Genomic DNA, 57,671 nt, shown 5'->3' on the forward strand with positions numbered 1-57,671 from the left:
AACATATTTGGCGTTGACTTTTGGCACGCTGTTGAGTTCTCAAGGAACGGACGCTTCCTTTGTACTCACCCTCTCGGGCTTTCCTCCGGACGTTTCGTTCGGTGTTTCTGTGTTTCTTTGTGTTGTTGCGTTTCCGACTCTATCAGACTGTTTCCAGTGCCGATTTCCTCGGTGCTTTCCAGGTTTTTCGCTTTCGCGTTTTCCCTTTCCGGCGGTTCCGACTCTATCAGATCCTCTCGGGCCTGATTCCCAGTCAGTGGGATTTGTCTTTACGGCTGTTGGGCCGTTCCGACGAGTGAGACATTAGCGGATTCCTGGGCCCCGATGCCAATCGGGGTCCGTTCTTTCGAACGCGGATTCCTCATTTCGCAAAAGTGCATGACTGCACAGGAGCAATGGGTACGACGGACGTCGACTCATTGATCTTGGTTTCTGCGGAAGGGCTGCCCCGGGCCGGCCGGAACCGGTGCTCACGTAGGACAACCCGCAGAACTCTACGGACGGGGTGGATCCGCGTCAAACCCGCTGGCACCACCCGCCTCCGTCTCCTCCTCGTCCCCTCCGGGCCCCGTCTCCAGCGCCTTCCCCAGCGCTCCCTGGCCTGCCCGGGTAGAGCTCGGCGCGGTATTGTGCAACTAGTTGCATAAGGTTGTCGTTGTGTGTGGAGGCGTTGGATGAGGCCGTCGAATCAGTACCCGCAGCTGTTGAGCCCGCTTGACCTGGGCTTCGTCACGCTTCCCAACCGGGTGGTCATGGGGTCGATGCACATCGGCCTCGAGGAGGCCGAGCGCGGGTTCGAGCGGATGGCGGCCTTCTACGCGGAGCGGGCCCGCGGTGGGGTCGGGCTGATCGTCACCGGGGGGATCTCGCCCAACGAGGCCGGGCGGCCCTATCCGGGCGGAGCCATGCTGACGACGGCCGAGGAGGCCGCCCGGCACCGGGTCGTCACCGATGCCGTGCACGAGGCCGGTGGACGTATCGCGATGCAGATCCTGCACTTCGGGCGCTACGCGTACCACCCGGAGCTGGTCGCGCCGAGTGCGTTGCAGGCGCCGATCAGTCCCTTCGTACCCCATGAACTGTCGGACGACGAGGTCGAGCGGACCGTCGAGGACTTCGTGCGGGCGGCCGGGCTGGCGCGGGAGGCCGGTTACGACGGGGTGGAGATCATGGGGTCCGAGGGATACCTGATCAATGAGTTCATCGCCGCGCACACCAACAAGAGGGACGATCGGTGGGGCGGGTCGTACGAGAACCGGACGCGGTTCCCGTTGGAGATCGTGCGGCGGGTCAGGGAGCGGGTCGGGCCCGACTTCATCCTGATCTACCGCCTGTCGATGCTGGACCTGGTTCCGGGCGGGTCGACGCTGGCGGAGGTCGTGGAGCTGGCGAAGGCCGTGGAGGCGGCGGGGGCGACCATCATCAACACCGGCATCGGGTGGCACGAGGCGCGGATTCCCACCATCGCGACGTCGGTGCCGCGCGGGGCGTACGCGTGGGTGACCAAGCGGGTGATGGGTGAGGTCGGGATCCCGCTGGTGACGACCAACCGCATCAACACCCCCGAGCTGGCCGAGGAGCTGTTGGCGGGGGGTTTCGCGGATCTGGTGTCGCTGGCGCGGCCTTTCCTGGCCGACCCGGAGTTCGTGGCGAAGGCACGGGACGGGCGTCCGGAGTCCATCAATACGTGCATCGGGTGCAACCAGGCCTGCCTGGACCACACCTTCAGCGGGAAGATCACGTCCTGTCTGGTGAACCCGCGGGCCTGCCACGAGACGGAGCTCGTGCTGTCGCCGACCCGGCTGCGCAAGCGGGTGGCCGTGGTCGGGGCGGGGCCGGCCGGGCTGGCGTGTGCGGTCACCGCGGCGGAGCGCGGGCATGCGGTGACGTTGTTCGACGCGGCCGATGTGGTGGGCGGGCAGTTGAACGTGGCGCGGCGGGTGCCGGGCAAGGAGGAGTTCAACGAGACGCTGCGGTACTTCCGTAACCGGTTGACGGAGTTCGGGGTGGAGGTGCGGCTTTCGACCGAGGTGACCGCTGAGCTGGTGGAGGCGGGTGGGTTCGACGAGGTGGTGATCGCCACGGGTGTCACGCCTCGGGTTCCGGAGATCGAGGGGGTCGGGCACCCGAGTGTCGTCCGTTACCTGGAGGTGCTGCGCGGTGAGGTCGAGGTCGGCGAGCGGGTGGCCATCCTCGGGGCCGGCGGGATCGGCTTCGACGTGGCCGAGTTCCTGACGGACGAGGGCGAGGAGGCGAGCCTGACGCCCGAGGTGTTCTTCCGGCAGTGGGGAGTCGACATGGAGTACGAGGGCCGGGGCGGGCTGCGGGCACCGGAACGTTCGAAGTCGACGCGGACCGTGCATCTGCTGCAGCGCAAGGAGACCAAGGTCGGGGCGGGGCTCGGCAAGACCACGGGGTGGATCCACCGGACCGAACTGGCCAAGCGCGGTGTGACGATGGTGCCCGGTGCGACGTACGAGCGTATTGATGACGACGGCCTGCATGTGGTCGTGGGCGGTGAGCGACAGGTCCTGGAGGTCGACACCGTGGTGCTGTGCACGGGGCAGGAACCGCGGCGGGACCTGTACGACGTGCTGGTGGCGGGCGGTGTCGCGGTGCATCTGATCGGTGGTGCGGATGTGGCGGCGGAGCTGGACGCGAAGAGGGCCATCCGGCGGGGGACGGAGGTGGGGGCCGAGCTGTGACCCTCCGATGGGGGGCTGCCTAGGATGCGGGTATGTCTCTGCCGCACGCGATCCTCACCGCCCTGTTGGAGAAGCCTTCTTCGGGGCTGGAGTTGACCCGGCGGTTCGACATGTCCATCGGGTACTTCTGGTCCGCCACGCACCAGCAGATCTACCGCGAGCTCGGGAAGCTGGAGCAGGCCGGGTTCATCCGCGCCCTGCCGCAGGAGGTTCCGGCCCGGGGGCAGAAGCGGGAGTACGAGGTGCTGCCCGGCGGGCGGGCGGAGCTGGTGGCCTGGGTGGGCAGGGCGGAGGATCCCAAGCCGTTGCGGGATGCCTTCGCCCTGCGGCTGCGGGCGGCCGCCATGGTCGGGACCGGGGAGCTGCTGGCCGAGGTGGAGCGTCATCTCGGGCTGCACCGCGTGCAGTTGGCGACGTACCTGGAGATCGAGAAGCGCGACTTCGGGCACCTGGGCGGGGAGCGGCGGGGTGGCCGGGAGGAGCGGTTGCAGCACCTGGTGCTGCGGGCCGGGATCGATATGGAGCGGTTCTGGGTCGGGTGGCTGGAGGAGGCGACCGCGGAGCTGCGGGAGCTGGACGGGTAGCGGCGGTTCCCGGGGCCCCGCCGGATGGAGGTCCCGTGCTTTCCCTGCGGGAAAGGCGCGGGACCTCCTTGTCCTGCTGTCCTGCTGTCCTGCTGCCGAGCCGGTCGGGCTGCCCCGGTGGTCAGGCCTTGTTGCGGGAGGCCCAGAACTCGTCGAAGTCCAGGCGGCCGTCGCTGTTGCCGTCGTGGGCGTTGATGATGGCCTGGGCCACGGTTTCGGTGACCGTGAAGTCACCGAGCTCGGCCATGAGGCTCTTGTACTCGGCCGCCGTGATCGTGCCGTCGCCGTTCTTGTCGAACTTCGCGAATGCCGTGCGTGCCGACTCGATGTCGATGTCCGCCACGTGGTCCACCCCTTTTGGTGCAGTCACAGAAAGCCGGACCCCGTGGCCCGGCTTGTGTGACGGACAGATTAGCGGCCCTGGTGGGCACCCGGGTGAGGTGGGTGGGGACGCGGGCCCGACGCGGGCGGGGGTGGCCGCGGTGAGCGGTGGGGCGGGGGTCCGGGGGCGGCCGGGTGCCCGCCCCCGGAGGGTGGGCTAGCGGAAGATTCCCGTGTGGCCCAGGGAGTAGCGGCCGGGCTGGGGGTAGACCGCCAGGCCGTGCGGGCCGTCGCCGACCGGGATGCGGGCCAGTTGGCGGCCCGACGTCGTGTCGATGGCGTAGACCTCGGAGTCGTACCGTCCGGCCAGCCACAGCACCTTGCCGTCGGCCGAGACGCCGCCCATGTCCGGGCTGCCGCCGTCCGGCAGGCGCCACTTCTTCGTGAGCTTGTTCTTCGCGAAGTCGAAGACGGAGATCGAGCCCTCGCCCCGGTTGGGGACGTACATCTCCTTGGAGTCGCGGGAGATGTACAGGCCGTGGCAGCCCTTGCCGGTGGGGAGGAGCTTGGGGGTGGTGAACTTCTCGCCGTTGAGGACCCACATGCCGTGGGCCATCATGTCGGCGATGTAGAAGGTCTTGCCGTCGGGCGAGATCTTGACGTCCTGCGGCATCGCCCCCTCGAAGGGGAGTTTCTGCTGGCCGACGACCTTCATCTTCTCCGTGTCGACCTTGAGCAGCTCGCCGGAGAACTCGCAGGAGACGACGAAGTAGCGTCCGTCGGCGGAGAAGTCGGCGTGGTTGACGCCCGCGCAGGTGACCGGGACGGTCTTGACGCGGTTCATGGTGTGCGGGTCGCGGAAGACGAGCTCGCGGTCCATGGAGGCCATGACGATCGCGTGCTTGCCGTTCGGGGTGAAGTAGAGGTTGTACGGGTCGTGGACCTCGACGGGCTTGCCGGCCTTGCCGTTGGCCGGGTTGATGGGGGTGAGGGTGTGGCCCCGGTTGTTGTTCACCCAGAGGGTCTTCAGGTCCCAGGAGGGGACCACGTGCTGGGGCTGGATACCGACCGGGATCGTTTCGATGACCTTGTAGGTGGCGGGGTCGATCACGGAGACGGTGTTGGAGTTGGTGTTGGGGACATAGATGCGGGCGGGGTATTTGCGGGCCACCGGGGCGATGTTGCCGGGGCGGTTGGCCGCGTAGATGTCCTGCGGGTTCTGGACCGGGGGCATGCCGGGCAGGCCCGCCGGGGCAGTCTGCTTGACCTGGGCGGGCCGAGCGGCGGCGTTGCTCCCGAGCGCCTCGGCGCCCCCCTTCGCGGCGGGGTCCGCACAGGCGGCGAGTGCGGCGAACAGGAGCCCGGCGGCGCACAGGGCGCGGGTGCGGTTGCCCTTGCGGGCGGCGGGGGCGGGGGCTTTACGGGTGGTGGGGTGCAGCGGGGTCATGGGGTCAGCAGCTCCGTGGTGGTCACCGCGCGCAGCTTGCGGCGGTGGAAGTCGTCGAGGAGGGCGGGCAGCGCGGCGACCGTGTCCGCGTAACCGAAGTGCAGGCTCACCACGGATCCGTTGCGGATCTCCCCGGCGACCTTGCGGGTGACGGCCGTCGCGCCGGGCGAGGTGAAGTCGAGGGAGTCCACGTCGTACGACAGGACATGGGGGTAGCCGGCCCGGCGCGCCAGTCGTTGGACCAGCGGCGTCGCGTACTGGGTACGGGACGGGCGGAACCAGGTGCCGATCGAGCCTGTGAGTCTGCGCAGCCGTTGCGCGCAGGCGGTGATTTCCCGGTACGCCTCCCCCTCCGGCATCTCGGAGACCGTGAGGTGGCGCTGGGTGTGGTTGCCGAGGTCGTGGCCGCCGTCCAGGATCCGGCGGGCCAGGTCCGGGTGTTCGTCGAGCCATGTCCCCACGGCGAGGACGGTGATGCGGGCTCCGGCCCGTTCCGCCTCGGCGAGTACGGCGCGGGCGGTGGCGGGGTCGCCCTGGCCGTGGAAGGTGAGAGCGACACGGGGCCGGTCGCGGGAGCCGTGCTCGATCTGGACGGGGTGGCCGGGGAAGCGGCGGGGTGCGGGGGCCCGGGCGGGGGCGGCGAGTCGGCCACCGGCGGCGGGCCCTTCCGGGCCCGAGGTCGTGGTGGGGGCGCCGGGGGTGCCGGGCCCCGGGGAGGCCCCCGCGGTGGTGTCCCTGTTCCCCGTGGTGCACGCCGTGGTGGCGGTCAGGGCGAGCCAGGCTCCGGCGTGCAGCACGGTGCGGCGGTGGGGTGGTGGGGCGATGGGGCTCACCTCTCCCGGAGGGGTGGGGTGCGGTCGGCCGGGGCGGCGTCGCCTCGGGTGAGCACCGTAAATGCGAAAAGCGAAGAATTTGATGATTGGGGTAATTGGGGGCGTTTTGACGTCGAGGAGATGTGGGGCGCGGCCGTGTCACGCGGGGGCGTGGGGTGCGAGGTGGTGACCTTGAGTGGATCAACGAATCACGCATTGTTTCCCATATTTATGCAGAGAAAGAGAGGTGAGTGGGCCACCTCACCAACGATTCATCTCTAAAGTGTCGGCATGTGTGCCGGTTTGTCCGAGTAGGGACTTTTGGCTTGAAGCCGCCCGTCTGCCATAGTCGGAGACACGAACCCCATTGACCCGGGCGAGTTCGTCCACCAGGCCGTGGAGCACACCCCTTCCGCCCCATGGCCCCCTCGGAAGCCCCCGCAGTGCGCCCTACCCCGGCGCCTGGGGGCTTCTGGCGTTCCCGGCCCCGTAGGGGTCTCAGCGCTCGCGGTCGACGACCCGCATTTCGAACCAGGTCGTCTTTCCGCGCGGCAGCAGGTCCACTCCCCACCGGTCCGACAGCTTGTCCACCAGGAAGAGGCCGCGGCCGCTCACGTCCAGCTCGTGCACGGGCATCAGGCAGGGCAGTCCGCGCGAGGGGTCGCGGAGCTCGATGCGGATCCAGCCGCGGCGGCGCAGCATACGCAGGCCGAACACCCTGGCTCCGGTGTGCCGGACGGCGTTGCCGACCAGCTCGGAGACGAGGAGCACCGCGTACTCCGTGAGCTGCGAGGAGAGGCCCCACTGCCGCTGCACGATGCACTGGGTCAGCCGGCGCGCATGGCTCGCCGACTCCGGCCGCGACGGCAGCCGCACTTCACCCTCCGTCGGATTCCCGAACAGCTCCAGCGCCAGCAGAGCCTGTTCGTCATCGACGGCCGGCGTCCACCGCGCAGCTGTCGACTGCCCCTGCTGACGCGGTTCCTCCACACCTTCCAGGCCCGCCATGCCCCCATCATGGCGGCCTCTTCGGCGGTCCGGGGCCGTTCCGGAGGAATCGGCAGCCCCCGGTGGGCCTCCCCCCGGAAGGCTTCTGGCATATGACCGGAGCAAAAACGTTCCTCCTCGGGCCGTCCCACCTGCGATTACCCGCCGCGTGCGGCTGATCACCGGGAGTGCCGCGCTCGGGAGGCCTTAAGTCTGTCTTAAGGCGCGGGCCGCCCGCTCGCCCGAACGCGTCACCCGGCGTCGTGGGTTGACCCGGCGGCGACGTCGCCCGCCGGAGGGTCTGCCGTGGGGTCCGGCGGAGGGTCTCAGGGGGGCCGCCGGAGGTTGCCGTGGGGTCCGGTCAGAGGAACTTGGCCTTGCCCGGGCCCTCCTCCACGAAGCTGCGCATTCCGCGCTCGCGGTCCTCGGTGGCGAACAGGCCCGCGAACCAAGTGCGTTCGAGGGCGAGGCCGGTCTCCAGATCGGTCTCCAGGCCGGCGTCGATCGTCTCCTTGGCCGCGCGCAGGGCCAGCGCCGGGCCCTGGGCCAGCTTGGCGGCCCACGCCTGGGCCTGCTCGTACACCTCGGCGGCGGGGGCGAGGCGGTCGACGAGACCCAGAGTGAGGGCCTCGTCCGCCTTGACCATGCGGCCGGTGAAGATGAGGTCCTTGGCCTTGGAGGGGCCGACGAGACGGGAGAGACGCTGGGTGCCGCCCGCGCCGGGGATCAGGCCGAGCAGGATCTCGGGCTGGCCCAGCTTGGCGTTGTCCGCGGCGATGCGGAAGTCCGCGCAGAGGGCCAGTTCGCAGCCGCCGCCCAGCGCGTAGCCGGTGATCGCGGCGACGACGGGCTTGGGGATGCGGGCGATCGCGGTGAACGCCTCCTGGAGGCCGCGGGAGCGGAGCACCATCGCGGCGTGGTCCATGTGCTGCATTTCCTTGATGTCCGCACCGGCCGCGAACACCTTCTCGCCGCCGTAGAGGATGACGGCGCGCACGTCGTCGCGGCGGGTCGCCTCCTCGGCGAGGGCGCGCAGCTGGTCCTGGAGGGCCACGTCGAGGGCGTTCATCGGGGGGCGGTCGAGGCGGATCGTGCCGACGCCGCCTGAGACTTCGAGGGTTGCGGTCATACGAGCGAGGTTAACGTCCACTCACGCGCACGGGCCCGGTGCACTTGGTCACAGTGCGCCGGGCCCGTTCACGGCCGCGCGGGCATCCGGCGGGGATGCGTGCGCGTACCGGCAGGCGGGACTACTTGGTCCACTCGGCCCAGGACATGTTCCAGCCGTTCAGGCCGTTGTCCGGGGCGATCTGCTTGTCGTGGGAGTTCTTGACGACGACCACGTCGCCGATCAGCGAGCTGTTGAAGAACCAGGCGGCCGGGGTGCCGGAGTCGCCGGCGCCTCGCCGGTCGCGCAGGCCGACGCAGCCGTGGCTGACGTTGGCGGAGCCGAAGGTGCCGGAGGAGGCCCAGTAGTTGCCGTGGATGAAGGTGCCGGAGTTGGACAGGCGCATCGCGTGCGGCACGTCCTTGATGTCGTACTCGCCGCCGAAGCCGACGGTGGCGCCGTTCATCCGGGTCACCTTGAGCTTCTCGGTAATGACCATCTGGCCGTTGTACGTCGTGGTGGACGGGGCGCCCGCGGTGATCGGGATGGTCTTGACCGTCTTGCCGTCGCGGACGACCGTCATCGTCTTGCTCTTGGCGTCGACGGTGGAGACCTGGCTGCGGCCGACGGTGAACTTCACGGTCCTGGTCTGCTTGCCGTAGACGCCGGGGCGGCCCTCGACACCGTTCAGGTTGAGCTTGACGGTGACCTTGGTGCCGGCCTGCCAGTACTTCTCCGGCCGGAAGTCCAGGCGGTCGTTGCCGAACCAGTGGCCCTCGACCGGGACCGAGGGCTCGGCCGTCACCTTGATCGCGCTCTGCACGGCGTCCGGGTTCGTGATGCCGCGGGTGAAGCGGAAGGACACCGGCATGCCGACACCGACCTCGGTGCCGTCCTCGGGGCGGAACTCGGCGACGAAGGTGTTCTTGGGAACGAGCGTGGTGAAGGTGGTGTCCTGGGCGGACGCACGGCCCTCGGAGTCCTTGGCGAGGGCGTGCACCTTGTACGTCGTACCGCCGGCGAGGTGGTGCGAGGGCTCCCAGGCGGCGCCGTCGGCAGCCACCTTGCCCTCGACCTCATTGCCCTTGGAGTCGGTGACCTTGACCTCGGTCAGCTTGCCCTTGTCGGCGGTGATCTTCAGGCTGCCGCTGGTGGCGACGTCCTTGGCACCGTTCTTCGGTGCCACGGTGACCACCGCCTGGGACGCCTTGGTGTCGCCCTGGCCGGACCCGGCCGGCCGCTGCTTGTCCGTCGGACCGGCCTTCTCCTGGCCGCCGCAGGCGGTGACCAGGAGCAGCAATGCGCCCAGTACCACCGCGAGCAGGGTCCGGCCGCCGCGCCGTCGTGTCCCCGGCCGGTTCACCGCTGGTTCCCAAGGACCCGAACGGACCGGTATCGGCTGCCTGTTCAATGTGGAATTCTCCCCTCGCGCACGGCCTGACCAGGCCCGCACCCCCGCGCAACTACCGCGCACTGCGCTAGATAATCACACCGGAAGCGGCGGGAACTCCCCTGGTATGTCACCGTTCCGTTCCAAGTGGGAGCGGGTGCGAGGGGTGTTCGGGGCTCAGCGCAGGGCGGACCCCGCGGTCCACTGTTCCCATCCCATGTTCCAGCCGCCGAGGCCGTTGTCGGGGGCGACGGTCCGGTCGGTGGAATTCACCACTTCCACGACGTCGCCGACCAGAGTGCGGTCGAAGAACCAGCCCGCCGGGGTGTCCCCGCTGCCGCCCTTGACGTCGCGCAGGCCGATGCAGCCGTGGCTGGCGTTGGTGGAGCCGAAGACTCCGTTGGACCAGTAGTTGCCGTGCAGGAAGGTGCCGGAGGAGGTCAGGCGCAGGGCGTGCGGCACGTCGGCGATGTCGTACTCGCCGCCGAAGCCGACGGTGCGGCCGTTCATCCGGGTCACGTCGTGCATCTCGGTGACCACCATCTTCCCGTTGTACGTGGGGTTCTTGGGCGCGCCCGCACTGATGGGCACTTCGGAGAGGACCTCGCCGTCGCGGGTGACGGTCATGGTGTGGGACGCGGCGTCGACCACCGAGGTCTGGTGGCGGCCCACGGTGAAGGTGACCGTCTTGTTCTGGATGCCGTACGCGCCGGGGGCCGCCTGCACGTCGCGCAGCCGGATGTCGGTGGTGACGCGGGTGCCGGGCTGCCAGTAGGTGCGCGGCCTGAAGTCGAGGCGTTGCTTGCCGAACCAGTGGCCGACGACGGGGACGGCGGGCTGCGCGGTGACGCGGATGGCGCGCTCGACGGCGGCGCGGTTCTCGATGGGCCGGTTGAAGGAGAAGGAGACGATCATGCCGGTGCCGACGGTGGAGCGGTTCTCCGGCTTGAAGTAGCCGATGAAGCGCTCGTCGGGGACGTGGGTGGTGAAGGTGGTGGTGCGGGCGTAGCGGCGGCCGTCCTCGTCGACGGCGACGGCCTGGACGCGGTACTTGGCGGCGAGCACGAGTTTCCCGTCGGGGTGGCCCGCGTCGGGCTGCCAGGTGGTGCCGTCGGCGCTGATCCGTCCTCGTACCTCCTGCTGCTCGGCGTCCTCGACCCGCTCCACCTTCACCCGTTCCAACGTGGCGTCCGAAGAGCTCACTTCGACCCGGGTGGCGGCCCCGACGTCCTTGGCGCGGTCGGCCGGGGTGATGGTGATGGCCTCTTCCGGGGTGGGCGGCTCGGTGTCGAACCAGGAGCCGACGCCGCAGCCGGTGAGGGCGAGGGCCAGGGCGGCGGCCGACCCGGCACGGAGGAGTACTTGGGCCGCTCGACGGGGGAAACGTGAGTGCGAGCGCCACTGTGGGCAGAACAGCAGGGAGGACCTCATGTGGAGAGCCTGGCGGCCGGGACGCCGCTGTGCCTCTCGACTCGCCGGTCCCGACGAGCCGCGGGAGGCTGACAGGTGTCGAGCGCACCCGAGCACGATCTGCAAGTGGTACGGCAGGGCAGGGCGCCGCGCGCCCCGCTGACCGGCACCGGGACCGGTGTGCCCGCCGAGCTGCCCACCGGGGCGGCGGCAGGCAACGGTCATCGGAAACAGCCAGGTGAAAGCCCCCGGCCGCCCGTGTGGCCGGGGGCTCCCAATCCCCTGGGTGCCCGGTTCAGGGTCGGTCCCGACAAAGTGGCGGGCACCAATTTCGCGCTGTGGGCGGGGGGTGCGGAGGCGGTCGAGCTGTGTCTGTTCGACGAGGGGGGCGGGGAGATCCGGTGCCCGCTGACCGAACTGACGCACGAGGTGTGGCACGGCTTCGTACCGGGTGTCCACCCGGGGCAGCGGTACGGGTTTAGGGTGCACGGCCGGTGGGACCCGTGGACGGGCGCCCGCTGGAACCCGGCGAAGCTGCTGCTCGATCCGTACGCGCGGGCGGTGGACGGCCACAAGGGAAACGACTACGGCGCGCTGCCGCCGCAGGTCTACGGGCATGTGCGGGACTGGCCGCAGCAGCAGGTGGCCGACACGGTGCGCGACGACCGGGACTCGGCGCCGTACGTTCCGAAGGGGGTCGTGGTCCATGACGACGACGACTGGGCGGACGACCGGCGGCCGAAGACCCCGTGGGCGGACTCGGTGATCTACGAGCTGCACGTACGGGGCTTCACGATGCGGCACCCGGACATCCCCGAGGAGCTGCGCGGTACGTACGCGGGGCTGGCGCACCCGGCGGCGATCGAGCATCTCGTGCGGCTGGGGGTGACGGCGGTCGAGCTCCTGCCGGTGCACCAGTTCGCGCACGAGGACCATCTGCTGCGCCGCGGCCTGAGGAACTACTGGGGTTACAACTCCATCGGCTACTTCGCCCCGCACGCGGGCTACGCGGCGACGGGTACGGCGGGCCAGCAGGTCGGCGAGTTCAAGCGGATGGTGCGGGCGCTGCACGCGGCCGGCATCGAGGTGATCCTCGACGTGGTCTACAACCACACGGCGGAGGCCGGCGAGCTGGGTCCGATGCTGTCGCTGCGCGGGATCGACAACCAGGGTTATTACCGCCTCCAGGACGACCAGCGGCGGTACGCCGACTACACGGGCTGCGGCAACACCCTCCACGTCGTGCAGCCGCAGGTGCTTCGGCTGATCACGGACTCGCTGCGGTACTGGGTGAACGAGATGGGCGTCGACGGCTTCCGCTTCGATCTGGCGGCGGCGCTGGCGCGGTCCATGCACGACGTGGACATGCTGTCGCCGTTCCTGGCGGTAATCGGCCAGGACCCGGTGCTGCGGCGCTGCAAACTGATCGCCGAGCCGTGGGACGTGGGCAGCGGCGGCTATCAGGTGGGGGCCTTCCCCCCGCTGTGGACCGAGTGGAACGACCGGTACCGGGACGCGGTGCGGGACTTCTGGCGGGGGGCGCTGCCGGACGTGCGGGATCTCGGCTACCGGCTCTCCGGGTCGAGCGATCTGTACGCGTGGGGCGGCCGGCGGCCCTACGCCTCGGTCAACTTCGTGACGGCGCACGACGGATTCACCCTGCGCGACCTGGTGAGTTACGAGCAGAAGCACAACGGCGCCAATGGGGAGGGCAACCGGGACGGCACGCACGACAACCGGTCGTGGAACTGCGGCGCCGAGGGCGAGACCGAGGACGCCGGCATCAACGCGCTGCGGCGGCGGCAGCTGCGGAACCTGATCACCACCCTGCTGCTGTCGACCGGGGTGCCGATGCTGGTGGCGGGCGACGAGATGGGGCGCACCCAGGGCGGCAACAACAACGCCTACTGCCAGGACAACGCGACGAGCTGGGTCGACTGGTCGCTGCTGGAGGACCCCGGCTGGCGTTCGCTCTTCGACCTGACGGCCCGGCTGCTGAAGCTGCGGCACGCGCATCCGGTGCTGCGGCGCAGGGCGTTCTTCGCCGGGCGGGCCCAGCAGGCCGATGGGCTGCGGGACCTGGCGTGGTTCACGGCGCGGGGCGAGGAGATGACGCCCGAGGACTGGTACGCCCCGGCGGCGACGCTGGGGATGTATCTGTCGGGGCTCGACATACCGGGCCGGGACGTGCACGGGGAGCAGGTGACGGACGAGAGCTTCCTGGCGATCCTGCACGCGGACGAGGCGCCGGTCTCCTTCACCCTGCCCGGGGAGCCGTGGGCCGCGTCGTACACCTGCGTCGTGGACACCTCGCGGGAGGAGCAGGCGGAGGAAGTGGGGTACGAGGGCGGGGAGACGGTGGTGGTGCCGGGGAGGACGGTACTGCTGTTGCGGGTGGGGGCGGTCGGGTGAAGGTGCGCGGCGGGTGGGGGCGCGGTCGGGTGAACGTGCCGCGCCGGAGGCCGGGGGCGGCCGGGAGGGGTCGCCGCGGGCGCGGGCGGTGGCGCGGGGTCAGGTGAGGATGCCGCGCCGGTGGGCGGTGGAGACGGCGGCGGCGCGGTCGTTGACGCCGAGTTTGGCGTAGAGGTGGGTGAGGTGGGTCTTCACCGTGGCCTCGCTGATGAAGAGGGTGCGCGCGATCTCGCGGTTCGAGGTGCCCCGGGCGACCAGGGCGAGCACCTCGTGCTCGCGGGCGGAGAGGGCCGCCTCCGCGGCGGGTGCCGGGCGGGGGTTGCGCACCTGGGTGACCAGGCGGGTGGCGACGGCCGGGGAGAGGACGGTGCGGCCGGCGGCTGCGGCGCGCACCGCGGTGAAGAGTTCGTCGCGCGGCGCGTCCTTGAGGAGGTAGCCGGTGGCGCCGGCCTCGATGGCGGGCAGGGTGTCGGAGTCGGTGTCGTACGTGGTGAGGACCAGCACCTTGGACGGCAGCCGCCGGCGGGTGAGTTCGGCGATGGCGGCCACTCCCCCGCCGCCCGGCATGCGCAGGTCCATCAGGACGACGTCCGGGGTCAGCTCCTGGGCCAGTTCGACCGCTCGGGGGCCGCTGTCGGCCTCGGCGAGTACCTCGAAGCCGGGGGACGCCGCGAACATGCCGCGCAGGCCGTCCCGTACGACCGGGTGGTCGTCGACCAGCAGGAGGGTGATCACGGGGGCGTCGGGGGTCTCAGGCATGGTGCACCAACGGTACGCGGGCGGACACGGCGGTGCCGTAGCCGGGTTCGGACTCGATGTCGACGGTGCCGGCGAGCCGTTCGGCGCGGGCGCGCATACCGGTGAGGCCGAACCCGATGGGCTTCTCGGCCAGGGGGTCGAAGCCGCGTCCGTCGTCGCGGACGTCGAGGGTGATCTCGTCCCCCATGTAGGAGAGGGTGACGCCGACGCGGGTGGCGTGGGCGTGCTTGGCCGTGTTGGTGAGGGCTTCCTGGGCGATGCGCAGGAGGGTCGCCTGGATCTCGTCGTGGAGGGGCGAGACGGTGCCGGTGAGAGTGAAGTCGGCCCGTGTGGTGGCCTGCTGGGACCAGAGCGCGACGGTCTTCTCCAGGGCTTCGGGGAGGTCGTCGTGTTCCAGGGCGGCGGGGCTGAGGTTGCGGACCGAGCGGCGGGCCTCGCCGAGGCCGGAGCGGGCGAGGGCGGTCGCCCGGTCGATGTGGGCCCGCGCGCTGTGGCGGTCCTGGGTGTCGGATGCGGCCTGGAGCTGGGTGACGACGCCGGTGAGGGCCTGCGCGATGGTGTCGTGGATCTCGGCGGCGAGCCGGCGGCGCTCGTCGGAGACGCCGGCCTCGCGGGCCTGGAGGACGAGCTGTTCATGGAGGGCGGCGTTCTCCGAAAGTGCTTGTTCCAGGCGGGCGTTGGCGTCTTCGAGGGCGAGGATGGTGGCGGCCTTGGCCTCCCGGTCCTCGTCGGCCTTCTTGCCCAGGTGCTCGAAGACCAGGGTGAGTGAGGCGTGCAGGACGAACAGTGCGGCGAAGAGGGGCCAGTGGCCGGCGGACTGTCCGTACGCCATCGTCACCGCCGTGGCGAGAAGACTCATGCGGCCCCATCGGAGCCCCAGTTGATAGTGACCGGTGTCGAAGTAGCCGAGTACCGCATAGATCGAATAGAAGGGGTTGAGGTAGGTGAGGACGAAGGCGAGCGGGGTGCGGATGAGGTAGTACGCACGCGCCTGGGCGGGTTTGCCGTCCGTCAGGCACGCCCCGGTGTGCCCGGCCCACAGGTGCAGGACGACTGCCGCCGCGACCGCGGGGCCGGTGGCGTACAGCTCCGCACGGGTCATCAGTTCGTCGACCGTGAACAGGGTGATGCCGGTGGCGAGGGTCAGCAGCGCGTACGGGCCCCACAGGAAGAACCGCCTCTGCAACTCGCCCTCGATGTTCATGTCCTGCCACCTCGCGTCCACGCGGCTACTCCCAGCGGAACCAGCGCGACGCCGCACCGGTGAGGCCCGCTGCCCACAGGGCCATGATCCCCAGGTGCGACCAGTTCGGCCAGGCTCCGAGCATCGACCGGTCGAGGGCCTGCGAGGCGGCGCCGAAGGGGGTGAGGCCCACGATCGTCCGGAGCAGGTCCGGCATCGCCTGGACGGGCAGCCAGACGCCCGAGGTGAACATCATGACGAGGAAAACTACGGAGCCGATCGCCGTCGCCGCCTTGGTCGTCGCGGCGATCGCGGACAGGGTCGCGCCGAGGGCCAGCGCGCAGCCGGTCATGAGCAGCATCGCAAGTACGTAGCCGGGCTGCGCGAACGGCAGCGGCACGCCGAAGGCGAGGCGGCCCACCGTGATGGCGAGCAGTGCGGAAACGATCATCGCCGCTCCGTGCAGGGCGATCTGCGCGCCGAGGATGGCGAGGGGCCGTACCGGTGTGGTGGACAGGCGGCGCAGGATGCCGCGTTCGCGGTAGCTGGTGAGGACAGGTGGCATGGCCTGGATGGACGCCATGATCATGCCGAGGAGTACGGCGATGGGCACGTAGAGGTCGATCACACGGCGGCCGCCCAGGTCGGGGCTGGCCTCCCGGAAGGAGGGGATCAGGCCGAGGATGACCAGGAGGATGGTCGGGAACCCCAGGATCCAGAAGAGGGAGCCGGGTTCGCGGAGGAAGAGGCGGCACTCCGCCTTGAGGACGGCGGTGAGGGCGTTGCCGCCGGGGCCCGTGGGGCGGGTGGTGCGGGCGGGGGCGGATGCGGTGCTCATGGGTTCAGGCGGCCTTGTCTGTGAGGTCGGCGGAGGGGGTGGCGGCGGGGTCGGCGGGGTCCGTGGAGGTGCGCTCCTGGGTGAGGTCCAGGAAGGCGTCGTCCAAGGTGGCGTCCGTGACGCGGAGTTGGCGGGCGGTGATCCGGCGCTGGGCGAGCAGGGTGATGACGGCGTTGACCGTGGCGTCGGTGCCGGTGATGGTCAGCTGGTCGCCCTTGCGGTCGACGGAGGCTGCCTCCGGCAGGGCGGCGAGGTCCTCGCCCGCGAGCGGGGCGGAGGGGGTGAAGGTGATGACGGTGGAGCTCGCCGAGCGGCCGATCAGTCCGGACGGGGTGTCCAGGGCGGCCAGCCGGCCCTTGTCGATGACGGCGATGCGGTCGCAGAGCCGCTGCGCCTCCTCCATGAAGTGGGTGACCAGCAGGACCGTGACGCCTTGGGCGCGGACGTCCTCGATGAGCCGCCAGGTGTCGCGGCGGGCGCGCGGGTCGAGTCCGGTGGTGAGTTCGTCGAGGACGACCACCCTCGGGTTGCCGATCAGGGCGAGTGCGATGGACAGGCGCTGCTTCTGGCCGCCGGAGAGGTGGGTGAAGCGGGTGGTCAGCTTGGACTCCAGGCCCAGGCGTGCGGCGAGCGGGCGCCAGTCGGCCGGGTGCGGGTAGAAGGACGCGTACAGCTCCAGGGCTTCCCGTACCAGGATCTTCGGCTGGAGTTCACTCTCCTGGAGCTGGGCGCCCAGGAGTTGGGTGACCCGGTCGTGGTCGGCGACCGGGTCCAGGCCGGCGACCCGGACGGTGCCCGCGTCGGGGGTGCGCAGGCCGCTGACGCATTCGACGGTGGTGGTCTTGCCGGCGCCGTTGGGTCCCAGGACGCCGAAGATCTCGCCCTCCTCGACGGTGAAGGAGACGCCGTCGACGACCGGGCGGCCTGAGTAGGACTTGCGCAGCGCGCTGACTTCGATGAGGGGCATGCCACGAGGTTCGCCCGGCGCGGCCCCGGCCGGTATCGGCCATCACGCTCGATGCGGGCATCGGCCGATCGGTTGATGGCGGCGCCGATCGGCTGATCCGTCCCGTAAGCCCCCCTGACGCCTCTCGGGGGTGGGCCTGGCGCCTCTCGGGGGTGGGCCTGGCGCCTCTCGGAAGTGACGTTGACGCCCCTCGGGGGTGGCCTCGATGCCTCTCGGGGTGTACGGGGTGCTGGTCCGCGCGCCGCCGAATACTCGCTGGGCGCGGGCGGGAGCGACTCGTAGGCTCGGGCCCGATGACCGATACACACACTGCCCCCGGGTCCACCACCGACATACCGGACGCACGGCGCGCGCCTCAGGAAAAGCCTGTGAAACGCTCCGCCGTGCGCTCGCTGCTGCGTCTGTGGCCCTACGTCAGACCCGTCCGGGCCCGCTGGGCAAGCGCGGCGGTCGTCGCGATCGTCGCCTCCTGTCTGAGCCTGGTCATCCCGCTCGTACTGAAGTGGATGGTGGACGGCCCGATCGCCGGCCGCGACCCGGGCGGTGTCTGGCTGGGCGCTGCCGCGCTGTTCGTGCTGGGTGTGGTGGAGGCGCTGCTCTTCGGCTTCCGGCGGTGGCTGGTGGCGCGCCCGCTCGCCGGGGTGGAGGCGGGGCTGCGCGCCGACCTGTACCGGCATGTGCAGCGGCTGCCGGTCGCGTTCCACGACAAGTGGGCGTCGGGACAGCTGCTGTCGCGAGGGACCACGGATCTGATGTTGATCCGGATGTTCCTGGCGTTCCCGCTGACCTTTCTGATCGTCAACGGCACGACGATCCTGGTGGGGTTCGTGATCCTGCTGATGCAGCAGTGGACGCTCGGGCTGGTGCTGATGGTGCCGGTGATTCCGCTGATGATCCTGTGTGCCGTGTTCGAGGGGAAGTACGCCCTGGTGTCGCGCAGGGCGCAGGACCAGGTGGGCGATCTGACGACGGTCGTCGAGGAGAGCGTCCTCGGCATCCGCATCATCAAGGGCTTCGGCAGGCACCGGGCGCAGTCGGAGGCGTTCCGCGAGCTGTCTCAGCGACTGCGTGGCACGGAGCTGGCCAAGGCGCGGCTGCTGGCGGGGATCCTCGGGCTGATCACGGTCATCCCGGAGCTGGCGATCGGTGCGGCGCTGGTGCTGGGCACGATCCAGGTGGCGGACGGCGGATTGTCGGCGGGCACGCTGGTGGCGTTCCTCTCGACGGCGCTGGCGCTGCGCTGGCCGGTGGAGTCGATCGGGTTCCTGCTGGCGATGAGCCAGGAGGCGGCGACGGCTGCGGACCGGTTCTTCGAGGTGATGGACGCGCCGGAGGAGAGGGATCCGGAGGGGGCGGGGCCGGAGGAGAGGGATCCGGAGGGGGCGGGGCCGGAGGAGAGGGATCCGGAGGGGGCGGGGCCGAAGGAGAGGGATCCGGAGGGGGCGGGGCCGAAGGGGAAGGGTCCGGAGGGCTTGGCGAAGGATCCGGCGGCAGGGGGCGAGGCCGGTGGACTGCGTTTCGAGGGAGTGGAGTTCCGCTACCCGGACGCGCCCGCCGACTCCGTACCCCTGCTGGAGCACATCGACCTGCACATCCGGCCCGGGGAGACGCTCGCCCTGGTCGGGGCCACCGGCAGTGGCAAGACGACGCTGACCGCGCTGGTGCCGAGGCTGCACGAGCGGACCGGCGGGCGGATCACGCTCGACGGGCGGGACATCGACACGATGCCGCGTGCCGAACTGCGGGAGCTGGTGTCCGTCGCATTCGAGGAGCCGACCCTCTTCTCGGCGACGGTCGGCGAGAACGTGCTGATGGGGGCGGGGCCGGACGCGGGTGACGAGGAGTTGCGGCGCGCGCTGGACATCGCCCAGGCCGACTTCGTGCACCGGCTGCCCGAGGGAGCGGACACCGAGGTCGGCGAGCAGGGGCTGAGCCTCTCCGGCGGCCAGCGCCAGCGTCTCGCGCTGGCCCGTGCGGTGGTGGGCAGGCCGCGCTTCCTGGTGCTGGACGACCCGCTGTCGGCCCTCGACGTGCACACGGAGGCACTGGTGGAGGCGGCACTGCGGCGCGTCCTGGCCGACACCACGGCCCTGGTGGTGGCGCACCGCCCTTCCACCGTGATGCTCGCCGACCGGGTGGCGCTGTTGTCCGGTGGCCGGATCGCCGCCGTCGGCACGCACCACGAACTCCTGCGGGACAACGCGGAGTACGCGTGGCTGATGTCGGGCGCGCAGGAGGACAGGACGCGGGAGGGGGGTGCGCGGGAGGAGGGGGCGCGGGAGGAGAGTGCACGGCCGGAGGGTGCGCGGCCGCTGGAAGGTGCGGCGGAGGCCGGTGTGCCGCGGGCCGGGGCGCCGGAGCCGGGTACAGCGGAACCCGGGGCGCCGCGAGCCGGGGCGCCGGAGCCGGGTACAGCGGAACCTGGCACGCCGCGCGCCGGAGCACCCGAACCGGGCGCAAGGGAACCCGGGGCACCGCCAGCCGGAGCACCCGAACCCGGCGCAACGGAGATGACGAAGGCCGGCAAGGACCTGCACGAGGGAGCGGACGCGTGACCACCATCGACAAGGGCAAGCCGCCCACGGCCGACTCCCGCTGCGGCACCTCCGCCGACGCCACCGTTCCCGCGGACGCCACTGCCCCCGCCGACGACACCGTCCCCACCCTTCCCGCGGACGCGGGCACGGACGCCGGCGCCACCGACCGGGCCGGCGCCACCGACCGCGCCGTCACCGGTGCCGAGTCTCCCGCAGGCTCCTCGCGGGCCGCCCCGGTCGGGGACCCCTTCGACCAGGACGAGCTGCCGTCGCCTGCCGGCGCGACCTTCGCGCTGCTCGGTTCGCTGCTGCGCCCGCGCCGCGGGTACGTCGCGCTCTCGGCGCTCCTCCTGCTGCTCCAGCAGGCCGCTGTCCAGGCCGGGCCGCTGCTGGTCGCGTACGCCATCGACCGGGGTGTTCCCGCCTTCCGCGCGCAGGACTATGGCCCGCTGATCGCCGTGGCCCTCGGGTACCTGCTCTGCTCGGTGGCCTCCGGGGCGCTCCAGTACGCCTTCTTCCGTACCTCCGCGCGCGTCAGCCAGGACGTGCTGCTGGACCTGCGCGGCCGGATCTTCCGGCACGGGCAGGCCCTCAGCGTCGACTTCCACGAGCGCTACACCTCGGGCCGGCTCATCTCCCGCGCCACCACCGACGTCGAATCGCTGCGCGAGCTGCTCTCCGAGGGCCTCCAGGAGCTGATCGGCGTCGTGCTGTCGTTCCTGTCCATCTCGGTGCTGCTCCTCTGGCTGGACCTGGGGCTCGGGGCGGTCGCGGTCGCCTCGTTCGTACCGTTGTACCTGCTGGTGCGGCTGTACCAGCGGCGGGTCGGGTTGGTTTTCAGCCGCCGGTCGTCGGCGGTCGCGGCGGTGATCGTGAAGTTCGCGGAGACCCTCAACGGAATCCGTCCCGTGCGTGCCTTCCGCCGGGAGCGGGCCAACGACGAGGCCTTCGCGGTCCTCAACCGCACGCACGAACGTTCCAACGGCGACTCGCTCCTCGAGATGGCCCGCTATGTGACCGGCTCGCGCCTGGTGGCGAACACGGCCGTCGCGGGCATCGTCCTGTGGGGCGCCTACCGGGTCGCCTCCGGCACGCTCGCCCTGGGTGTGCTGGCCGCCGCGGTCCTCTATCTGCGCCGGCTGTACGACCCGATCGACCGCCTGGGCATGTTCCTCAACTCCTTCCAGTCGGCTTCCGCCTCGCTGGAGAAGATCGCGGGGCTGCTGGCCCAGCGGCCGACCGTGCCGGAGCCTGCCGCGCCGCGCGCGCTGCCGGAGCGGGCCTCCGGGCACCCGGGCCGTGAGGTGGAGTTCGACGACGTACGGTTCGCCTACCGCACCGGCGGTGAGGTGCTGCCGGCCTTCCGGCTGACCCTGGGTGCCGGGCAGACGGTCGCGGTCGTCGGCTCGACGGGGGCGGGCAAGTCGACCCTGGCGAAGCTGCTGGCCCGGTTCTACGACCCGACCGAGGGGCGAGTGCTGCTCGACGGCACGGACCTGCGCGACCTGTCCGTCGCGGAGCTGCGGCGCGGCGTCGTCATGGTGACCCAGGAGGCGTTCCTCTTCTCCGGGACGGTCGCCGAGAACATCGCGATCGGCCGCCCCGGGGCGAGCCGCGCGGAGATCGAGCAGGCCGCGAAGGAGATCGGCGCGCACGAGTTCATCGTGGGGCTTCCTGACGGGTACGACACGGACGTACGCAAGCGGGGCGGCCGGATATCGGCGGGCCAGCGGCAGCTGGTCGCCTTCGCGCGCGCCCTGCTCGCCGACCCGGCGGTACTGATCCTGGACGAGGCGACCAGTTCCCTCGACATCCCGGGCGAACGGGCGGTGCAGCGGGCGATGCACACGGTGCTGCACGGGCGCACCGCCGTGGTGATCGCCCACCGGCTGTCCACGGTCGAGGTCGCCGACCGGGTACTGGTGATGGAGCGCGGCCGGATCGTCGAGGACGGGGCGCCGTCCGAACTCATCGGCGGCGAGGGGCGGTTCGCGGACCTGCACAGGGCTTGGCGGGACAGTCTGGTGTGAGGGGTGGCGTTTCCGGGGGCGGGGTGCGGGTGCGCCCCGTCAGGGGCGCGGGGAACTGCGCGGCCAGCCACGTACCACCCGCACACCCCACCCACCCCTGGCCGGGCTGCCACTCAGGGTCTCGGGCGGAGCCCCCCCGCGCGGCGGAGCCGCAAAGTGTCACAGTCGGGAAGGGGCGGGGTGGGGTGAAGCCCCGCGCAGCGGACCACTCCGGGAACGGAGCGGAACCTGTGCGGCGGAGCCGGGGGTGGGGCGGGGCCCAGGGTGCGGCTCCGCCGGGGGCCGCCCCCTTGCCCGCCCTCCCCCAAGCTCTCGGCTTCGCTCGAGCAGGGGGGACCCCCGCGCCCCCGGGGGGCGGCCCCGCCGCCCAAGGCGACGGAGTAATCAGGGCGGTGCCGCCGCCCAAGGGGGCTCGGGGGTAGAGGCGTGTGGGCGGCCCCGCCGCCCAAGGCAACGGGGCCTGGGGGGGCGGTATCAGGCCACACATGTGCCACAGGCACCACAGGAATTCGGCCACCCCCCACCCCCGCCCGCCCGCCGCCAAGGCGACCGCTCCGGCCAGGGGTGTCCCGATTGCGCCAGGGCCCGTTTGCTAAGGCGCGCAGCGACAGTGCGCAGGGCAAAGCCCGCCGCGGCCCTCCCCGCACCGCCCTCGCACCTTTGTCTTACGCACAGGCAAACAATCCGCATACCGAACATGGCCGTCCGCCCAAGGAAACAGATCCGGCCAACTTATTGACGCGCTCCTGACAGCAACCGCTCCCACCTGCCACTCTTCCGTCGTTCCGCGGAGTACTGCGAAGGGCAGCGCCACTCGGCCACGCCACCGGCACCGACATCCGCGGCGCACCGTGCACCACGCGCACCAACTGCTCTGCCTGCTCTGCAAGTTCAGCCCCGCCGGCCTCACCCAGCCGGTTGGTACCCCCCTCGCAGAAGGAGTCCGCGTGAGATCCACGCACCGCAAGCACGCCACCGCGACCGGCGCTCTGCTCGCCGCCGCAGCGCTGCTCGCCGTCGGCGTCCAGACCGGAACCGCCGTCGCCGACGACCCCAGGACAGCTGCCCCCGCCGCCGCGAAGGCAGCTCCGGGCGCCATGCCCGCCAAGCTGACTCCCGCCCAGCGCGCGGCCCTGATCGCCAAGGCCAACGAGACCAAGGCGGCCACCGCCAAGGAGCTCGGCCTCGGCGCCAAGGAAGCCCTCGTGGTCCGTGACGTCGTCCAGGACCTGGACGGCACCACGCACACCCGCTACGAGCGCACCTACGACGGGCTGCCCGTCCTCGGCGGCGACCTGATCGTCAAGAAGGACAAGGCCGCCGCGACCAAGGGCGTCTCCCGCTCCACCACCGCGAAGCTCCAGGGCATCGCGGCCACGCCGAAGGTGGCTCCGGCCGCCGCCGAGAAGCAGGCACTCGGCCGGGCGAAGGCGGAGGGGTCGAAGGACAACAAGCCGTCGATGGCCCCGCGCCAGGTGGTCTGGATGGGCACCGGCGCGCCGGTCCTCGCGTACGAGACGGTAGTCGGCGGACTCCAGCACGACGGCACCCCCAACGAGCTGCACGTCGTCACCGACGCCGCCACCGGGGAGAAGCTCCACGAGTGGCAGGCCGTCCACAACGGCGTCGGCAACACCCAGTACAGCGGTCAGGTCACCGTCGGCTCGACGCTGTCGGGCTCGACGTACAGCCTCACCGACTCCGGTCGCGGCAACCACAAGACGTACGACCTCAAGGGCGGTTCGTCGGGCACCGGCACGCTGTTCTCCGGTCCGGACGACACCTGGGGCGACGGCACTCCCGCCAACCGCGAGACCGCGGGTGCGGACGCCGCCTACGGTGCGGGCCTGACCTGGGACTACTACAAGAACGTGCACGGCCGCAGCGGCATCCGCGGTGACGGCGTCGGCGCGTACTCCCGCGTCCACTACGGCAACGCGTACGTCAACGCCTTCTGGCAGGACTCCTGCTTCTGCATGACGTACGGCGACGGCGCGGGCAACCAGAAGCCGCTGACCTCGATCGACGTCGCCGCGCACGAGATGACCCACGGCCTCACCTCGGTGACCGCCAAGCTGGTCTACAGCGGCGAGTCCGGCGGCCTGAACGAGGCGACCTCCGACATCTTCGCGGCGGCGGTCGAGTTCAGCGCCAACAACACCAAGGACGTCGGCGACTACATGGTCGGCGAGAAGATCGACATTAACGGCAACGGCACCCCGCTGCGCTACATGGACAAGCCCTCCAAGGACGGCGCGTCCAAGGACGCCTGGTACTCGGGCATAGGCAACGTCGACGTCCACTACTCGTCGGGCCCGGCCAACCACTTCTTCTACCTGCTGTCCGAGGGCAGCGGCGCGAAGGTGATCAACGGGGTCTCGTACGACTCGCCGACCTCGGACGGCAAGCCGGTCGTGGGCATCGGCCGCGACAAGGCCGAGAAGATCTGGTTCAAGGCGCTGACCACCAAGTTCACCGCCAACACCAACTACGCCAACGCCCGCGTCGGCACGGTGGCCGCGGCGACCGAGCTCTACGGTGCGGGCAGCGCCGAGGTCAAGGGCGTCGAGAACGCCTGGGCCGGAGTCAACGTCGGCTCCCGTCCCGGTGGCGGCGACCCGGACCCGGGCGGCACGGTCTTCGAGAACCTCACCGACGTGGCGATCCCGGACAACGGCGCGGCCGTGACCTCCTCGATCCCGGTCAACAAGACCGGCAACGCCCCGGCCACCCTCAAGGTCGACGTGGACATCGTCCACACCTGGCGCGGTGACCTGCGCGTCGACCTGGTCGCCCCGGACGGCACGGTCTACCTGCTGAAGAACACCAGCTCCGGCGACTCGGCGGACAACGTGAAGCAGCAGTTCACCGTCAACGCCTCCTCCGAGGTCGCGGCCGGCACCTGGAAGCTCAAGGTGCAGGACCTGGCCTCGCAGGACACCGGCTACATCAACGGGTGGAAGCTCACCTTCTGAGCGGTCCGGTGTCCGCAGGGCGGTGACACACCCGAGTGACAGCAGTAGCAGCAGTACACGCATGACAGTGGTGCCCGGAGCCGACGGTGGCTCCGGGCACCACCGCGTGGTACGGGCACCGGAGGACACCGCTTACTTTCGTCAGTGCCGCGCGTCCGGCGCGTCCGGCAGGCTGTGCGGCATGCGTGTCATAGCTGGCCTGCGGCGGGAGCGCCGCCGCGAGTGGGTGCTCGATTCCCTCCTGTGGGTGTTCCTGAGCTGCTTCGTCCTGATGAAGGAGGATCCGAACGACGGCGGGTCCTGGCCCCTGGTCGCGGGGGGCGTCCTCGCGCTCGGTGCCGGGGTGCTGTTCTGCCGGAAGTGGCCGCTGCTGTCGCTGACGGTGGCCGTGGGGTGGAGCGCGTCCCGCAGCCCGGAGCTGTTCACCCCGACGTACTCGGCCGCCATGTGCGTCTTCGCGTTCCTGGTGGGCCGGCGCGGGTCGCGGGTGCGGCCCGCCGTGCTGGTGTTCGCCGGGTACGCGGTGGCCGGGCTCGCCTGGAGCCTCACCTTCGACGACACGCTGTGGGTGTGGTTCGCGCAGCTGACCACGCTCCTGATGCAGGCGGTGATCCCGTGGCTGACGGGCCGGTTCGTCCGTCAGTACGCGGCGATGGTCGCCCACGGCTGGGAGCTCGCCGACCGGATGGAGCGCGAGCAGCGGGCCGTCGCCGACCGCGAACGGCTGCGCGAACGCTCCCGGATCGCGGGCGACATGCACGACTCGCTGGGCCACGAACTGTCGCTGATCGCGGTACGGGCCGCCGCCCTGGAGGTCAGCCACGCACTGCCGCCCGCCGAGCAGGCGGCGGCGGGCGAGCTGCGCCAGGCGGCGGCGGACGCCACGGCCCGGCTGCGGGACATCATCGGCGTGCTGCGCGCCGACGAGGAGCACGCGCCGACGACACCCGCCGACGAGACGGTGGCGGCGGTGGCCGAGCGGGCCCGCGCATCGGGGCTCTCGGTCGAGCTGGTGGGTGAGGAACGGCTGCGGGGGCTGCCGGCGATGGCGGACCGGGCCGCCCACCGCGTCGTACAGGAAGCGCTGACGAACGCGGCGAAGCACGCGCCGGGGGCGGCGGTACGGGTGACGGTGCGGCGGGACGGGGAAGCGGGCGCGGAGGGGGAAGCGGGCGCGGAGGGGGAAACGGGCGCGGAGGGGGAAACGGGCGCGCGCAGGGAGGCAGGCACGGACGGGAAAGCGGGCATGCGCGGGGAGGCAGGTGCGGACGGGGAGACAGGTGCGGGCGGAGCCGACGGGGGCGTCGTCGTGGAGGTGGCCAACTCCCGTCCGCGGGGCGCCGCTTCGAGCGGTCTTGCCTCCGGCGGCACCGGGCTCGTCGGCCTGGACGAGCGGGTCCGGCTGGCGGGCGGAACCCTCACCCACGAATCGCTCCCCGACGGCGGCTTCCGGGTGCGGGCGACGCTGCCCAGGGACGGCGGCCCCGTGCCCCGCGCCACGCCCCCGTCGCCCACCGCCGCACGGGAGTTGCGCCTGGCCCGGGGCCGGGTGCGGCGCGGTCTCGTGCAGGCGATCGTGGCGCCGGTGGCCGTGGTCGCGGTGCTCGGGGTGCTGATGCTGCTGTTCCAGCAGTACAGCCAGTCGCGGTCGGTGCTGGACGGAGCCCTGTTCGAGGAGGTCCGGCTCGGTACGGAGCGGGCCGTGCTGGAGCGCAGGCTGCCCGATCATCCGCTGGACGGGCCGCCCGCGGGTGCCGGCCCCGAACCCGATGGGGCCGGCAGCTGTCTGTACTTCCGGTACGACCGCTACGAGTCGCTGCCCGTGTACCGGCTGTGCTTCACGGGCTCCGTCCTGACCTCGAAGGCCCTGGTGGACGACGTACCGAACGAGGAGCGGCGGTAGCGGCCACCCGGGCGGCGGGTCACCGCATCAGGACCCCGGCGCCCTCCCCCGTCGCCTCCGTCGGCAGTGTCACCAGGCCGAGCTCCGCGCCGCTCGCCAGCAGCCGGTGGGCGGGCAGGACGCGGACGGTGTAGCCGTAGGGGCCGGTGCGGTCGAGGGCGAGCGGGCCCTCGTAGGTCCAGCGGCCCTGCGTGTCGGGTCCGGCGGCGGGCTTGAGCGGGAAGTACTGGGCGCCGGTGATCCGGTCCGCGGAGTCGACCCGGCCCGCCACCGCCTGCACCTCCACGTCGTCGGGTGCCAGGTCGCCCAGGTCCACCCGGACCCGGAGCGCGAGCGTGGAGCCGAGCTCGGCGGTGCCGTTGACGGCGGTGGCGGAGACCGCCTCGACGTGGTCGACGGCGACGTAGGGCCAGGCGGCCCGGACCCGGCTCTTCCAAGCGGCAAGTTCCCGTGCCGCGTTCGGGGTGAGGGCGCGGTGGGCACGGGCGGCCGGGGTGTAGAGCCGGTCGACGTACTCGCGCACCATCCGCCCGGCGAGCACTTTGGGCCCCAGGGACACCAGAGTGCAGCGGACCATCTCGATCCACCGGTCGGGCAGTTGGCCGCGCCCCTTCTCGTAGAAGCGGGGGGCCACGCGCCGCTCGATCAGTTCGTAGAGGGCGTTGGCCTCCAGGTCGTCGCGCCGGTCCTCGTCGGTGGCGGTCCCGTCGGCGGTCGGGATGGCCCAGCCGAAGTCGGGCTCGAACCATTCGTCCCACCAGCCGTCCAGCACGGACAGGTTGAGGCAGCCGTTGAGCGCGGCCTTCATTCCGCTGGTGCCGCAGGCCTCCAGCGGGCGCAGCGGGTTGTTCAGCCAGACGTCGCACCCCGGGTAGAGCTTCTGCGCCATCCGCATCCCGTAGTCGGGCAGGAAGACGATGCGGTGGCGGACCCGGGGGTCGTCGGTGAACCGCACCAGTTCCTGAACGAGCCGCTTCCCGCCGTCGTCGGCGGGGTGCGCCTTGCCCGCGACGACGATCTGGACGGGCCGCTCGGGGTGCAGGAGCAGTTCCCGCAGCCGGTCGCGGTCGCGCAGCATCAGGGTGAGCCGTTTGTACGAGGGGACCCGGCGGGCGAATCCGATGGTCAGCACGTCGGGATCCAGTACCCCTTCGATCCAGCCGAGTTCGGCCTGCACCGCGCCGCGCTGGAGCCAGGAGGCGCGCAGCCTGCTGCGCACCTCGTGCACCAGGTTCTCGCGGAGCACCCGGCGCAGGTCCCACACCTCGGCGTCGGAGATCTCCGCCACGGCGTCCCAGCGGGGCGAGCCGCCCACGGCCAGCGCGTCCTCGGTGCGGCCGGCGCCGATCTGCCGCGCGCCGATCCTGACCACCTCGGGGGCGACCCAGGTGGGGGCGTGCACCCCGTTGGTGATGGAGGTCAGGGGCACTTCCTCCGGGTCGAAGCCCGGCCAGAGGCCGGCGAACATCTCGCGGCTGACGGCGCCGTGCAGGGTGGAGACGCCGTTGGCGCGCTGGGCGAGCCGCAGTCCCATCACGGCCATGTTGAAGAGGTTGGGCTCGCCGCCGGGGTATGTCTCCATGCCGAGCCCAAGGACGTGTTCCACGTCCACTCCGGCCAGTTCGCCGTCGTGGCCGAAGTGGCGGGCGACCAGTTCGCGGTCGAAGCGGTCGATGCCGGCCGGGACGGGGGTGTGGGTGGTGAAGACGGTGCCGGCCCGGACCGTTTCCAGTGCGGCGTCGAACTCCAGCCCCTGGTCGCCGAGTTCGCGGATGCGTTCCAGGCCGAGGAAGCCGGCGTGGCCCTCGTTGGTGTGGAAGACCTCGGGTTCGGGGTGTCCGGTCAGCCTGCAGTACGTCCGTACCGCGCGCACGCCGCCGATCCCCAGCAGCATCTCCTGCAGCAGCCGGTGCTCGCTGCCGCCGCCGTAGAGCCGGTCGGTGACGTCGCGCTCCCCCGGCCCGTTCTCCTCCACGTCGGAGTCGAGCATCAGGAGTGGTACGCGGCCCACCCTGGCCTGCCAGATGTGGGCGCGCAGCAGGCGGCCGCCGGGCAGGGTGAGGGTCACCCGGCAGGGGGTGCCGTCGGCCTCGCGCAGGAGGCCGACGGGGAGCTCGTTGGGGTCGAGCACCGGGTAGTGCTCCTGCTGCCAGCCGTCGCGGGACAGGGACTGGCGGAAGTAGCCGTGCCGGTAGAGCAGGCCGACCCCGATGAGCGGCACCCCGAGGTCGCTGGCGGCCTTCAGGTGGTCGCCGGCGAGGATCCCGAGGCCGCCCGAGTACTGCGGCAGGGCGGCCGTCACTCCGAACTCGGGCGAGAAGTAGGCCAGTGCGCGGGGCAGTTCGGCGTCCTCGCGCTCCGCCTGTGTCTGGTACCAGCGGCGTCCGCCGAGGTAGTCCGCGAGGTCGTCGGCGACGGCCCCGAGCCGGCGCAGGAACCTGCGGTCGTCGGCCAGCGCGGCCAGCCGCTCGGCGGAGACGGCTCCCAGCAGCCGCACCGGGTCCTCGCCGGACGCCTGCCACCCCTCCGGGTCGACGGCCTGGAACAGTTCCCGGGTCTCGGTGTGCCAGGACCAGCGCAGGTTCCGGGCGAGATCACTGAGCGGCCGGAGGGGATCGGGAAGTACGGGACGCACGGTGAACCGACGGATTGCCTTCACGTGACCACCTTCGCAGGGGACGACAAGGATTGCGGGCGGACCCACCGCGCGTGCGTCCGCCCCGCCCTTCGACGGTAGTGGGCTTCCCCGCGTCCGCTCGACGGCGCACACCCGGCGGCCGGGAGCGGCCGGGCCGGTGCGGGGCGGCGCACACGCCCGGGGACGGCGGGAGGCGCACTGTGCGGCACGGGGCGAAATTCCGCCATACGTAGGGCAGTGCGTGCGACGGGTACGGGGTGGGGGGGCTCGGGCACGGGGGTGCGGGCGCGCGCCGCGCGGGCGGGGCGGTGCGCGCGTGCTCCACGGAGGTGGGCGGCGGTGCGCCGGCGCGTGAGGAGGGCAACGGAACCGACGCCCGGGGCGCGGCCGGGTCCACCGGGACAGCCGGCCGTCGGCCGGGCCGTGCAGCCGGCCCGGGGGCCCCGGTGCGGGTGTCCGGGCGCAGGTCGTCGGCACCGGGACCGGCGGCTGGATCCGCGTCTCCCGCCGGGGCGGGGGCCGGCCGGCCCGCGTGGCCGCGGCCCCCCCCTCACCCGCCCGGGCGAAGCGGCCGGCCGCCGTCGGCGGGAGCGGTCACCGGGAGCGGGCGGGCGGCTCTGCCCACTGGGGCACCGGGGCCCGCCTGTTCGCCCCCGAGCGCCGGCCTCGCCCCGACTGACCCGGGCGGCCCCATTGTTTTCGGCCACGACATGCCGCGTCCGCACCGTTACGCGACAGTAGACGGCATAGCACCGGATTGACCCCCCGATGTGTAGGGGAAGCCTCCCCCGGTACTCGTAAAAGGAGCACCCGGACACCTGAGTCGAACCCTCGCCCCATCCCCTCCGAGACCCCGAGTGAACGCGGACAGGTGAGCGCATTGATCGGTCGTATCCCCGTCCTGGACGTCCTTCCCGCCGTGGACCGCGGCAGAAGGCCGGCCAAGGCGGTGGTGGGAGAAACGTTCCAGGTCTCCGCCACCGTATTCCGCGAGGGCCATGATGCCGTGGCCGCCAACGTGATCCTGCGCGATCCCGGGGGCCGCCCGGGCCCCTGGACCCCGATGCGCGAACTGGCCCCCGGCAGCGACCGGTGGGGCGCAGAGGTGACTCCGGACGGCGAGGGACTGTGGTCGTACACGGTGGAGGCGTGGGGGGACCCCGTCGCCACTTGGCGGCACCACGCCGGGATCAAGATCCCGGCCGGCCAGGACACCGAACTCGTCCTCGCCGAGGGCGCGGAGCTGTACGAGCGGGCCGCGGAAGGCGTGCCGAAGGACGAGGGCCGCGAGGCCGTGCTCGCCGCGGTGGACGCCCTGCGCGACACCGCCGGGCCCGCCCCCGCCCGGCTCGCCGCGGCCCTGGCCCCCGAGGTCGACGCCGCCCTGGCCCGCCACCCGCTGCGCGAGCCGCTCTCCGCCTCCGATCCGCTGCCGTTGCTGGTCGAACGCAAGCGGGCGCTCTTCGGTTCCTGGTACGAGTTCTTCCCGCGCTCCGAGGGCGCACGGGCGGCCGAGGGCGGACTCCCGGCCGTCTCCGGTACGTTCCGCACGGCCGCGCGGCGGCTGCCCGCGGTCGCCGCCATGGGTTTCGACGTGGTGTACCTGCCGCCGGTTCACCCGATCGGCAGGACGTACCGCAAGGGCCCGGACAACACCCTGTCCGCCTCCGACTCCGACGTCGGGGTGCCGTGGGCGATCGGCTCCCCGGACGGCGGGCACGACGCGATCCACCCGGACCTCGGCACCTTCGAGGACTTCGACCACTTCGTCGAGACCGCGCGCGGTCTGCGGATGGAGGTGGCGCTCGACTTCGCGCTCCAGTGCTCCCCGGACCACCCCTGGGTGAGCGAGCACCCCGAGTGGTTCCACCACCGCCCCGACGGCACCATCGCGTACGCGGAGAACCCGCCGAAGAAGTACCAGGACATCTACCCGATAGCCTTCGACGCCGACATGCCGGGGCTGGTCGCGGAGACCCTGCGGATACTCCGGCTGTGGATGGCGCACGGCGTGCGGATCTTCCGCGTCGACAACCCGCACACCAAGCCGGTCGTCTTCTGGGAGACGGTGCTCGCCGACATCCGGCGCACCGACCCCGATGTGATCTTCCTGGCCGAGGCGTTCACCAGGCCCGCCATGATGCGCACGCTGGGTGCCGTCGGGTTCCAGCAGTCGTACACCTACTTCACCTGGCGCAACACCAAGGCCGAGCTGACCGAGTACCTCACCGAACTGTCCGGGGAGAGTGCCGCGTGCATGCGGCCCAACTTCTTCGTGAACACCCCCGACATCCTGCACGCCTACCTCCAGCACGGCGGCCGCCCCGCGTTCGAGGTGCGGGCCGTACTGGCCGCGACCCTGTCCCCCTCCTGGGGTGTGTACGCGGGCTACGAACTGTGCGAGAGCACCCCCGTCCGCGAGGGCAGCGAGGAGTACCTCCACTCGGAGAAGTACCAACTCAGGCCTCGCGACTGGGAGTCGGCCGAACGGGAGGGCCGGACGATCGCACCGCTGATCACCACCCTCAACCGGCTGCGGCGCGCGCACCCCGCACTCCAGCAGCTGCGGAACATCCACTTCCACCAGACGGACAACGACGCGGTCCTCGCCTACTCCAAGCGCGCCGACAGCAATGGAACGAGCAGTGGAGCCACCGGGGAGAGCGGCACATCGAACACCGTTCTGGTGGTCGTGAACCTCGACCCCCACCACACCCAGGAGGCCACGGTCTCGTTGGACATGCCGGCGCTCGGCCACGGATGGCACGAGACCGTCCCGGTACGCGACGAGCTCACCGGCGAGACCTACCACTGGGGCAGGGCCACGTACGTGCGCCTGGAGCCGGGACGGACTCCCGCGCACCTCGTCACCCTGCGACCGTCCCCGCTGACCGGAGGGTCACCCACATGATCGTCAACGAGCCCGTGCAGGACACCTTCTCGGACACTCCGGCGAAGGACCGGGACCCCGAGTGGTTCAAGCGCGCCGTGTTCTACGAGGTCCTCGTCCGGTCCTTCCAGGACAGCAACGGCGACGGCGTCGGCGACCTCAAGGGCATCACCGCCAAGCTGGACTACCTCCAGTGGCTTGGCGTCGACTGCCTCTGGCTGCCGCCGTTCTTCATGTCGCCGCTGCGCGACGGAGGCTACGACGTCTCCAACTACACCGCGGTGCTGCCGGAGTTCGGGGACCTCGCGGACTTCGTGGAGTTCGTCGACGCCACGCACCAGCGCGGCATGCGCGTGATCATCGACTTCGTCATGAACCACACCAGCGACCAGCACGAGTGGTTCCAGCAGTCCAGGAGCGACCCCGAGGGCCCGTACGGCGACTACTACGTCTGGGCGGACGACGACAAGCAGTACCAGGACGCGCGGATCATCTTCGTCGACACCGAGACGTCCAACTGGACCTTCGACCCGGTCCGCAAGCAGTACTACTGGCATCGCTTCTTCTCCCACCAGCCGGACCTCAACTACGAGAACCCGAAGGTGCAGGAGGAGATCATCTCCGCCCTGCGCTTCTGGCTGGACCTGGGCATCGACGGATTCCGGCTGGACGCGGTTCCCTACCTCTACCAGGAGGAGGGCACCAACTGTGAGAACCTGCCCCGCACCCACGCGTTCCTGAAGCGGGTGCGCGAGGAGATCGACGCGTTCTACCCGGACACGGTGCTGCTGGCCGAGGCGAACCAGTGGCCGGAGGACGTCGTCGACTACTTCGGCGACTTCACCAAGGGCGGCGACGAGTGCCACATGGCGTTCCACTTCCCGGTGATGCCGCGCATCTTCATGGCCGTGCGCCGGGAGTCGCGCTACCCGGTCTCGGAAATCCTCGCCAAGACACCGGCCATCCCGCACAACGCCCAGTGGGGCATCTTCCTGCGCAACCACGACGAGCTGACCCTGGAAATGGTCACCGACGAGGAACGCGACTACATGTACGCGGAGTACGCCAAGGACCCGCGGATGCGCGCCAACATCGGCATCCGCCGGCGGCTGGCCCCGCTGCTGGACAACGACCGCAACCAGATCGAGCTGTTCACCGCGCTGCTGCTGTCCCTGCCCGGCTCGCCGATCCTCTACTACGGCGACGAGATCGGCATGGGCGACAACATCTGGCTGGGCGACCGCGACGCGGTGCGCACACCGATGCAGTGGACCCCCGACCGCAACGCGGGGTTCTCCTCCTGCGATCCGGGCCGGCTCTCCCTGCCGACGATCATGGATCCGGTCTACGGCTACCAGGTGACCAACGTCGAAGCCTCGATGACCTCCCCGTCGTCGCTGCTGCACTGGACCCGCCGCATGATCGAGATCCGCAAGCAGAATCCCGCCTTCGGTCTTGGCTCGTACACCGAACTGCCCTCGTCGAACCCCGCGGTGCTGGCCTTCCTGCGGGAAGCCCCCTCGACGCGGGACGGCGAGGACGACCTGGTGCTGTGCGTGCACAACTTCTCCCGCTTCGCCCAGCCCACCGAGCTCGACCTGCAGGCGTTCAGCGGCAGGCACCCGGTGGAACTGATCGGCGGGGTCCGCTTCCCGGCCATCGGTGAACTGCCGTACCTGCTGACCCTGGCGGGGCACGGGTTCCTCTGGTTCCGGCTGCGCACCGCACCGGAACCGGTCCAGGGGCTCGTCACGGGACCGGCGCCGGTCTGATCCCCCGGACGGGCTCCAGAGCCTCTGCCCGGCCGGAGACGGTTTCCCCCGCCTCCGGCCGGGCACTCGCTACGTACCCCTGGCACCTCCCTGTCCGCGACGCGGAAGGACGCGACGCCATGTCGGAAGCCGTTACGCACGCCCCGCCTTCTCCCGCTCAGACCGCGCTCCTGGCCTCGCTGGCCCCGCTGCTGCGCTCCTGGCTGCCCCGGCAGCGGTGGTTCGCGGGCAAGGGCCGGCCGATAGCCGCGATCACCCTGGTGTCGGCGACCGAGCTGCTGCCGCCGGCCGGTTCGCCCGGCCTGCTCCACCTGCTCATACGGGCCCACCACCCGCCGGCTCCCGGCCCGCCCGGGACGCCGCCGGGTGCCGCGCCGCCGACGGACTGCTACCAGCTGTTCCTCGGAGTGCGCCGGTCACTGCCGCCGACCCTGGCGTCAGCCCTGATCGGCCGCGTACCGCACGGGCCGCTGGCCGGGTACACGCTGTACGAGGGCCTGGCCGACCCGCGGCTGGCGGGGCTGCTGCTGGAGCGGCTGCGGACGCCGGGCACGCTCGGGCCGCTCTCCTTCGAGAAGGACCCGAAGGCGGACATCCCGGCTGCTCTCGCCCCGCGCGCCCTGGGCACCGAGCAGTCCAACTCCTCCCTGGTGTACGGGGACGCGTACATCCTGAAGGTCTTCCGGCGGCTCCACGCGGGATCCAACCCCGACCTGGAGCTGCCGCTCGCCCTCGCGCACGAGCGGTGCGCCCGGGTCCCGGCGCCGGTCGCCTGGTTCGAGGGTGCCAACCCCGACGACGCCTACGAGCCGTTCACGCTCGGCGTGCTCCAGCCCTTCCTGCGCGGTGCCGACGACGGCTGGCAGCTCGCGCTGAAGGCGCTGGCCACCGGGCGGGACTTCACCATGGAGGCGTACGCACTGGGCCGGGCCACCGCCGAGGTGCACACCGCGCTGGCCGCCGCCCTGCCCACCCTCACCCTCGGCCGCCCCCAGGCCGCCCTCATGGCCGACCGGATGACCGAACGGCTGGCGGCGGTGGTGCAGGCCGTCCCCGCGGTGCGGCCCTACGCGGCGGGGCTGCGCGAGGCCTTCGACGCCGTGCGGGACCTGGGGTCGGGCGGCCCGTTCGTCACGGCCCAGCGGGTGCACGGCGATCTGCACCTGGGCCAGGTCCTGCGCGGCCCGGACGGCGTCTGGTCGGTGATCGACTTCGAGGGCGAGCCGTCGAAGCCGCTCACCGAGCGGCGCAGGCCGCAGCCCGTGGTGCGCGACGTGGCCGGCATGCTCCGTTCGTTCGACTACGCGGCCCGCATGCACCAGCCCTGGCAGCCGGACTGGGCGGCCGACTGCCGCTCCGCCTACTGCGACGGGTACGCGGCATCCGCGGGCAGCGACCCGCGCGAGATGCCCGTACTGCTGCGGGCGTACGAGACCGACAAGGCCGTGTACGAGGTGCTGTACGAGGCCAGGCACCGGCCCGACTGGCTGACCGTGCCGATGGCCGCGGTCCGGCGGCTGGCAGCTTCGCCCGCACCCTGACCGCGCCCGCGCACCACCCCGAAGCGGATCCCGAGCCGACCACCGAGAGGACACCCCGTGACCCCCAGGCCCAAGGCCCCCAAGGACACCAAGGCTGCGAAGGCCGCCAGGCCCAAGTCCGCGGCGGCCCGCCCCGGGGCCGCGGAAACACCGGCCCCCAGGGCCGCGGAGGCACCGGCCCGCAGGGCCACACAGGCGCAGCCCCCCGGGCTCGCAGAGGCGCAGGCACCGGCACCCGGGACCGCGGAGGTGCAGGCGCCGGCACCCGGGACCGCGGAGGCGCAGCCCCCCGGGCTCGCAGAGGCGCAGGCACCGGCACCCGGGACCGCGGAGGTGCAGGCGCCGCCTCCCGGAGTGCGGCCGGCACCGCCGCTGGAGGAGGCGGACCGCTACCGGCTGCTGTCCGGCACCCATCACGATCCGCACGGGGTGCTCGGCGCGCACCCCACCCCCGACGGCGTCCTCCTGCGGGTGCTGCGCCCTTACGCCAAGGCGGTGACGGTCCTCGCGCAGGGGCTGCGGGCCCCGCTCACCGACGACGGCGGCGGGTTCTTCTCCGGGCTGCTGCCCTTCACCGAGGTCCCCGCCTACCGGCTGCTGGTGACGTACGACGACAACGAGATGGAGACCGACGACCCGTACCGCTTCCTGCCGGCACTCGGCGGGCTCGACCTGCACCTGATCGGCGAGGGCCGGCACGAGGAGCTGTGGAAGGCGCTGGGCGCGCAGCCGCTCACCCACCAGGACGTCACCGGCACCCGGTTCACCGTCTGGGCCCCCCACGCACGCGGTGTGCGCGTCGTCGGCGACTTCAACCTCTGGGACGGCACCGCGAGCCCGATGCGCTCGCTCGGCGGCAGCGGGGTGTGGGAGCTGTTCCTGCCCGGTGTCGGGGAGGGGGCGCTCTACAAGTTCGACATCACCCGCCCGGACGGCTCGCACACCCTGCGCGCCGATCCGATGGCGCGCCGCACGGAGGTGCCGCCCGCGACCGCGTCGGTGGTCACCGCCGCCCACCACACGTGGCAGGACGGGGAGTGGATGGCGGGCCGCGGCCGGCGGCCGGTGCACGAGGCGCCGTTCTCCGTCTACGAGGTGCACCTCGCCTCCTGGCGCCCCGGCCTCACCTACCGCGGGCTGGCCGAACAGCTCCCCGCGTACGTCGCCGACCTGGGCTTCACCCACGTCGAGCTGATGCCGGTGGCCGAGCACCCCTTCGGCGGCTCCTGGGGCTACCAGGTCACCGGTTTCTACGCGCCGACCGCCCGCCTCGGCACCCCCGACGACTTCCGCTTCCTGGTCGACGCGCTGCACAGGGCGGGCATCGGGGTGATCGTCGACTGGGTGCCCGCGCACTTCCCGCGGGACGCCTGGGCGCTCGCCGAGTTCGACGGGCGGCCGCTGTACGAGCACGAGGACCCGCGGAAGTCGGCCCACCCCGACTGGGGAACCCTGGAGTTCGACTACGGCCGCACCGAGGTCCGCAACTTCCTGGTGGCGAACGCGACGTACTGGTGCGAGGAGTTCCACATCGACGGCCTACGGGTCGACGCGGTCGCCTCGATGCTCTACCTCGACTATTCGCGCGAGGAGGGCCAGTGGGTGCCCAACGCGCACGGCGGCCGGGAGAACCTCGACGCCGTCGCCTTCCTCCAGGAGATGAACGCCACCGTCTACCGCCGCAATCCCGGCGTCGTCACCATCGCCGAGGAGTCCACCGCCTGGGGCGGCGTCACCCGGGCCACCCACGACCTGGGCCCCGACGGCATCGGGGGTCTCGGCTTCGGGCTGAAGTGGAACATGGGCTGGATGCACGACTCCCTCGGCTACGTAGCCAAGGAGCCGGTGCACCGCAAGTACCACCACCACGAGATGACCTTCTCGATGGTCTACGCGTACAGCGAGAACTACGTCCTGCCGATCTCCCACGACGAGGTGGTGCACGGCAAGCGCTCGCTGGTCGGCAAGATGCCCGGCGACTGGTGGCAGCAGCGCGCCACCCACCGCGCCTACCTGGGCTTCATGTGGGCCCACCCGGGCAAGCAACTCCTGTTCATGGGGCAGGAGTTCGCGCAGGGAGCGGAGTGGTCGGAGGCGCACGGCCCCGACTGGTGGCTGCTCGATCCCTCGTACGGCGCCGAGGCCGACCACCGGGGCGTGCGCGACCTGGTCCGCGACCTGAACACCGCCTACACGGCGACTCCCGCCCTGTGGGAGCGGGACACCGTCCCGGAGGGGTTCGCCTGGGTGGAGGGCGACGGCGCGGAGGACAACGTCTTCGCGTTCCTGCGTTACGACGCGGACGGCAGCCCGTTGCTCGCGGTGTCGCACTTCTCCCCGGTCGTACGGCAGGGCTTCCGGATCGGCGTACCGGAGGGCGTGCCGGCGTGGACGGAGGTCCTCAGCACGGACGCGGAGCGCTACGGAGGCAGCGGTCTGCACCATCCGGAGCCGCTGAAGCCGGAGTCGGTCCCCCGGCACGGCCGCCCGGTGAGCATCTCGCTGACGCTGCCGCCGCTGGCCACCGTGTGGTTCAGGCCGGCGTGAGGTCCCACGGGCCGTTCAGGCCGGCGTGAGGTCCCACGAGCCGCTCAGGCCGGCGTGAGGTCCCACGAGCCGCTCAGGCCGGCTTTCAGGTCCCACGGGCGGCTCAGGCCGGCGTGAGGTCCCAGCCCCCGGTGTGGACCAGGCCCAGCTCCTGAGTGGCCCGGGTCAGCGCCACGTACAGGTCGTTCAGCCCGCGCGGCGAGAGCGACCTGATCCGGTCCGGTTCCGCCACCACCACCGTGTCGAACTCCAGGCCCTTCGCCTGGTGCGGGGCGAGCAGCACGACGCGGGCGGTGAGGTCGGGGGCGGGCCCGTGCGCGGCGCCTGGCATTTCCTTCGCCAGGGCGGGGAGCAGGTCGGCGGGGGCGACGACGGCGATCCGCCCCTGGCGGCCCGCCGCTTCGGCCTCGGCGACCGCTTCGGCGACGGCGCGGGGAAGCCGTGCCGCCGGGGCGACCCACTCCCAGGGCGGGGTGCCCGTGGCGCGCACGGAGGCGGGCGGCTCGAACGAGGGGTCGGCGGTGCGCATGACCCGGGCCGCGACCTCCATGATCTCGGCGGGGGTGCGGTAGTTGACGCCGAGCCGGGTGTGCTCGTAGCGGTCGCCGACGTACGGGTCGAGGATCTGCTTCCAGGAGTCGCAGCCGGCCGGGTCGCCGGTCTGCGCCGGGTCGCCGACCAGGGTCATCGAGCGCGTCGGGCAGCGGCGCATCAGCAGCCGCCACGCCATCGCGGACAGTTCCTGCGCCTCGTCCACGATGATGTGGCCGAACGCCCAGGTGCGGTCGGTGGCGGCTCTGGCCGCGGCGCTGCGGTGGTCGCCCTCCTCGTGGCGTTCGGCGAACCGTTCGGCGTCGATGAGGTCGTGTGCGCCGAGCACCTCGGAGTCCTCGTCGTCGAGGTCCTCGAACTCGTAGGTGCGCGAGCCGTAGGACACGTCCAGCACGCCCTTGGCGTAGGCGACCCGCTCCTCGTAGGCGCGGGCAGCCGCCTGCCGGGCGGCGTGGTCGTCCTGACCCAGCAGTTCGGCGGCCTCGTCCAGGAGGGGTACGTCGGCGGAGGTCCAGGGGGCACCCGCCTCGCGCCGGATCAACTCCGTTTCTTCTCCGGCCAGTTGCCCGGCGGGGTCCGCCAGGAAGTCGGTGACCAGCTGCTCGGGGGTGAGCTCCGGCCAGAGTCCTTCGATCGCGGCGGTGACGTCGGGGTTACCGGCGATCTCCTTGCCGAGCTGCTCGATCTCGGCGGTGTCCAGCAGGTTGCCGTCCGGGATCTCCTCGCCCAGTTCCTCGGCGATGGCTTCGTAGGGCTCGCGGCCGATGGTGTCGGCGAGCTGCTCGGTGAGCGCGTCCAGGAGGTACCTGCCGAAGTGGCCGCGGGCCAGGTTGTGCGGGAGGCGGGTGGTGCGGGCGTGGTGCCGGGCGTCCTCGGCCATGGCGCGGTCGATGCGGAGCGTCTGCTGCTCGTGGGCGATCTCCAGGACGTCGTCGGGGACTCCCTGGCGCTCGCGTACCGTCCGGGCGAGCGCGTCGGCCATGGTGGCGCGGCCCTTGACGGCGGCGGCCCCGGGGGTGTCGGTGCCGGTGGCGGTGACGCCGGGGAAGAGCTCGCCGGTGGTGGCGAGCAGGACGCCGGTCTCGCCGAGGGAGGGCAGGACGTCGCCGATGTAGCCGAGGAAGGCGGGGTTGGGGCCGACCACCAGGACGGCGCGGCGGGCCAGCTGCTCGCGGTGTGCGTAGAGCAGATAGGCGGCGCGGTGCAGGGCGACTGCGGTCTTGCCGGTGCCGGGGCCGCCCTCGACGACGAGGACGCCGCGGTGGGGGGCGCGGATGATGCGGTCCTGCTCGGCCTGGATGGTCTGCACGATGTCGGCCATCCGGCCGGTGCGGGCGCCGTTCAGTGCGGCGAGCAGGACGGCGTCGCCGCTCGGGTCCTCGTGCCCGGTGCGGGTGGTGTCGCCGAGGTCGAGGATCTCGTCGTGCAGGGCAGTGACGGTGCGGCCCCGGGTGGTGAGGTGGCGGCGCCGGCGCAGTCCCATCGGGGTGTGGCCGGTGGCGAGGTAGAAGGGGCGGGCGACGGGGGCCCGCCAGTCGATCAGCAGCGGGGTGCGTTCGGCGTCGTCACGGCGGATTCCCCGGCGGCCGATGTGGTGGGTCGCGCCGCCCTCCGTGCCGGGCGCGAAGTCGAGGCGGCCGAAGCAGAGGCCGGAGTCCGCCGCGTTCAGGGCGGCGAGGGTGGCGGAGCGCTCCGTGACGGTGATCTCCCGCTCCACCCGGGCCTGGAGTCCGTTGCCCCGCTGGGCGAAGGAGCCCTGCACGGCGGACTCGGCCTGCGCGCGGAGCGCGTCGAGGCGCTCGTACAGCCCGTCGATGAATTGCTGTTCCTGCTGCAATTCCCGGGTTGACAATTCCTCGGTTGACAAGGCTTCCCCCACTGGGTTAAGGTGTGGTCATGGCGCTTCTCCATGACCTTTTCTAGGTGCAGTCATGGAAACGCCCAATATACGCAGAGAAATACCCCGGCTGTCAATCTCGCCGGGGTATTTCTTTTTGCCCCCTCTCCGCCTCGCAGTCGCCTCACGGCCCGCGCGCGGGAGACACGCACTTCGGGTCAGGGCAGCGAGGGCTGCCGGGAGTGGATGCCGGCCTTCTGCCCGCCGCCGGGGCCGGCCCCGGCGGCGGGCGCCGCCCCGTCGCCGGGCAGGGCCTCGACGAAGCGGAGCGGCTCCCCCACGTCCACGTACCGCAGGATCCTGAGCTTGGCGCGGTCCGGGCAGTGGAGCGCGAACTCGCCTCCCCAGCGGGCGACCCGGGTGCGCACCCTGAGCAGCAGGGCGAGGCCGCTGCAGTCGATGAACGTGACCCCGCGCAGGTCGGCGACCGTGCGGGGCGGCTGCGCGAAGAGGGCCCTGTCGATCTGCGGGGCGCACCCCAGGGCCGAGAAGAGGTCCAGCTCGCCGGTGAGCGAGAGGACGAGGGTGCTTCCGGCACGGCGCAGTTGCACGGGTTGCCCGACGGATGTTTCCGGCATACGACCCACCCCAGGTGATTCGGATTGTCTGCGGTCGTGAGACGGATTCGGCCTTGCGGCGGATTCGGTCTCGGGACGGACTCACCGGGGTCTGGGATGGTCACCACGAACGTACGCAGTCGGTGCCCCGCAGAATCGATTACCCTTCCAGATCCTGCTCGTTGGAGTGAACTCCGTCCAATTCACTTGACTGCTGGGCGGCGGCGCCACGAGGCAGGAGCACCGCGACCAGTGCCGTGCCGGCGGCGAGGACCACCGCGCCGACCAGACTGGTGTGCGCGACCGCGTCGGAGAAGGCGGAGCCGACCGCGTCCGCCATGTCCTTGGCTCCCTGGGCGAGTTGGCCGGCCTGGCCCTTGAGCTGGGCCGCCTGCTCGGGGGTGGTGGCCCTGGCGGCCTGGGCGGCCAGTTCGCTCGCCTTGTCGCCGATGCCCTGGGCGACCGCGTAGCCGGCGCCGACGGAGTCCTGGGCGGTGTCGAGGGCGTCGGCGGGCAGCTTGGTGCCGCCCGTGGAGTCGGCCAGGTGCGAGGAGTACGAACCGGCGAGCACCGAGCCGAGGACGGCGATGCCCAGCGAGCCGCCCAGCTCCAGCGAGGTGTCGTTGACCGCGCCGCCGACGCCGAGTTCGGACTCGGGGAAGGCGCCCATGATCGCGTCGGTGCAGGGGGAGAGCGCAAGTCCGATCGCGAGGCCGAGGACGATCAGGGGAGCGACGAAGTCGCCGTAGCCCGACGCCTCGTCGATACGGGTGAGCAGGGCGAGCGCGACCGTGCCGCCGAGCATGCCGGCCGTGACGGTGGTCTTCATGCCCAGGCGCGGGGTGAGGAAGCCGGTCAGCGCGGAGCCGGCGAAGACCGCACCGGCCAGCGGCAGCATCCGTACGCCGGTCTCCAGAGCGTTGAAGCCGAGCACGAACTGCAGGTGCTGGGTGAGGAAGTAGAACGCGCCGAAGACGGCCAGGAAGAAGAGCGCGACGGCGAGGTTGGAGCCCGCGAAGCCGCGGTCGAGGAAGCGCCGTACGTCGAGCACCGGGCGCGGGTGGCGCAGCTCCCACAGAACGAACAGGAGCAGGCCGACACCCGCGACGACGGCCGCGCCGATCGCCTTGGCGTCCCAGCCGAAGTGCGGGCCCTCGATGATCGCGAAGATCAGGGCGGCGACCCAGACGACGGACAGCAGGCCGCCGACGTAGTCGATCCGGCCGTGGGTGGCCGCCCTGGACGGCGGTACGAGGACGAAGGCGCCGATGATCGCGAGGGCGGCCACGGGCACGTTGATCAGGAAGGTCGAGGCCCAGCCGTGGTCTTCGAGCAGCGCTCCTGCGACCAGCGGGCCCGCGGCGATGGCGAGGCCCGCGGTGGCGGTCCAGAGCACGATCGCCTTGGCGCGCTCGGCACGCGGGAAGGTGGCGGCCAGCAGGGAGAGCGTCGCGGGCATGATCATCGCGGCGCCGACGCCCATCACCGCGCGGGAGGCGATGACCCCGTCGGCGCTGCCGACGAGCGAGCCGGCTATGGAGGCGCCGCCGAAGACCAGCAGTCCGAGGACGAGGGCGCCGCGGCGGCTGTACTTGTCACCGATCGCGCCGAGCAGCAGCATCAGCGCGGCGTACGGAACGGTGTATCCGTCGACCACCCACTGGAGGTCCGCGCTGTTCAGCCCGAGGTCCTTGGTCATGTCCGGGGCCGCGACCGTGAGGGCGGTGTTGGCCATCACGATGATCAGCAGGCTGAGGCAGAGCACCAGCAGGGCCCACCAACGCCTCGGATAGGGCCGGTCCATTTCGTCCACCGGCTGAGTCGCGACCAGTCGCACGGTTTCCACCTCATTTGTCATCATCTGACGCTTCCTGCTTGCACAGCATTGTGCAACTACACAGCAGTGTGCAAGTTACGGGAATGCACAGCTGTGTGCAAAATGGGTCCATGACCACCGGTACGGGTAGCTCGGCGCGGGCGGACGCGAACCGCCGCCGCATCATGGATGTCGCACTGGCGGAACTGCTGCGCGACCCGGACGCGAGCATGGATCACATCGCGCGGGCGGCCGGTGTCGTACGGCGCACCGTTTACGGGCACTTCCCGAACCGGGAGGCGCTGGTGGCCGCGCTCGTGGACGGCGCGGCTCAGGCGGTCATCGAGGTGCACGCGGCCGGCCGCGCGGGGGTGGACGACCCGGCGGAGGCGCTGGCGCGGGCGACGCTGGCGGTATGGGCGATCGCCGACCGCTACCGGCTGCTGGTGGCGCTGGCGCAGCGGAGCGTCACGATGGAGGTCATCAAGCAGCGGCTGACGCCGGTGCGCGAGGACTGTGTCGCACTGATCGAACTCGGCCAGGAATCAGGGGTGTTCGGCTCGCCGCTGCCGGCGGCGGCGCTGGCCTATGTGCACGAGCAGTCCCTCTTCGGCCTCATGGAGGCGGTCAACGAGGGGATGCTGCCGGCGGCGGAAGCGGGCCGGGCGGCGGCCCTCACTGCCCTGCTGTCGGCGGGCGTCCCGGTGGCGGAGGCCCGGTCCCTGGTCTCGGCCCTGGCTGGGTGAGTCCGGGCTCTCGCGGGGTGCGGGTGGCCCACCTTCGTGACGTGCGGGGCAGCTTCGTGACGTGCGGGGCAGCACAGAGGGCGGGCCCGCCCCAGCGCACAGGACGGGCCCGCCTGCGTGGCGTGCGAGGGCAGCACAAAGGGCGGGGCCGTCGTCCGGGGAGGACGCGGCCCCGCCCAGAGGCGGAGGCGGCTACTTCGTGGCCGCGGGCGGGGTCTTCATCAGCTCGGGGGCAGGCGCCGGGATCGGCGCCGCAGCCGGGGCCTCGGCCGCGGCGGGGGCCTCCGCGCCGTGGCCGTCGTCCATCAGGGTGCGTTCGTCGAAGGGCTCCTGGCCGGCCAGGACCCTTGCCACCCGCTCCCGGTCGATCTCCTTCGTCCACGTCCCGACCAGCACCGTCGCCACGGCGTTGCCCGCGAAGTTCGTCAGGGCGCGGGCCTCGCTCATGAAGCGGTCGATGCCGACGATCAGGCCCACGCCGTCGACCAGTTCGGGGCGGTGCGACTGGAGCCCGCCGGCCAGGGTGGCGATGCCGGCGCCCGTCACTCCCGCCGCGCCCTTCGACGCGATGATCATGAATCCGAGCAGGGCGATCTGCTCGCCGATGTTCAGCGGGTCCCCCATCGCGTTGGCGATGAACAGCGACGCCATCGTCAGGTAGATCGCCGTACCGTCCAGGTTGAAGGAGTAGCCGGTCGGCACCGTGATGCCGACGACCGGCTTGCTGATCCCCAGGTGTTCCATCTTCGCGATCAGCCGCGGCAGCGCCGTCTCCGACGACGACGTGGACAGGATCAGCAGGAACTCGCGCCCCAGGTACTTCAGCAGCTTGAAGATGTTCACGCCCGTGCAGAGCTTCAGGATCACCCCGAGCACCACGAACACGAACAGCACGCAGGTCACATAGAAGGCAATCATGATGACCGCCAGCGACTGCAGCGCCTTGAGCCCGGTCTCGCCGACCACCGCCGAGATCGCTCCGAACGCGCCCACCGGCGCCGCCCACATCACCATCGCCAGCACCCGGAACACCAGCCGCTGGATGTGCCCCACGCCGCGCAGCACCGGCTCGCCCGCCGCGCCCATCGCCTGCAGCGCGAAGCCCACCAGCAGCGCGACGAACAGCGTCTGGAGCACGGATCCCTCGGTGAAGGCCGAGACCAGCGTCTTGGGGATGATGCTCAGCAGGAAGTCGGCCGTGCTCTCGCTGGCGCCCTCCGCCTGCTTGGCGCCCGCTTCCTTGCCCGCGTTCAGGTCGAGGCCGTCGCCGGGGTGGATCACGTTGCCGACCAGCAGCCCGATGCCGAGCGCGACGGTCGACATGACCATGAAGTAGCCGAGGGCGAGCCCGCCCACCGCGCCGACCTTGGCGGCCTTGCGCACGGAGCCGATGCCCAGCACGATCGTGCAGAAGATGATCGGCGAGATCAGCATCTTGATCAGGTTGACGAAGCCGGTGCCGATCGGCTTCAGGTCCTTGGCCACGCCCGGGAACAGGAGCCCCACCGCGATGCCCAGCAGCACGGCCACGATGACCGCCACATACAGGTAGTGCGAGCGGTCACGCCTGCGCACCCCGGCCCCCACCGCCCCGGCCCTCTCGGGCTTCTCTTCCGCCACCGGTGTCTCCTCGCTCGTCCTCGGGTTCCGGCGACTATGCATCACCGCCCCCGCCGACACACCCTTTGGGTCGTAGAGTTCACAGATTCCGGCCGGGACACTCCTGGACCTTCCTCTCAGGTGTGCTCCGGCAGTGATCTCGTGGGAACGCACCGTAGCCACCGGGCCCGTTCGCTCCGTACCGTGGGCCGGTGCGCCAGCCCCCCGCCGTTCCCCCGTCCGAAGCCCCGCCGCCCTTCGACGCGCCCGCCGCACGCCGCCTCCGGGAGGCGCTCGGGATGGTGCACGGCCATGTCGCCTACGGGCTGCGCGCGCAGTACGGGCTGGATGTGGGCCCCGAGCTGGTGGCCGCCTGGGAGAGCGGGCTGCGTGCCCCGAGCAGCCGTGAGGTGACCGCCCTGGCCGGGGTGCTGTGGTGCGCGCCGGCCGAACTGCTGCATGCCGCGCGCACCCTGCGCGAGCACCGCACCGCGCACGGCCTCGACGCGGCCGACCTGGCCCGCCGGGTCGGGCTCGGGGCGGACGCGTACGTACGGATGGAGGAGACGGGAAAGTGGCGCGGCAACGAACGGCAGTCCGCCGCGCTGGCCGCCGAACTCTCCCTGAGCCCCGCCCAGTTCGTGACCGCGGCCGGCCGCGACGAGGAGCTGGCCGAACTGCTGCGGAGCGCGGTGACGACCCGCTGGCAGGCGTACGTACGGCCGCTGGCCAAGCTGCTGCCGGTGCCGCGGGCAGCACTGGAGGGCGGCGTACTGGAGGACGTACTGCTGCGGCTGCACGCCGACTACCAGTCGCGAATGGTGGCGACACTGGGCTGGGGAGGCGGTGTCGGGGACGCGGGGGACGGTGCGGCGGGCCGGGAGTTCCTGGAGGACATAGTGGCCCGGTTCTGGGAGCGCGCCGAAGGCCCCCGCTGAGCCCTGCGTTCCCGCGCGGCGGCCTGCCCCGGCCCCTCACGTCGGCAAGGAAACGGCCCCGGCGCCTTACGGCAGGGAGCCGACCCACCGCCTTCCGGCAGGGAGCCGGCCCGGCACCGCGTCCAGCGAGCGACCGGCCCGGCCCCCGGCGTCCGGCTAGAAGACCGACTCGGCCTCGTCCATCCGGTGGGCCGGGACCGTCTTCAGCTCGTGGACGCCCTCGGCGAGCGGCACCCTCTCGATGCTCGTGCCGCGCAGCGCCGTCATCTTGCCGAAGTGCCCGGCGTGCGCCGCCTCCACCGCGTGCCAGCCGAAGCGGGTCGCCAGGACGCGGTCGTAGGCGGTGGGGGTGCCGCCGCGCTGGACGTGGCCGAGGATGACCGGGCGGGCCTCCTTGCCGAGCCTGCCCTCCAGTTCGACGGCGAGGCGGGTGCCGATGCCGGTGAAGCGCTCGTGGCCGAACTGGTCGATGACGCCCTTCTCGTACGGCATGGTCCCCTCGGCCGGGCGCGCGCCTTCGGCGACGCAGATGACGGCGAACTTCTTGCCACGCGCGAAGCGTTCCTCGACCATCTTGACCAGTGAGTCCACCTCGAAGGGTCGCTCCGGGAGGCAGATGCCGTGGGCGCCGCCCGCCATGCCGGACTCCAGGGCGATCCACCCGGCGTGCCGGCCCATGACCTCGACGACCATGACGCGCTGGTGCGACTCGGCGGTGGTCTTGAGGCGGTCTATGGCCTCGGTGGCCACGCCGACGGCGGTGTCGAAACCGAAGGTGCGGTCGGTGCCGTTGATGTCGTTGTCGATGGTCTTCGGTACGCCGACGACGGGCATGCCCGCGTCCGACAGCATCCGGGCGGCGGTCAGGGTGCCCTCGCCGCCGATCGGGATCAGGGCGTCGATACCGTACTTGGCGGTGAGCTCGGCGCAGTTCTCGGCGGCCTCGCGGAGCCGGTCGCGCTCCAGCCGGGCCGAGCCGAGGATGGTGCCGCCGCGAGCCAGGATGCCGCTGACCGCGTTGAGGTCGAGGGGGCGGTAGTGACCGTCGAGGAGGCCCTTGAAGCCGTCCTCGAACCCGATGACCTCGTCGTTGTGGCCGGCGACCGCGCGATGCACGACCGACCGGATCACGGCGTTCAGCCCAGGACAGTCGCCGCCTGCGGTGAGAACTCCGATACGCATCGTGCTGTGTCTCCTGCTCTTGGTGGTACTTGTGAGCCAGGTTCCAATTGTTCCACGGCCCGCATGCGCGGCGCGCTTCCGGATACTCCGGGACAAGCGGGACAGGGGGTCTTTGGCCCTTGTCCGCGGGACCTTCTCCGGCGGGCGCCCTACCGACGCCCAAAGGTATTGTCAAGGGTGCAAGACCACCCTATCCGTACAAACTCAGCAAAAATGCTGGTCGCAGTGGAGTCGGGCAGCCGGTTCGCCGGCTGCCCGGAGCCCTGCGGAGGACAGACGACGAGACGAGACGGAGAGCACGCGTGACACGCAGCGTGTACGTGACCGGCATCGACCGGGGGGACGGCCGCCAGGTCGTCGAGCTGGGAGTCATGGAACTCCTGACCCGCCAGGTGGACCGGGTGGGCGTGTTCCGCCCGCTGGTGCACGACGGGCCCGACCGCCTCTTCGACCTGCTCCGGGCCCGCTACCGGCTGTCCCAGGACCCGGCGACGGTGTACGGGATGGACTATCAGGAGGCGTCCGCCCTGCAGGCCGAGAAGGGCACCGACGAGCTGGTCTCCCAGCTCGTGGACCGCTTCCACCGGGTGGCGCGCGGGTACGAGGTGGTGCTCGTACTGGGTACGGACTTCGCCGACACCCAGCTCCCCGACGAGCTGGCGCTCAACGCACGCCTGGCGAACGAGTTCGGCGCCTCGGTCATCCCCGTCGTCGGCGGCAGGAACCAGTTCGCCGAATCGGTCCGCGCCGAGGCCCGCAACGCCTACCGCGCTTACGACGGCCTGGGCTGCGACGTACTGGCCCTGGTCGTGAACCGGGTGTCGCCGCCCGACCGCGCCCAGATAGCGGAGAAGCTCAACGACAACCGCCGCCTGCCGGTGCCCGCGTACGTGCTCCCCGACGACGCCGCCCTGTCCGCGCCGACCGTCGCACAGATCACCCAGGCACTGGGCGGCACGGTCCTGCTCGGTGACGACTCCGGCCTGGCGCGCGACGCCGTCGACTTCGTCTTCGGCGGCGCCATGCTGCCGAACTTCCTCAACGCGCTGACCCCCGGCTGCCTGGTCGTCACCCCCGGCGACCGCTCCGACCTGGTCGTGGGCTCGCTGGCCGCGCACAGTGCGGGCACCCCGCCGATCGCGGGCGTGCTGCTCACCCTCGACGAGCGCCCCGGCAAGGAGATCCTGACGCTCGCGTCGCGGCTCGCGCCCGGCACCCCGGTGGTCTCGGTGGCAGGCGGCTCCTTCCCGACCGCGGGCGAGCTGTTCGCCCTGGAGGGCAAGCTGAACGCGGCCACCCCGCGCAAGGCGGAGACCGCACTGGGCCTCTTCGAGCGGCACGTGGACACCGCGGACCTGCTGAACCGGATGTCGGTGGCGCGCAGCAGCCGGGTCACCCCGATGATGTTCGAACACGAGCTCCTGGAGCAGGCCCGCTCGGACCGCCGCCGCGTGGTGCTGCCGGAGGGCACCGAGGAGCGCGTACTGCGCGCGGCCGACGTGCTGCTGCGCCGCGACGTCTGCGACCTCACCCTGCTCGGCGACGTGGACGTCATCCGCAAGAAGGCCGCCGACCTGGGCGTCGACCTCGGCACCACCCAGCTGATCGACCCGCAGACCTCCGAGCTGCGGCAGTCCTTCGCCGAGCGGTACGCCCAGCTGCGCGCCCACAAGGGCGTCTCCGTGGAGCTGGCGCACGACGTGGTCGCCGATGTGAACTACTTCGGCACGCTGATGGTCCAGGAGGGGCTGGCCGACGGCATGGTCTCCGGCTCGGTGCACTCCACCGCGGCCACCATCCGCCCCGCCTTCGAGATCATCAAGACCAAGCCGGACGCCCGAATCGTCTCCTCGGTCTTCTTCATGTGCCTGGCCGACAAGGTGCTGGTGTACGGCGACTGCGCGGTCAATCCGGACCCCGACGCGGTGCAGCTCGCGGACGTCGCGATCCAGTCGGCGGCCACCGCCGCCCAGTTCGGGGTGGAGCCCCGGGTGGCGATGCTGTCGTACTCCACCGGCACCTCCGGGGCGGGCGCGGACGTCGACAAGGTCCGCGAGGCCACCGGGCTGGTCCGCTCCTCGCGTCCCGACCTGCTGGTCGAGGGGCCGATCCAGTACGACGCCGCCGTGGAGCCCTCGGTCGCCGCGACCAAGCTGCCAGGATCCGAGGTCGCGGGCCAGGCGAGCGTGCTGATCTTCCCGGACCTGAACACCGGCAACAACACCTACAAGGCGGTGCAGCGCTCGGCGGGCGCCGTCGCCGTGGGACCCGTCCTCCAGGGCCTGCGCAAGCCGGTCAACGACCTGTCGCGCGGCGCCCTCGTGCAGGACATCGTCAACACGGTCGCGATCACCGCGATCCAGGCCCAGGGCGAGAGCGCATGACCTCCGTACCCGTACCGATAGGCACTTCCGTGACTGCTTCCCCCACCCGCATCCTCGTTCTCAACTCCGGCTCCTCGTCGGTGAAGTACCAGCTGCTGGACATGCGCGACCGGTCGCGGCTGGCCGTCGGCCTGGTCGAGAAGATCGGCGAGGACACCTCCGCGCTGGTGCACACGCCGCTGACCGGCGAGGGCGCCGGAGCCAAGCGCGTCCAGGAGATCCGGTTCGCCGACCACTCCGAGGCGCTCCAGGCGGTCGCCCTGGAGCTGGCCGCCGACGGGATCGGCCTGGACTCCCCCGAGCTCGCGGCGATCGGCCACCGGGTGGTGCACGGCGGACTGAAGTTCTCCGCGCCGACCGTCATCACGGACGAGGTCATGGCGGAGATCGAGCGCCTGGTCCCGGTCGCCCCGCTGCACAACCCGGCGAACATCACCGGCATCAGGACGGCCAGGGCGCTGCGGCCCGACCTCCCCCAGGTCGCCGTGTTCGACACCGCGTTCCACACGACGATGCCGGAGTACGCGGCCCGGTACGCGATCGACGTCGAGACCGCCGACGCGCACCGCATCCGCCGCTACGGCTTCCACGGCACCTCGCACGCCTACGTCTCGCGCAGGACGGCGGCGCTGCTGGGCAAGGACCCCTCCGAGGTCAACGTCATCGTGCTGCACCTGGGCAACGGCGCCTCGGCCTCCGCCGTCGCGGGCGGCCGGTGCGTCGACACGTCGATGGGGCTCACCCCGCTCGAAGGCCTGGTCATGGGCACCCGGTCCGGTGACCTCGACCCGGCGGTGATCTTCCACCTGGAGCGGGTTGCGGGAATGTCGAGCGACGAAATCGACACGCTCCTCAACAAGAAGAGCGGTCTTGTCGGGCTCTGCGGCGACAACGACATGCGGGAAATCCGCCGGCGCATCGACGCGGGCGACAAGCAGGCCGAACTCGCCTTCGAGATCTACATCCACCGGCTGAAGAAGTACATCGGCGCGTACTGCGCCGTCCTCGGCAAGGTGGACGCGGTGGCCTTCACGGCGGGCGTCGGCGAGAACGCGGCACCGGTGCGCGCGGCAGCCGTGGCGGGTCTGGAGGAGCTGGGTCTGGCAGTGGACGCGGAGCTCAATTCTGTACGTTCCGACGAACCCCGGTTCATTTCTCCGGAGTACGCACGGGTAGCCGTGGCCGTTGTACCGACGGACGAAGAACTGGAAATCGCGATGCAGGTCTACGACCTCGTCGGCAATTGATTCCGGAGCCCGTCTGAGCACCTGCCCGCCCATTTGTACATTCCACCAGACGGAATATTCCGCAGCGAAACAAACCGATAGGATCCGCCTTATGCGCCGTTCCAAAATCGTCTGCACCCTTGGCCCCGCCGTCGACTCGCACGAGCAGCTCGTCGCTCTGATCGAAGCCGGCATGAGCGTGGCCCGATTCAACTTCAGCCACGGCACCCACGAGGAGCACCAGGGCCGGTACGACCGCGTCCGCCAGGCCGCTGCCGAGACCGGCCGCGCGGTGGGCGTGCTCGCCGACCTCCAGGGCCCCAAGATCCGTCTGGCGAAGTTCGCCGAGGGCCCCGTCGAGCTCGTCCGCGGGGACGAGTTCACCATCACCGCCGAGGACGTCCCGGGCGACAAGTCCATCTGCGGCACCACGTACAAGGGCCTGCCGGGCGACGTCCAGAAGGGCGACCCGATCCTCATCAACGACGGCAACGTCGAGCTGAAGGTCGTCTCGGTGGACGGTCCCCGGGTGAAGACGATCGTCATCGAGGGCGGCGTCATCTCCGACCACAAGGGCATCAACCTGCCCGGCGCGGCGGTCAACGTCCCGGCCCTCTCGGAGAAGGACGTCGACGACCTCCGTTTCGCCCTGCGGATGGGCTGCGACCTGGTCGCCCTGTCCTTCGTGCGCGACGCCGACGACGTCAAGGACGTCCACAAGGTGATGGACGAGGAGGGCCGCCGGGTCCCCGTCATCGCCAAGGTGGAGAAGCCGCAGGCCGTCGAGCACATGGAGGGCGTCGTCATGGCGTTCGACGGTGTGATGGTGGCCCGTGGCGACCTGGCCGTCGAGTACCCGCTCGAAAAGGTCCCGATGGTGCAGAAGCGCCTCATCGAGCTGTGCCGCCGCAACGCCAAGCCGGTCATCGTCGCGACCCAGATGATGGAGTCGATGATCACCAACTCGCGCCCCACGCGCGCCGAGGCGTCCGACGTCGCCAACGCGATCCTGGACGGTGCGGACGCGGTCATGCTGTCCGCCGAGTCCTCGGTCGGCGCGTACCCGATCGAGACCGTCAAGACGATGTCGAAGATCGTCGTCGCGGCCGAGGAGGAGCTGCTGTCGAAGGGGCTCCAGCCGCTCGTCCCGGGCAAGAAGCCCCGCACCCAGGGCGGTTCCGTCGCCCGTGCCGCGTGCGAGATCGCGGACTTCCTGGACGGCAAGGCGCTGGTCGCCTTCACCCAGTCCGGTGACACGGCCCGCCGGCTGTCGCGCTATCGCACGGCCCAGCCGATCCTGGCATTCACCACCGACGAGGCCACCCGCAACCAGCTCGCGCTGAGCTGGGGCGTCGAGTCCTTCGTGGTCCCGCACGTGGACAACACGGACGCCATGGTCGACCTGGTCGACGCCGAGCTGCTGAAGCTCCAGCGCTACAACAGCGGCGACACCATGATCATCACGGCGGGCTCGCCCCCCGGCATCCCCGGCACCACGAACATGGTGCGGGTGCACCACCTGGGCGGCGAAGGGTCCGCTGCCTGAGGGCGGCCGGCACCCTGATCGCCCTTGGCGCGCGGGCAAACGCGGACGGCCCGTCTTCAGCTGATGCTGGAGGCGGGCCGTCCGCGTGCCGGGTGGCGCGGGCCGGCTAGTCGGCCGCCGCCTGCCCGGTGCCCGGGCCCGTGAAGTAGTTGTGCAGGCCGGGGACGGTCAGGGTGCCGCCGAACTGACCGGCCTGGGTGACCTTCGCCTTGGTGAACATCGCGATGGGGACGTTCAGCGGAGGCGGGGTCTGCGGGCTGAAGGTGACCGGGATGAGGCCGAAGAGGTTGCCCTTCAGCTCCTCCGTGTACATCGTGACCGTGCCCCGGCGCAGGGTCGAGGTGGAGCCCTTGCTCGCCTGGACGTGACCGGTGGTGCCGCCCGGGCCCACGGTCATCTGGTGCAGGTCCTTGATGTCCGTTTCCTTGGCGGTGAACTTCAGGACCTTCTTGATCTTCCCGCCCGCGGTGCGGACCTCGACGATGCCCTCGTAGTTGAGGCCCCGCAGGGTCAGCATCGACGTTTCCAGCGTCCACGGGTCGTCCGGCAGGGCGGGGATGCCCGGCTCCAGCTTCGCGTCCGCGAGGGCCTGGGGGTCGGCGGCGGGGCACGGGAAGGGGAGGGTGCCGTCGGCGTTCGGGACGAGGTCGGGTTTGCCGTCGCCGTCCTGGTCGAGGTCGGCGACCTCGATGCCGAGCTTCTCGGCGGCGTCGCGGATCACCTTCTCGGTCTTCTCCGCGGCGGCGTCCGCCTTGGCCTTGGCATCCTTGGCGGCCTTGTCGAGCGCGTCCTTGGCCTCCTCGGCCTTTCTGGCTTCCTCGGCCTTCTTGGCGCCCTCGGCCTTCTGCTCGCGTGCGTCCTCGGCGCCCCCGTCCTTCGCCGCCCCGCCGACGCCGGCAGTCGGCGCCTTGGCCCCCCCGGTGCCCTTGGGGGCCGCCGCGCCGCTGCCCGGAGCGGCCGGGGCTTCTGCCTTCGGGGTCGGTTTCGGGGCGGGGGCCGAGGTGGCGGGGGCTGAGGGGGCTGCCGGGGTCTCCTGCTTCTTGCCGCCGAGGCCGTCGAAGAAGTCCTTGATCTTGTCGCCGACGCCCAGCGGGTCGAGCGGGTTCTCGGGCTCCGGCTCCGGCTCCGTCGTGGCGGGCGCCGGGGCGGCGCCGTCCGCCGGCTTCTTGGCCGGCGGGTCCGCGGCGTCGTCCGCCGGATCCTGCGTGCCGCCCTTGCCGGGGGCCTGCGTGCCGCCCTTGCCGGGGGCCCGGGTGGCGCCCGGGGCCGGGGTCGTGCCCGGCTTCGCACCGTCCGCGGCGCCGTCCCCGGCGCCCTCCCCGGCCTTGTCCTTCTCGGCGGCCGCCTTGTCCTTGCCGGCGGCGTCCTTGCCCTCGGCGTCCTTGCCGGGCTTGCCGTCGGCGTCCTCGTCGGCCGCGTCCGGCTGCGTCACGCACGGGCCGGGGGCGAACGGGTTCGCCGGCTCGTCCGCGGCCATCGCCAGCTTCGGCGTCAGGCTCATCCCGACGAACACCGCCGTCGGCATCGCCGCGAGGGCCAGCGCCTTGCCCGCCGGCATGTGGAGCTTGGTCAGCAGCGACTTCCGTGGAGCCGCGTGGCGCGGCCCGCTTCTCGCGCGCACCGCCTCTCCCCCGGCCACGTTCACCTGGGCCTCGTCACCCCGCACTGTTCCTCCTGCCCTTGGCGTCGACGGATGGGTCGGTCGTGCTCGTGTCCGGTCCCGCACCGCTTCCCGGCGTCTCGCTCTTGGTGAGGTCGGTCCTCGGCGGCTCCGATGGCCGCGGCAGTTGACCCAGGGCCATGGTCTGCTCGGCGGCGGGAGCGGAACCGAATACCGGAGCCGGAGCCGGAGCCGGAGCCGCGGCCGAAGCCGGGGCCGAAGCCGAAGCCGGGGCCAAAACCGAGGCCGAAGCCTCCGGCTCCGTGGCGGGCTTGGCCGGTGCCCAGGCGATGGACAGCGCACCGCCCACCATCGCGAGCAGGAAGCCGATGAGGAATCCGCCGATGTTGGACACCGGGATGGACACCAGTGCCAGCAGGATCGAGGCCACCCCGGCGAAGATCCGCACGATGGAGTGGAACCACATCGTCAGGCCCAGCGTGACCAGCAGCACGCCGATGATCAGCGATCCGGCGCCCGTCGTGGTCGCCATGGTGAGCGTGAGCGCGCCCATCCTGACGTCGTTGTACGGGAAGTACAGGATCGGGACGCCACCGATGATGGTGAGGAGTCCCGCCCAGAACGGCCGGACGCCCCGCCAGGCGCGAAAGCGCAGCCGCCAGTAGTGGAAGTCGCGGCTCTGGCTCGGAACCGAGGTCTCGGCGCTCATGAAAACAGCTCCCTGGAACCGGTGTTGCTGTGCAGAAGAGGAGGGCGAGGGAGCGGGCGGGACGCCAGAGGGGTGTCCCGCCCGCAGGGGGTGCTTAGTAGCACTCCTTGACGCCCTTGTGCAGGCGCAGGCTCAGGCCGCTGAGCTTGAAGGTGCCCGCCGAGGTCGCCCAGGCGCGCTGCTTCACCTTGGTCAGCACGGCCGTGTCGGCCTGTTGGGCGAAGCCGAACTTGTTGGCCTGGGTGTTGGGCTGGATGCCCGGGCCCTTCTTGGCCTCGCCCGCCGCGACACCGATGTCGATGTTCGAGAACTCCGCGTCGGCGTCGAGCTCGGCGACGTCGAGGTAGATGTTCTCGGCGTGCACCGGCGTACCGCCCGTGCCCGCCGTCAGCACCAGGCTGACGCTGCCGAAGACCGGGACGCCGGGCGTGACGACCGACTGGCACATGTTGGTGATGTCGGCGGTCTTGAAGCCGGAGACCGCGACCGGGTGAGCGGTCGGGTTCCCCTTCAGATCGGTGCCGGTGGCGAGACTGCCGTACTGCACGAAGCCCTTGCCGTCCAGCTTGTCCGCCGTGACCTTGAAGTCCTGGCCGGAGACGCTGAACGAGGCCGCCAGCGCCCCCTGTGCCATGGCGACGCCTATCGCGGCGGTCGCGGCCACGCTCGGCACCATCACGACGGCGAACCGACGCCATCTGGTTCCACCGCGTACTGCTGAGCTCATGTACTTTCCTCCTTCTCGGACGTACATCTCCGGTACGGGCAGGGCCCGTCCTGGGATGGGAGAGTGCTACGTCCTCGGAGTACGAGCGCCCGCGTCGGAGCCTTGGGCGCGAGCCACGTCCGAAACCACCGGCGCTCACCCCGAGCGACAACCACTGGCCACGCGTTCGCGCAACCTGCTGGACAGGCCCCGCCGATCCGGCGGGGACCCCCCTGTCCAGAGCCGGCGGCAGGCCGCCGGCCCGCCCGGTGGGGACCCTGGCGACCCACGGCCCGACCGAATTGTCAGGCGTGGGTGAAGGACCGAGCGTGGCCGATCGTGGTGCATGGCGGGGCTCGGCACAAGAGGGTTCGTTACTCGCTGGTAACGGGGGGATAACCGAAGCGCCGCCGCCCGGTCTCGCAGGGTCGCGGACCACTGCTCCGGGTGACGCGGAAAAGCAGGAGATTGCCGCAAGAAGGCGGACAGAAGGGCGAGTTCGCCTTACTGCGAGTAACAGCGGCCGCGCTTACCAATTTTTGGTAAAGCGCGGCCGCGTCTCGTCACTGTGTCGCCAAATCAGCGCGCTGCCGGAGGGCATCGCGGGTGCTGCGGGGGCGGGTTGCGGGGTGGTGGAGGTTTAAGGACCCAGAAGCCTCATATGCACCCCGAACCACCCTCGTACCGCAGCGGCTTCGCTCAGAAAAGCACCCGCGCGAGTGCCGTCCTGGCCGCGCTCACCCGGGGGTCGTCGGCGCCGATGGCGTCGAAGAGCTCCAGCAGGCGGACCCGCGCCGCGTCCCGGTCGTCGCCGAAGGTGACGCGCACCGTGTCGACGAGCCGCGCGAAGGCGTCCTCGACGTGGCCGCCCGCGAAGTCCAGCTCGGCCGCGGCGATCTGCGCGGCCGGGTCCGCCGGGCGCTCGGCCGCGTCCTTGCGGGTCTGCTGCGGGTCCAGCCCGGTCACGCGGCCGAGCAGTTCGGCCTGGACGAGACCGGCCTTGGCGTCCGGGTTCGCCGGGTCGTCCGCGAGAACGTTCCGGTACGCCTGGACGGCGCCGGCGAAGTCATTGGCGTTGAGCGCGTCCACCGCCGCGTCGAGCAGGGCGTCGTAAGGACCCGCCGGTACGGCGGCCTCGGCCTCGGCGGGCGCGTCCCCCGCGGCGACCTGAACACCGGTCAGACCGAAACGCTCCTCGCCGACCTGGATCAGCTGGTCGAGGGTCTCGCGGATCTGCTGCTCGGGGGCGACCCCCTGGAAGAGCGGCAGGGCCTGCCCCGCGACGACGGCGAAGACGGCCGGGATGCCCTGGATCCCGAACTGCTGCATCAGCATCTGGTTGGCGTCGACGTCGACCTTGGCCAGGACGAACCGGCCCTGGTACTCCTGGGTGAGGCGCTCCAGCAACGGGCCGAGCTGCTTGCACGGCTCGCACCACTCGGCCCAGAAGTCGATGACGACCGGGACCTCTGCGGAGCGCTGGAGGACGTCTCGTTCGAACCCTGCCTCGTCGACGTCGAAGACGAGGTGGGAGGCGGGCACGGCTGCGGTGCCACCCTGCCGGGCGGCCTCGGCGCGGGCCTGCTCCGCCTTCTGGCGGGCCTCGCCGGCCGCTTTCACCGCGGCGAGGTCTACGACGCCGCTCATGGACATGTTCCTAGGCTGCATGCGTACATCCTCCCCCCTCGGGCCCCGCTACGGAAAAGCCGTACCGGTACTGCCGTGCGCCTGCCGTGGAGCGGCCGCGCACGGTACTGATGAACGGTGGTGCGGGGGCGCCGGGTCCCCACCTGGCGCCAGTGGTTGTCGCTCGGCCCGGCCATGACGGCGGAGGGCTTTCGCTACGGGTCGTAGCGTAACTCCAAGGCCTCCGCGGGTGCACGGTGATCTCCCTCACGATCCCTGGTCACAGACCTGCGGAAGCCGACCTGCTCGCCGGTATGGTCTGCGGCATGTCCGCACCCGCCACTCCCCCACCGCCCCGCACGGGACGTCCCCGCAGCCTCACCGCGGACGCCGCGATCCTGGCGGCGACCCGGGACGCGCTGGTGGAGCTGGGCTGGTCGAAGCTGACGATGGGCGATGTCGCACAGCGCGCGGGGGTCGCCAAGACCACCCTCTACCGCCGCTGGGCGCACAAGAACGAGCTCGTGGTGGACGCGGTCGCGGTCCTCTTCGACGAGCTCGAACTCCCGGACCGGGGCAGCCTGCCGTCTGACGTGCAGGGCGTGGTGCTCCAGTTCGCCGCGCTGCTCGAGCGGCCGGAGACGAAGACGGCGCTGATGGCGGTGGTCGCGGAGTCCACCAGGGACCTGGCCCTGCGCGAACGGATCCGCTCGGCGATCGTGGACCGGCAGAAGCGGCTCGTCCTGCTGGGCCGGGAACGCGCGCAGGCCCGCGGCGAACTGCCGTACGAGGAGTCCCCCGCACAGGCAG

General features: G+C 71.4%; 38 protein-coding genes (1 of these 38 running past the window's edge). 17 read left to right on the forward strand and 21 right to left on the reverse strand.

What is annotated here, in order from left to right; all coding sequences use genetic code 11:
* The first annotated feature begins 674 nt into the window (after positions 1-674).
* A complete protein-coding gene (locus tag ACFWVV_RS18845; protein ID WP_384352173.1) occupies positions 675-2,705 on the forward strand; it encodes an FAD-dependent oxidoreductase in 2,031 nt (676 codons plus the stop codon).
* A gap of 32 nt (positions 2,706-2,737) precedes the next feature.
* Positions 2,738-3,289, forward strand: coding sequence for a PadR family transcriptional regulator (locus tag ACFWVV_RS18850; protein ID WP_384352171.1), 552 nt, complete (start codon positions 2,738-2,740; stop codon positions 3,287-3,289).
* 121 nt (positions 3,290-3,410) lie between these two features.
* Here ACFWVV_RS18850 and ACFWVV_RS18855 read toward each other — a convergent pair whose 3' ends face one another.
* The 7 genes from ACFWVV_RS18855 to ACFWVV_RS18885 form a co-directional block, all read right to left on the reverse strand.
* Complete coding sequence (locus ACFWVV_RS18855; RefSeq protein WP_384352205.1) at positions 3,411-3,623, reverse strand: EF-hand domain-containing protein; 213 nt, start codon at positions 3,621-3,623, stop codon at positions 3,411-3,413.
* Between the two features lie 204 nt (positions 3,624-3,827).
* A complete protein-coding gene (locus tag ACFWVV_RS18860; RefSeq protein ID WP_384352168.1) occupies positions 3,828-5,057 on the reverse strand; it encodes a YncE family protein in 1,230 nt (409 codons plus the stop codon).
* Positions 5,054-5,890, reverse strand: coding sequence for a polysaccharide deacetylase family protein (locus tag ACFWVV_RS18865; protein ID WP_384352166.1), 837 nt, complete (start codon positions 5,888-5,890; stop codon positions 5,054-5,056). Before ACFWVV_RS18865 ends, ACFWVV_RS18860 begins: the two co-directional genes overlap by 4 nt.
* A gap of 477 nt (positions 5,891-6,367) precedes the next feature.
* Positions 6,368-6,877, reverse strand: a complete 510-nt coding sequence (locus ACFWVV_RS18870; protein ID WP_384352163.1) for an ATP-binding protein — start codon at positions 6,875-6,877, stop codon at positions 6,368-6,370.
* Between the two features lie 340 nt (positions 6,878-7,217).
* On the reverse strand, positions 7,218-7,985 hold the full coding sequence (locus tag ACFWVV_RS18875; RefSeq protein WP_384352160.1) for an enoyl-CoA hydratase/isomerase family protein: 768 nt from the start codon (positions 7,983-7,985) through the stop codon (positions 7,218-7,220).
* Between the two features lie 121 nt (positions 7,986-8,106).
* The gene (locus ACFWVV_RS18880; protein ID WP_384352159.1) at positions 8,107-9,327 is read right to left on the reverse strand and encodes an Ig-like domain-containing protein; all 1,221 of its coding nucleotides are present in this window, start codon (positions 9,325-9,327) and stop codon (positions 8,107-8,109) included.
* Positions 9,328-9,531: 204 nt separating this feature from the next.
* Positions 9,532-10,785: an Ig-like domain-containing protein gene (locus tag ACFWVV_RS18885; RefSeq protein WP_384352156.1), complete on the reverse strand. Its 1,254-nt coding sequence runs from the start codon at positions 10,783-10,785 to the stop codon at positions 9,532-9,534.
* A gap of 75 nt (positions 10,786-10,860) precedes the next feature.
* On the opposite strand from ACFWVV_RS18885, the gene glgX reads away from it, so the two are divergent.
* Positions 10,861-13,176 (forward strand): glycogen debranching protein GlgX, encoded by a 2,316-nt coding sequence (glgX, locus tag ACFWVV_RS18890; RefSeq protein WP_384352154.1) that lies wholly within the window; start codon positions 10,861-10,863, stop codon positions 13,174-13,176.
* Positions 13,177-13,275: 99 nt separating this feature from the next.
* Here glgX and ACFWVV_RS18895 read toward each other — a convergent pair whose 3' ends face one another.
* From ACFWVV_RS18895 to ACFWVV_RS18910, 4 genes are read right to left on the reverse strand one after another with little or no spacing between them, the layout of a single operon-like run.
* The gene (locus ACFWVV_RS18895; protein WP_384352151.1) at positions 13,276-13,935 is read right to left on the reverse strand and encodes a response regulator; all 660 of its coding nucleotides are present in this window, start codon (positions 13,933-13,935) and stop codon (positions 13,276-13,278) included.
* Positions 13,928-15,139 (reverse strand): sensor histidine kinase, encoded by a 1,212-nt coding sequence (locus ACFWVV_RS18900; RefSeq protein ID WP_384422729.1) that lies wholly within the window; start codon positions 15,137-15,139, stop codon positions 13,928-13,930. The genes ACFWVV_RS18895 and ACFWVV_RS18900 overlap by 8 nt, the downstream gene beginning before the upstream one ends.
* 25 nt (positions 15,140-15,164) lie before the next feature.
* Positions 15,165-15,956 (reverse strand): ABC transporter permease, encoded by a 792-nt coding sequence (locus tag ACFWVV_RS18905; RefSeq protein ID WP_384352145.1) that lies wholly within the window; start codon positions 15,954-15,956, stop codon positions 15,165-15,167.
* Between the two features lie 4 nt (positions 15,957-15,960).
* The gene (locus ACFWVV_RS18910; RefSeq protein ID WP_384352142.1) at positions 15,961-16,923 is read right to left on the reverse strand and encodes an ABC transporter ATP-binding protein; all 963 of its coding nucleotides are present in this window, start codon (positions 16,921-16,923) and stop codon (positions 15,961-15,963) included.
* A 383-nt stretch (positions 16,924-17,306) separates the two neighbouring features.
* Here ACFWVV_RS18910 and ACFWVV_RS18915 point away from each other — a divergent pair, with 383 nt between their 5' ends.
* The 4 genes from ACFWVV_RS18915 (at position 17,307) to ACFWVV_RS18930 (ending at position 26,368) form a co-directional block, all read left to right on the forward strand.
* The gene (locus ACFWVV_RS18915; RefSeq protein WP_384422736.1) at positions 17,307-19,478 is read left to right on the forward strand and encodes an ABC transporter transmembrane domain-containing protein; all 2,172 of its coding nucleotides are present in this window, start codon (positions 17,307-17,309) and stop codon (positions 19,476-19,478) included.
* A gap of 5 nt (positions 19,479-19,483) precedes the next feature.
* Positions 19,484-21,490, forward strand: a complete 2,007-nt coding sequence (locus tag ACFWVV_RS18920) for an ABC transporter ATP-binding protein (protein ID WP_384352199.1) — start codon at positions 19,484-19,486, stop codon at positions 21,488-21,490.
* Positions 21,491-22,437: 947 nt separating this feature from the next.
* Positions 22,438-24,465 carry a M4 family metallopeptidase gene (locus ACFWVV_RS18925; RefSeq protein ID WP_384352139.1) on the forward strand — a complete coding sequence of 676 codons (2,028 nt, stop codon included), beginning with the start codon at positions 22,438-22,440 and terminating at the stop codon, positions 24,463-24,465.
* 181 nt (positions 24,466-24,646) lie between these two features.
* Positions 24,647-26,368: a sensor histidine kinase gene (locus ACFWVV_RS18930; protein ID WP_384352136.1), complete on the forward strand. Its 1,722-nt coding sequence runs from the start codon at positions 24,647-24,649 to the stop codon at positions 26,366-26,368.
* 19 nt (positions 26,369-26,387) lie between these two features.
* On the opposite strand, the gene glgP is transcribed toward ACFWVV_RS18930, so the two are convergent.
* Positions 26,388-29,027 (reverse strand): alpha-glucan family phosphorylase, encoded by a 2,640-nt coding sequence (gene glgP / locus ACFWVV_RS18935; protein ID WP_384352132.1) that lies wholly within the window; start codon positions 29,025-29,027, stop codon positions 26,388-26,390.
* Between the two features lie 859 nt (positions 29,028-29,886).
* On the opposite strand from glgP, the gene ACFWVV_RS18940 reads away from it, so the two are divergent.
* The 4 genes from ACFWVV_RS18940 (at position 29,887) to glgB (ending at position 37,756) form a co-directional block, all read left to right on the forward strand.
* The gene (locus tag ACFWVV_RS18940) at positions 29,887-31,917 is read left to right on the forward strand and encodes a maltotransferase domain-containing protein (RefSeq protein WP_384352129.1); all 2,031 of its coding nucleotides are present in this window, start codon (positions 29,887-29,889) and stop codon (positions 31,915-31,917) included.
* Positions 31,914-33,668, forward strand: a complete 1,755-nt coding sequence (treS, locus tag ACFWVV_RS18945) for a maltose alpha-D-glucosyltransferase (RefSeq protein ID WP_384352126.1) — start codon at positions 31,914-31,916, stop codon at positions 33,666-33,668. Before ACFWVV_RS18940 ends, treS begins: the two co-directional genes overlap by 4 nt.
* 119 nt (positions 33,669-33,787) lie before the next feature.
* Positions 33,788-35,209 (forward strand): maltokinase, encoded by a 1,422-nt coding sequence (locus tag ACFWVV_RS18950; RefSeq protein WP_384352123.1) that lies wholly within the window; start codon positions 33,788-33,790, stop codon positions 35,207-35,209.
* 57 nt (positions 35,210-35,266) lie between these two features.
* Complete coding sequence (glgB, locus tag ACFWVV_RS18955; protein WP_384352120.1) at positions 35,267-37,756, forward strand: 1,4-alpha-glucan branching enzyme; 2,490 nt, start codon at positions 35,267-35,269, stop codon at positions 37,754-37,756.
* Positions 37,757-37,859: 103 nt separating this feature from the next.
* On the opposite strand, the gene ACFWVV_RS18960 is transcribed toward glgB, so the two are convergent.
* The 3 genes from ACFWVV_RS18960 to ACFWVV_RS18970 form a co-directional block, all read right to left on the reverse strand.
* Positions 37,860-40,145, reverse strand: a complete 2,286-nt coding sequence (locus tag ACFWVV_RS18960) for a HelD family protein (RefSeq protein WP_384352196.1) — start codon at positions 40,143-40,145, stop codon at positions 37,860-37,862.
* A 218-nt stretch (positions 40,146-40,363) separates the two neighbouring features.
* Positions 40,364-40,783, reverse strand: a complete 420-nt coding sequence (locus ACFWVV_RS18965; RefSeq protein ID WP_384352117.1) for an STAS domain-containing protein — start codon at positions 40,781-40,783, stop codon at positions 40,364-40,366.
* Positions 40,784-40,922: 139 nt separating this feature from the next.
* Positions 40,923-42,599, reverse strand: coding sequence for an MFS transporter (locus ACFWVV_RS18970; RefSeq protein ID WP_384352193.1), 1,677 nt, complete (start codon positions 42,597-42,599; stop codon positions 40,923-40,925).
* A 110-nt stretch (positions 42,600-42,709) separates the two neighbouring features.
* On the opposite strand from ACFWVV_RS18970, the gene ACFWVV_RS18975 reads away from it, so the two are divergent.
* Positions 42,710-43,324 (forward strand): TetR/AcrR family transcriptional regulator, encoded by a 615-nt coding sequence (locus tag ACFWVV_RS18975; RefSeq protein WP_384352114.1) that lies wholly within the window; start codon positions 42,710-42,712, stop codon positions 43,322-43,324.
* 192 nt (positions 43,325-43,516) lie between these two features.
* On the opposite strand, the gene ACFWVV_RS18980 is transcribed toward ACFWVV_RS18975, so the two are convergent.
* On the reverse strand, positions 43,517-44,911 hold the full coding sequence (locus tag ACFWVV_RS18980) for a cation:dicarboxylate symporter family transporter (protein WP_384352190.1): 1,395 nt from the start codon (positions 44,909-44,911) through the stop codon (positions 43,517-43,519).
* 311 nt (positions 44,912-45,222) lie between these two features.
* Here ACFWVV_RS18980 and ACFWVV_RS18985 point away from each other — a divergent pair, with 311 nt between their 5' ends.
* Positions 45,223-45,861 carry an XRE family transcriptional regulator gene (locus ACFWVV_RS18985; protein ID WP_384352188.1) on the forward strand — a complete coding sequence of 213 codons (639 nt, stop codon included), beginning with the start codon at positions 45,223-45,225 and terminating at the stop codon, positions 45,859-45,861.
* A 156-nt stretch (positions 45,862-46,017) separates the two neighbouring features.
* On the opposite strand, the gene ACFWVV_RS18990 is transcribed toward ACFWVV_RS18985, so the two are convergent.
* Positions 46,018-47,043, reverse strand: coding sequence for an ATP-dependent 6-phosphofructokinase (locus ACFWVV_RS18990; protein WP_384352111.1), 1,026 nt, complete (start codon positions 47,041-47,043; stop codon positions 46,018-46,020).
* A 302-nt stretch (positions 47,044-47,345) separates the two neighbouring features.
* Here ACFWVV_RS18990 and pta point away from each other — a divergent pair, with 302 nt between their 5' ends.
* From pta to pyk, 3 genes are all read left to right on the forward strand, one after another.
* Complete coding sequence (gene pta / locus ACFWVV_RS18995) at positions 47,346-49,427, forward strand: phosphate acetyltransferase (RefSeq protein ID WP_384352109.1); 2,082 nt, start codon at positions 47,346-47,348, stop codon at positions 49,425-49,427.
* A complete protein-coding gene (locus ACFWVV_RS19000; protein ID WP_384422733.1) occupies positions 49,424-50,674 on the forward strand; it encodes an acetate kinase in 1,251 nt (416 codons plus the stop codon). Before pta ends, ACFWVV_RS19000 begins: the two co-directional genes overlap by 4 nt.
* Before the next feature lie 91 nt (positions 50,675-50,765).
* The gene (gene pyk / locus ACFWVV_RS19005) at positions 50,766-52,199 is read left to right on the forward strand and encodes a pyruvate kinase (RefSeq protein ID WP_384352103.1); all 1,434 of its coding nucleotides are present in this window, start codon (positions 50,766-50,768) and stop codon (positions 52,197-52,199) included.
* A gap of 106 nt (positions 52,200-52,305) precedes the next feature.
* Here the strand turns inward: pyk and ACFWVV_RS19010 are convergent, their stop codons facing one another.
* The 4 genes from ACFWVV_RS19010 to ACFWVV_RS19025 form a co-directional block, all read right to left on the reverse strand.
* Positions 52,306-53,865 carry a hypothetical protein gene (locus ACFWVV_RS19010; protein ID WP_384352101.1) on the reverse strand — a complete coding sequence of 520 codons (1,560 nt, stop codon included), beginning with the start codon at positions 53,863-53,865 and terminating at the stop codon, positions 52,306-52,308.
* A complete protein-coding gene (locus ACFWVV_RS19015) occupies positions 53,855-54,529 on the reverse strand; it encodes a DUF6114 domain-containing protein (RefSeq protein ID WP_384352098.1) in 675 nt (224 codons plus the stop codon). The genes ACFWVV_RS19010 and ACFWVV_RS19015 overlap by 11 nt, the downstream gene beginning before the upstream one ends.
* A gap of 94 nt (positions 54,530-54,623) precedes the next feature.
* Positions 54,624-55,256, reverse strand: coding sequence for a DUF6230 family protein (locus ACFWVV_RS19020; protein WP_384352095.1), 633 nt, complete (start codon positions 55,254-55,256; stop codon positions 54,624-54,626).
* Positions 55,257-55,934: 678 nt separating this feature from the next.
* On the reverse strand, positions 55,935-56,903 hold the full coding sequence (locus ACFWVV_RS19025) for a tetratricopeptide repeat protein (RefSeq protein WP_384352092.1): 969 nt from the start codon (positions 56,901-56,903) through the stop codon (positions 55,935-55,937).
* A gap of 284 nt (positions 56,904-57,187) precedes the next feature.
* Between ACFWVV_RS19025 and ACFWVV_RS19030 the strand changes: the two genes are divergently transcribed.
* A protein-coding gene (locus ACFWVV_RS19030; RefSeq protein ID WP_384352089.1) for a TetR/AcrR family transcriptional regulator crosses the window boundary here: on the forward strand, positions 57,188-57,671 show its 5' portion. 146 nt of this gene lie beyond the right edge of the window; the window shows 484 of its 630 coding nt (coding positions 1-484); the start codon lies at positions 57,188-57,190; its stop codon lies beyond the right edge, outside the window.

Source organism: Streptomyces sp. NPDC058663, assembly GCF_042716745.1.
GTDB lineage: Bacteria > Actinomycetota > Actinomycetes > Streptomycetales > Streptomycetaceae > Streptomyces.

Excerpts from the sequence above, each read along its gene's own strand:
- ACFWVV_RS18990 (WP_384352111.1), bottom strand. The coding sequence starts at position 47,043 with ATGCGTATCGGAGTTCTCACCGCAGGCGGCGACTGTCCTGGGCTGAAC.
- ACFWVV_RS18930 (WP_384352136.1), top strand. The coding sequence starts at position 24,647 with ATGCGTGTCATAGCTGGCCTGCGGCGGGAGCGCCGCCGCGAGTGGGTG.
- ACFWVV_RS19025 (WP_384352092.1), bottom strand. The coding sequence starts at position 56,903 with ATGCAGCCTAGGAACATGTCCATGAGCGGCGTCGTAGACCTCGCCGCG.
- ACFWVV_RS19015 (WP_384352098.1), bottom strand. The coding sequence starts at position 54,529 with ATGAGCGCCGAGACCTCGGTTCCGAGCCAGAGCCGCGACTTCCACTAC.
- pyk (WP_384352103.1), top strand. The coding sequence starts at position 50,766 with ATGCGCCGTTCCAAAATCGTCTGCACCCTTGGCCCCGCCGTCGACTCG.
- ACFWVV_RS18895 (WP_384352151.1), bottom strand. The coding sequence starts at position 13,935 with ATGCCTGAGACCCCCGACGCCCCCGTGATCACCCTCCTGCTGGTCGAC.
- ACFWVV_RS19000 (WP_384422733.1), top strand. The coding sequence starts at position 49,424 with ATGACCTCCGTACCCGTACCGATAGGCACTTCCGTGACTGCTTCCCCC.
- ACFWVV_RS18875 (WP_384352160.1), bottom strand. The coding sequence starts at position 7,985 with ATGACCGCAACCCTCGAAGTCTCAGGCGGCGTCGGCACGATCCGCCTC.
- ACFWVV_RS18845 (WP_384352173.1), top strand. The coding sequence starts at position 675 with ATGAGGCCGTCGAATCAGTACCCGCAGCTGTTGAGCCCGCTTGACCTG.
- ACFWVV_RS18850 (WP_384352171.1), top strand. The coding sequence starts at position 2,738 with ATGTCTCTGCCGCACGCGATCCTCACCGCCCTGTTGGAGAAGCCTTCT.
- ACFWVV_RS19020 (WP_384352095.1), bottom strand. The coding sequence starts at position 55,256 with ATGAGCTCAGCAGTACGCGGTGGAACCAGATGGCGTCGGTTCGCCGTC.
- ACFWVV_RS18910 (WP_384352142.1), bottom strand. The coding sequence starts at position 16,923 with ATGCCCCTCATCGAAGTCAGCGCGCTGCGCAAGTCCTACTCAGGCCGC.
- ACFWVV_RS18985 (WP_384352188.1), top strand. The coding sequence starts at position 45,223 with ATGGTGCACGGCCATGTCGCCTACGGGCTGCGCGCGCAGTACGGGCTG.
- ACFWVV_RS18905 (WP_384352145.1), bottom strand. The coding sequence starts at position 15,956 with ATGAGCACCGCATCCGCCCCCGCCCGCACCACCCGCCCCACGGGCCCC.
- ACFWVV_RS18965 (WP_384352117.1), bottom strand. The coding sequence starts at position 40,783 with ATGCCGGAAACATCCGTCGGGCAACCCGTGCAACTGCGCCGTGCCGGA.
- treS (WP_384352126.1), top strand. The coding sequence starts at position 31,914 with ATGATCGTCAACGAGCCCGTGCAGGACACCTTCTCGGACACTCCGGCG.
- ACFWVV_RS18900 (WP_384422729.1), bottom strand. The coding sequence starts at position 15,139 with ATGAACATCGAGGGCGAGTTGCAGAGGCGGTTCTTCCTGTGGGGCCCG.
- ACFWVV_RS18975 (WP_384352114.1), top strand. The coding sequence starts at position 42,710 with ATGACCACCGGTACGGGTAGCTCGGCGCGGGCGGACGCGAACCGCCGC.
- ACFWVV_RS18885 (WP_384352156.1), bottom strand. The coding sequence starts at position 10,785 with ATGAGGTCCTCCCTGCTGTTCTGCCCACAGTGGCGCTCGCACTCACGT.
- ACFWVV_RS18950 (WP_384352123.1), top strand. The coding sequence starts at position 33,788 with ATGTCGGAAGCCGTTACGCACGCCCCGCCTTCTCCCGCTCAGACCGCG.
- ACFWVV_RS18860 (WP_384352168.1), bottom strand. The coding sequence starts at position 5,057 with ATGACCCCGCTGCACCCCACCACCCGTAAAGCCCCCGCCCCCGCCGCC.
- ACFWVV_RS18870 (WP_384352163.1), bottom strand. The coding sequence starts at position 6,877 with ATGGCGGGCCTGGAAGGTGTGGAGGAACCGCGTCAGCAGGGGCAGTCG.